This is a genomic window from Peribacillus sp. B-H-3 (assembly GCF_048572925.1).
Classification (GTDB): domain Bacteria; phylum Bacillota; class Bacilli; order Bacillales; family DSM-1321; genus Peribacillus.
In genome coordinates, this window is sequence record NZ_CP183879.1 from 2,028,089 (window position 1) to 2,085,759 (window position 57,671).

56 protein-coding genes and 1 pseudogene (2 of these 57 running past the window's edge) are annotated in these 57,671 nt (G+C 41.8%); all 57 read left to right on the plus strand.

What is annotated here, in order from left to right; translation table 11 throughout:
* Positions 1-182, plus strand: the 3' portion of a protein-coding gene (locus ACN6MY_RS10045) for an EscU/YscU/HrcU family type III secretion system export apparatus switch protein (RefSeq protein WP_419883815.1). Its footprint begins 97 nt before the window's first position; the window shows 182 of its 279 coding nt (coding positions 98-279); its start codon lies beyond the left edge, outside the window; it ends in the stop codon at positions 180-182.
* An 85-nt stretch (positions 183-267) separates the two neighbouring features.
* Complete coding sequence (locus ACN6MY_RS10050) at positions 268-1,119, plus strand: MurR/RpiR family transcriptional regulator (protein ID WP_419883816.1); 852 nt, start codon at positions 268-270, stop codon at positions 1,117-1,119.
* Between the two features lie 115 nt (positions 1,120-1,234).
* Positions 1,235-2,119 (plus strand): N-acetylmuramic acid 6-phosphate etherase, encoded by an 885-nt coding sequence (murQ, locus tag ACN6MY_RS10055; protein ID WP_419883817.1) that lies wholly within the window; start codon positions 1,235-1,237, stop codon positions 2,117-2,119.
* Between the two features lie 103 nt (positions 2,120-2,222).
* On the plus strand, positions 2,223-3,584 hold the full coding sequence (locus ACN6MY_RS10060) for a PTS transporter subunit EIIC (RefSeq protein ID WP_419883818.1): 1,362 nt from the start codon (positions 2,223-2,225) through the stop codon (positions 3,582-3,584).
* Positions 3,585-3,726: 142 nt separating this feature from the next.
* A complete protein-coding gene (locus ACN6MY_RS10065; protein WP_419883819.1) occupies positions 3,727-4,797 on the plus strand; it encodes a DUF871 domain-containing protein in 1,071 nt (356 codons plus the stop codon).
* A 189-nt stretch (positions 4,798-4,986) separates the two neighbouring features.
* A complete protein-coding gene (gene sucC, locus ACN6MY_RS10070) occupies positions 4,987-6,147 on the plus strand; it encodes an ADP-forming succinate--CoA ligase subunit beta (RefSeq protein WP_071349488.1) in 1,161 nt (386 codons plus the stop codon).
* Positions 6,148-6,167: 20 nt separating this feature from the next.
* A complete protein-coding gene (gene sucD, locus ACN6MY_RS10075; RefSeq protein WP_071349489.1) occupies positions 6,168-7,070 on the plus strand; it encodes a succinate--CoA ligase subunit alpha in 903 nt (300 codons plus the stop codon).
* 161 nt (positions 7,071-7,231) lie between these two features.
* Entirely contained in the window at positions 7,232-8,098 is an 867-nt protein-coding gene (gene dprA, locus ACN6MY_RS10080; protein ID WP_419883820.1) for a DNA-processing protein DprA, read from the plus strand.
* A gap of 373 nt (positions 8,099-8,471) precedes the next feature.
* Positions 8,472-10,546 (plus strand): annotated as a pseudogene (topA, locus tag ACN6MY_RS10085) (type I DNA topoisomerase).
* Positions 10,547-10,820: 274 nt separating this feature from the next.
* On the plus strand, positions 10,821-12,128 hold the full coding sequence (gene trmFO / locus ACN6MY_RS10090) for an FADH(2)-oxidizing methylenetetrahydrofolate--tRNA-(uracil(54)-C(5))-methyltransferase TrmFO (RefSeq protein ID WP_419883821.1): 1,308 nt from the start codon (positions 10,821-10,823) through the stop codon (positions 12,126-12,128).
* Between the two features lie 60 nt (positions 12,129-12,188).
* Complete coding sequence (xerC, locus tag ACN6MY_RS10095) at positions 12,189-13,091, plus strand: tyrosine recombinase XerC (protein ID WP_419883822.1); 903 nt, start codon at positions 12,189-12,191, stop codon at positions 13,089-13,091.
* Positions 13,092-13,246: 155 nt separating this feature from the next.
* Positions 13,247-13,789, plus strand: a complete 543-nt coding sequence (hslV, locus tag ACN6MY_RS10100; RefSeq protein ID WP_071349494.1) for an ATP-dependent protease subunit HslV — start codon at positions 13,247-13,249, stop codon at positions 13,787-13,789.
* Between the two features lie 18 nt (positions 13,790-13,807).
* Positions 13,808-15,217 (plus strand): HslU--HslV peptidase ATPase subunit, encoded by a 1,410-nt coding sequence (gene hslU, locus ACN6MY_RS10105; protein WP_419883823.1) that lies wholly within the window; start codon positions 13,808-13,810, stop codon positions 15,215-15,217.
* A 135-nt stretch (positions 15,218-15,352) separates the two neighbouring features.
* Positions 15,353-16,132 carry a GTP-sensing pleiotropic transcriptional regulator CodY gene (codY, locus tag ACN6MY_RS10110; RefSeq protein ID WP_071349496.1) on the plus strand — a complete coding sequence of 260 codons (780 nt, stop codon included), beginning with the start codon at positions 15,353-15,355 and terminating at the stop codon, positions 16,130-16,132.
* A gap of 534 nt (positions 16,133-16,666) precedes the next feature.
* The gene (gene flgB, locus ACN6MY_RS10115; protein ID WP_419883824.1) at positions 16,667-17,056 is read left to right on the plus strand and encodes a flagellar basal body rod protein FlgB; all 390 of its coding nucleotides are present in this window, start codon (positions 16,667-16,669) and stop codon (positions 17,054-17,056) included.
* Positions 17,056-17,511 carry a flagellar basal body rod protein FlgC gene (flgC, locus tag ACN6MY_RS10120; RefSeq protein ID WP_071349498.1) on the plus strand — a complete coding sequence of 152 codons (456 nt, stop codon included), beginning with the start codon at positions 17,056-17,058 and terminating at the stop codon, positions 17,509-17,511. The genes flgB and flgC overlap by 1 nt, the downstream gene beginning before the upstream one ends.
* A gap of 90 nt (positions 17,512-17,601) precedes the next feature.
* Complete coding sequence (gene fliE, locus ACN6MY_RS10125; RefSeq protein WP_419883825.1) at positions 17,602-17,913, plus strand: flagellar hook-basal body complex protein FliE; 312 nt, start codon at positions 17,602-17,604, stop codon at positions 17,911-17,913.
* A gap of 95 nt (positions 17,914-18,008) precedes the next feature.
* Positions 18,009-19,598, plus strand: coding sequence for a flagellar basal-body MS-ring/collar protein FliF (fliF, locus tag ACN6MY_RS10130; RefSeq protein ID WP_419883826.1), 1,590 nt, complete (start codon positions 18,009-18,011; stop codon positions 19,596-19,598).
* A 12-nt stretch (positions 19,599-19,610) separates the two neighbouring features.
* Entirely contained in the window at positions 19,611-20,630 is a 1,020-nt protein-coding gene (gene fliG, locus ACN6MY_RS10135; protein ID WP_419883827.1) for a flagellar motor switch protein FliG, read from the plus strand.
* Positions 20,614-21,384, plus strand: coding sequence for a flagellar assembly protein FliH (gene fliH / locus ACN6MY_RS10140; RefSeq protein ID WP_419883828.1), 771 nt, complete (start codon positions 20,614-20,616; stop codon positions 21,382-21,384). The genes fliG and fliH overlap by 17 nt, the downstream gene beginning before the upstream one ends.
* A 2-nt stretch (positions 21,385-21,386) precedes the next feature.
* Complete coding sequence (fliI, locus tag ACN6MY_RS10145; RefSeq protein ID WP_419883829.1) at positions 21,387-22,703, plus strand: flagellar protein export ATPase FliI; 1,317 nt, start codon at positions 21,387-21,389, stop codon at positions 22,701-22,703.
* Positions 22,704-22,708: 5 nt separating this feature from the next.
* Complete coding sequence (gene fliJ, locus ACN6MY_RS10150) at positions 22,709-23,152, plus strand: flagellar export protein FliJ (protein WP_419883830.1); 444 nt, start codon at positions 22,709-22,711, stop codon at positions 23,150-23,152.
* Positions 23,153-23,173: 21 nt separating this feature from the next.
* Entirely contained in the window at positions 23,174-23,782 is a 609-nt protein-coding gene (locus tag ACN6MY_RS10155) for a MotE family protein (RefSeq protein WP_419883831.1), read from the plus strand.
* A 79-nt stretch (positions 23,783-23,861) separates the two neighbouring features.
* A complete protein-coding gene (locus ACN6MY_RS10160) occupies positions 23,862-25,181 on the plus strand; it encodes a flagellar hook-length control protein FliK (RefSeq protein ID WP_419883832.1) in 1,320 nt (439 codons plus the stop codon).
* An 8-nt stretch (positions 25,182-25,189) separates the two neighbouring features.
* Positions 25,190-25,840 carry a flagellar hook assembly protein FlgD gene (gene flgD, locus ACN6MY_RS10165; protein WP_419883833.1) on the plus strand — a complete coding sequence of 217 codons (651 nt, stop codon included), beginning with the start codon at positions 25,190-25,192 and terminating at the stop codon, positions 25,838-25,840.
* Positions 25,841-25,852: 12 nt separating this feature from the next.
* Positions 25,853-26,239: a TIGR02530 family flagellar biosynthesis protein gene (locus ACN6MY_RS10170; protein ID WP_419883834.1), complete on the plus strand. Its 387-nt coding sequence runs from the start codon at positions 25,853-25,855 to the stop codon at positions 26,237-26,239.
* 70 nt (positions 26,240-26,309) lie between these two features.
* Positions 26,310-27,101 carry a flagellar basal body rod protein FlgG gene (gene flgG, locus ACN6MY_RS10175; protein ID WP_419883835.1) on the plus strand — a complete coding sequence of 264 codons (792 nt, stop codon included), beginning with the start codon at positions 26,310-26,312 and terminating at the stop codon, positions 27,099-27,101.
* A 51-nt stretch (positions 27,102-27,152) separates the two neighbouring features.
* Positions 27,153-27,368 carry a flagellar FlbD family protein gene (locus tag ACN6MY_RS10180; protein ID WP_083391979.1) on the plus strand — a complete coding sequence of 72 codons (216 nt, stop codon included), beginning with the start codon at positions 27,153-27,155 and terminating at the stop codon, positions 27,366-27,368.
* Positions 27,368-27,793, plus strand: coding sequence for a flagellar basal body-associated protein FliL (gene fliL, locus ACN6MY_RS10185; protein WP_419883836.1), 426 nt, complete (start codon positions 27,368-27,370; stop codon positions 27,791-27,793). The genes ACN6MY_RS10180 and fliL overlap by 1 nt, the downstream gene beginning before the upstream one ends.
* Before the next feature lie 48 nt (positions 27,794-27,841).
* The gene (gene fliM, locus ACN6MY_RS10190) at positions 27,842-28,840 is read left to right on the plus strand and encodes a flagellar motor switch protein FliM (RefSeq protein ID WP_419883837.1); all 999 of its coding nucleotides are present in this window, start codon (positions 27,842-27,844) and stop codon (positions 28,838-28,840) included.
* On the plus strand, positions 28,830-30,101 hold the full coding sequence (fliY, locus tag ACN6MY_RS10195) for a flagellar motor switch phosphatase FliY (RefSeq protein WP_419883838.1): 1,272 nt from the start codon (positions 28,830-28,832) through the stop codon (positions 30,099-30,101). Before fliM ends, fliY begins: the two co-directional genes overlap by 11 nt.
* A 17-nt stretch (positions 30,102-30,118) precedes the next feature.
* Positions 30,119-30,481 (plus strand): response regulator, encoded by a 363-nt coding sequence (locus tag ACN6MY_RS10200; RefSeq protein WP_071349513.1) that lies wholly within the window; start codon positions 30,119-30,121, stop codon positions 30,479-30,481.
* A 20-nt stretch (positions 30,482-30,501) separates the two neighbouring features.
* Positions 30,502-31,164: a flagellar biosynthetic protein FliO gene (locus ACN6MY_RS10205; protein WP_419883839.1), complete on the plus strand. Its 663-nt coding sequence runs from the start codon at positions 30,502-30,504 to the stop codon at positions 31,162-31,164.
* Between the two features lie 8 nt (positions 31,165-31,172).
* The gene (gene fliP, locus ACN6MY_RS10210; RefSeq protein ID WP_371261405.1) at positions 31,173-31,826 is read left to right on the plus strand and encodes a flagellar type III secretion system pore protein FliP; all 654 of its coding nucleotides are present in this window, start codon (positions 31,173-31,175) and stop codon (positions 31,824-31,826) included.
* A 17-nt stretch (positions 31,827-31,843) separates the two neighbouring features.
* Complete coding sequence (gene fliQ, locus ACN6MY_RS10215; protein ID WP_419883840.1) at positions 31,844-32,113, plus strand: flagellar biosynthesis protein FliQ; 270 nt, start codon at positions 31,844-31,846, stop codon at positions 32,111-32,113.
* Between the two features lie 2 nt (positions 32,114-32,115).
* Positions 32,116-32,892 carry a flagellar biosynthetic protein FliR gene (fliR, locus tag ACN6MY_RS10220; protein ID WP_419883841.1) on the plus strand — a complete coding sequence of 259 codons (777 nt, stop codon included), beginning with the start codon at positions 32,116-32,118 and terminating at the stop codon, positions 32,890-32,892.
* Position 32,893: 1 nt separating this feature from the next.
* Positions 32,894-33,985 (plus strand): flagellar biosynthesis protein FlhB, encoded by a 1,092-nt coding sequence (gene flhB / locus ACN6MY_RS10225; RefSeq protein WP_419883842.1) that lies wholly within the window; start codon positions 32,894-32,896, stop codon positions 33,983-33,985.
* A gap of 74 nt (positions 33,986-34,059) precedes the next feature.
* Entirely contained in the window at positions 34,060-36,096 is a 2,037-nt protein-coding gene (gene flhA, locus ACN6MY_RS10230) for a flagellar biosynthesis protein FlhA (protein WP_419883843.1), read from the plus strand.
* On the plus strand, positions 36,093-37,250 hold the full coding sequence (gene flhF / locus ACN6MY_RS10235; protein ID WP_419883844.1) for a flagellar biosynthesis protein FlhF: 1,158 nt from the start codon (positions 36,093-36,095) through the stop codon (positions 37,248-37,250). Before flhA ends, flhF begins: the two co-directional genes overlap by 4 nt.
* Positions 37,234-38,097, plus strand: a complete 864-nt coding sequence (locus ACN6MY_RS10240) for a MinD/ParA family protein (RefSeq protein ID WP_419883845.1) — start codon at positions 37,234-37,236, stop codon at positions 38,095-38,097. The genes flhF and ACN6MY_RS10240 overlap by 17 nt, the downstream gene beginning before the upstream one ends.
* Before the next feature lie 9 nt (positions 38,098-38,106).
* The gene (locus ACN6MY_RS10245; protein ID WP_419883846.1) at positions 38,107-39,198 is read left to right on the plus strand and encodes a protein-glutamate methylesterase/protein-glutamine glutaminase; all 1,092 of its coding nucleotides are present in this window, start codon (positions 38,107-38,109) and stop codon (positions 39,196-39,198) included.
* A 19-nt stretch (positions 39,199-39,217) separates the two neighbouring features.
* Positions 39,218-41,269, plus strand: coding sequence for a chemotaxis protein CheW (locus tag ACN6MY_RS10250; RefSeq protein ID WP_419883847.1), 2,052 nt, complete (start codon positions 39,218-39,220; stop codon positions 41,267-41,269).
* A gap of 214 nt (positions 41,270-41,483) precedes the next feature.
* Positions 41,484-41,960 (plus strand): chemotaxis protein CheW, encoded by a 477-nt coding sequence (locus ACN6MY_RS10255; protein ID WP_419883848.1) that lies wholly within the window; start codon positions 41,484-41,486, stop codon positions 41,958-41,960.
* Between the two features lie 2 nt (positions 41,961-41,962).
* The gene (locus tag ACN6MY_RS10260) at positions 41,963-42,598 is read left to right on the plus strand and encodes a chemotaxis protein CheC (protein WP_419883849.1); all 636 of its coding nucleotides are present in this window, start codon (positions 41,963-41,965) and stop codon (positions 42,596-42,598) included.
* The gene (locus tag ACN6MY_RS10265) at positions 42,591-43,088 is read left to right on the plus strand and encodes a chemotaxis protein CheD (protein ID WP_419883850.1); all 498 of its coding nucleotides are present in this window, start codon (positions 42,591-42,593) and stop codon (positions 43,086-43,088) included. The genes ACN6MY_RS10260 and ACN6MY_RS10265 overlap by 8 nt, the downstream gene beginning before the upstream one ends.
* Positions 43,089-43,577: 489 nt before the next feature.
* The gene (locus tag ACN6MY_RS10270) at positions 43,578-44,339 is read left to right on the plus strand and encodes a FliA/WhiG family RNA polymerase sigma factor (RefSeq protein WP_419883851.1); all 762 of its coding nucleotides are present in this window, start codon (positions 43,578-43,580) and stop codon (positions 44,337-44,339) included.
* 316 nt (positions 44,340-44,655) lie between these two features.
* Complete coding sequence (locus ACN6MY_RS10275; protein WP_419883852.1) at positions 44,656-45,366, plus strand: hypothetical protein; 711 nt, start codon at positions 44,656-44,658, stop codon at positions 45,364-45,366.
* Between the two features lie 158 nt (positions 45,367-45,524).
* Positions 45,525-46,238 (plus strand): 30S ribosomal protein S2, encoded by a 714-nt coding sequence (gene rpsB / locus ACN6MY_RS10280; RefSeq protein WP_071349529.1) that lies wholly within the window; start codon positions 45,525-45,527, stop codon positions 46,236-46,238.
* Between the two features lie 242 nt (positions 46,239-46,480).
* On the plus strand, positions 46,481-47,365 hold the full coding sequence (tsf, locus tag ACN6MY_RS10285) for a translation elongation factor Ts (RefSeq protein WP_090988198.1): 885 nt from the start codon (positions 46,481-46,483) through the stop codon (positions 47,363-47,365).
* A 125-nt stretch (positions 47,366-47,490) separates the two neighbouring features.
* Entirely contained in the window at positions 47,491-48,213 is a 723-nt protein-coding gene (gene pyrH / locus ACN6MY_RS10290) for a UMP kinase (protein WP_071349531.1), read from the plus strand.
* Position 48,214: 1 nt separating this feature from the next.
* Complete coding sequence (frr, locus tag ACN6MY_RS10295) at positions 48,215-48,772, plus strand: ribosome recycling factor (RefSeq protein ID WP_419883853.1); 558 nt, start codon at positions 48,215-48,217, stop codon at positions 48,770-48,772.
* 422 nt (positions 48,773-49,194) lie between these two features.
* Entirely contained in the window at positions 49,195-49,968 is a 774-nt protein-coding gene (locus tag ACN6MY_RS10300) for an isoprenyl transferase (RefSeq protein ID WP_419883854.1), read from the plus strand.
* Positions 49,969-49,994: 26 nt separating this feature from the next.
* Positions 49,995-50,792 carry a phosphatidate cytidylyltransferase gene (locus ACN6MY_RS10305; protein ID WP_419883855.1) on the plus strand — a complete coding sequence of 266 codons (798 nt, stop codon included), beginning with the start codon at positions 49,995-49,997 and terminating at the stop codon, positions 50,790-50,792.
* Positions 50,793-50,961: 169 nt separating this feature from the next.
* Complete coding sequence (locus ACN6MY_RS10310) at positions 50,962-52,119, plus strand: 1-deoxy-D-xylulose-5-phosphate reductoisomerase (protein WP_419883856.1); 1,158 nt, start codon at positions 50,962-50,964, stop codon at positions 52,117-52,119.
* Between the two features lie 16 nt (positions 52,120-52,135).
* Positions 52,136-53,392 carry an RIP metalloprotease RseP gene (rseP, locus tag ACN6MY_RS10315; RefSeq protein WP_419884131.1) on the plus strand — a complete coding sequence of 419 codons (1,257 nt, stop codon included), beginning with the start codon at positions 52,136-52,138 and terminating at the stop codon, positions 53,390-53,392.
* A gap of 243 nt (positions 53,393-53,635) precedes the next feature.
* On the plus strand, positions 53,636-55,336 hold the full coding sequence (locus tag ACN6MY_RS10320; RefSeq protein ID WP_419883857.1) for a proline--tRNA ligase: 1,701 nt from the start codon (positions 53,636-53,638) through the stop codon (positions 55,334-55,336).
* 245 nt (positions 55,337-55,581) lie between these two features.
* A protein-coding gene (locus tag ACN6MY_RS10325; RefSeq protein WP_419883858.1) for a PolC-type DNA polymerase III crosses the window boundary here: on the plus strand, positions 55,582-57,671 show its 5' end (the start). Its footprint extends 2,233 nt past the window's final position; only the first 2,090 of its 4,323 coding nucleotides appear in the window; its start codon is at positions 55,582-55,584; its stop codon lies beyond the right edge, outside the window.

The window sequence follows — 57,671 nt, forward strand, 5'->3', positions numbered from 1 at the left end:
CGGAGAATATTTTTGAAAAGGCCAAGGAATTCAACATCCCTGTTCAAGAAGATCCTTCATTGGTCGAACTGCTGGGAAAGCTGGATATCAATACGGCAATACCAGAAGAACTCTATCAGGCTGTAGCTGAAGTATTTGCTTTTATTTATAAAATTGATTCACAAATGAAAAATCACTCTTAACAGGGTGATTTTTTTCATGCACTATAATTGAACTCAAATGATACAATATGAATAGATTGCTGAATGCAAAAAGGAGAACAGGATTATGAATGAAATTAGTATTCTTGCAAAAATCAGGAAAAATCTCTCGCTGTTTACTGATGCAGAAGGAAAAGTAGCAGGATATATTCTGGATCATCCAGGTTTTATACCAACCATGACCACTAAAGAACTGGCAAAACAAAGCGATTCAAGCGAAGCCAGCGTCGTAAGGTTCTGTAAAACGATAGGTGCGGGAAATTTCAAAATGCTGAAGATCATGCTGGCAAAAGAGAATACAATAGGTGACGAAAATATCAATCATTTTGCCCTTTTTGAAACAGAGGACACCCCTCTCAGCCTGTTTCAGAAGGTGACCTACCTGAATAAAGCCGCTATAGAATTATCCATCCATACACTGGATAAAAAAGAGTTCGAACAGGCCGCATCACATTTGAAATCTGCAAATAAAATTGCCTTTTTTGGTGTGGGAGGTTCGTTTCCACCTGCCATTGATGCTCAATACAAATTCATGAAATTAGGCCTGAATGCTACTGCCTCTTCTGATTTTCACTATGCTGTATCGCAGCTGTCCATGATGAAACAGGGGGACTTGCTTGTTATCATCAGCACTTCCGGTAAAACAAAGGAAAGCATTGAGCTTGCGCAGTATGCCAAAGAACAGGGAGTTGTGATGGCAGCCATCACAGCGTTAAGAAAAAGTCCTTTATATAAGATGGCTGATATCAAGCTGTGCATACCTGATGTTGAGGAAGAACAGAGAGTGGGGAGCATTGCATCAAGAATGGCACAGCTTAATATTATTGACGCATTATATTTAAGTCTTTTTCATGAAATAGGGAAAGAGATTTATCCATCCATTCATAAATCCAAGGAAATGCTGTCAAAGAGAAAATAAGGAAGGCAGAATGTATTTTCTGAAATTATAATTCATATATTTTAATAGAAATATTGATTTATAATTTCTCAATGCGTTATAATGAAAGCGCAAACATTATGAGAGAGGTGATTCGGTGCTTGAAAGACTGTCCACAGAAAACCGCAACAAGAACACGATGAATCTGGATGAAATGACGGTAAGGGAAGTTCTTCAAGTGATGAATGAAGAAGACAGGTCGGTCCCAGCCGCCATCCACAGTGAATTGCCGCAGATTGAACAAATTGTCAAGCATACTGTGGAAGCTTTTAAAAAAGGCGGAAGGCTTATTTATTTAGGAGCAGGAACTTCAGGGCGCCTCGGCATTCTGGACGCGGCGGAGTGCCCGCCAACTTTCGGCACTGTAAGTTCCATGGTCCATGGACTGATTGCCGGCGGGGAAAAGGCCATCATGACAGCTGTTGAAGGAGCGGAGGACTCAGAAGAGCTTGCAAAAAGGGATTTAACAGCATTATCTCTAAACGCAAACGATGTTGTTGTCGGAATTGCAGCAAGCGGCAGGACTCCTTATGTGATAGGCGGACTGAAATTTGCGAAAAGCAGAGGAGCAGTTTCCGGCAGTATTTCCTGCAATAAACATGCAGAAATCTCAAAGTATGCGGATATTGCCGTAGAGGCGGATACCGGCAGTGAAATACTGACAGGGTCGACGAGATTGAAGGCAGGGACAGCCCAGAAGATGATATTGAATATGATTTCCACAGCTGCAATGATTGGCATCGGGAAGGTATATAAAAATCTGATGGTAGATGTACAGCCAACAAATCAAAAGCTTGTGGAGCGTGCCAAAAGAATTATCATGCAGGCAGCGGAAACTGATTATGAAACAGCCGAACGATACTATAAGGAAGCAGGGGGCCATGTTAAAACGGCCATTGTCATGATTTTGACAAACTGTACATATGACGAGGCCATAAAGAGGCTATCTGAAGCAGAGGGTTTTATCCGAAAAGCGCTTTAAACGGCCTGACAAGACAGCTGATACATGAAATTGCCAATGAAGAATATATATCTAAGGACAGGATGCAAGCTTGTTCTGCAAAAGGGAGACAGGGGGGAAAAGTATGAAGAAAGAACAGAGGCTGGCTGAGGAAATTTATGAAAAAGTTGGCGGAAAAGCAAATATCAGCCGGATAGCTCATTGTATGACAAGGCTAAGGCTGGATCTTAAAAACGATGGGCTCGCCGATATCGGAGGTCTGAAGGCTATTGATGGAGTCATGGGGGTAATTGAAGACCAAACCCTTCAAATTGTAGTCGGCCCCGGTACAGTAAACAAAGTTGCAGCAGAAATGTGCAGCCTGACAGGCTTAAGCCTTGGTGAACATGAAGAAATTGATGAAGGCACCGCAGAAAGGGTACACAGTGATATTAAAGCAAAAAATAACACACCTTTCAAAAATTTGCTCCGCAAGATTGGAAATATTTTTATACCGCTTATTCCAGCCCTTGTTGCATCGGGCATTATAAACGGGATTGCTAACTTTTGCCTGAATGCAGGGGCAGATAAAAATAATATCATCCTGCAGCTTCTTCTCTTTATGGGCGGAGGGATATTTGCCTACCTGGGAGTTCTGGTAGGCTGGAATACCGCTAAAGAGTTTGGGGGCACCCCTGCTCTCGGTGCAATTGCCGGTATATTTGTTTTCAACCCTGCACTTGCAACAATAACCTTGTTTCATGAAGCACTTGTCCCTGGAAGAGGCGGATTATTTGCTGTTATTTTCGCAGCATGGCTTATGAGCGCAACAGAAAAAAGAATCAGAAAGATTGTGCCAAATTCTGTAGACATTATTATTACACCGCTGATTACGGTCTTATTTGTAGGATTCTTAACACTTATAGCAATCCAGCCTTTGGCAGGCTATTTGTCAACGGGCATCACAACAGGAATAAAAGGCATCCTTGACATTGGCGGCATCTTCGCAGGAGCAATTTTAGCAGGAACCTTCCTTCCTCTTGTTATGGTCGGGCTTCACCAGGGACTTACGCCAATCCATGCGGAGTTCATTACAAGCACGGGAGCCACTCCTCTGCTTCCAATACTTTCCATGGCCGGAGCAGGACAGGTGGGTGCAGCGATTGCTGTATTTACAAAAACAAAAAACAGAAAACTCAGAAATGTCATCAAAGGCGCCCTGCCGGTAGGATTCTTAGGAATAGGAGAACCGCTTTTATACGGAGTTACACTTCCGCTAGGCAGACCATTTTTGACAGCCTGCCTCGGAGGTGCTGTCGGAGGTGCTTTCCAGGCATTTGCAGGAACAGCTTCTGTGGGCATGGGGGTATCTGGTTTATCTCTTATTCCGCTGATTCAGGATAAATATCTGCAATATATAATCGGCATCATTATCGCTTATTTAGGCGGTTTCATTTTCACTTATCTTTTTGGATTTAAAGAAAGCATGGCAAAAAATATTAAGTGATACGGAAGGAGAGAAGGAGAGAATTTTCTCTCCTTTTTGTTTGCTGAAATCTTCACATGCTCCATATGCTTAAATACAGGGGCTATTTAGATCATTGTACTTTCAGCGGGGGGGGGCAATACATAAAAAGGAGATGGTTTACATGCTTGGGATATCTGTTTATCTCGGAAGGCAAAGTGAGAATAACCAGGAGAAATTTATAAGAGACATGTCAAAGTCGGGGTTCCGTTCCATTTTTACATCGCTCCATATACCAGAGGATGATGCCGTACAGCATTTGGCATTGCTTAAGGAATTGGGAAGGCAGGCAATGGAAAGCGGCATGGAGCTTGTAGCCGATATCTCACCTGTCACGCTAGACAATTTGAACCTTACTTATGAGAGTCTGCCTGATCTTTTGCAATGGGGGATAACCGGCTTGCGCATGGATTACGGGGTAGAACCTAAAGTGATAGCCCGCCTTTCAAAAATGATGAAAATTGCCCTTAATGCCAGTACGATTGATGATAGACTTTATCAGGAATTAAAAGACTGCACCATGGATTTCAGCATGGCAGAGGCATGGCATAACTATTATCCGAGGCCTGAAACTGGTCTTGGGAAGGAAGATTTTACAAGCAGGAACAAATGGCTCAAGGAGAAGGGATTTACCGTTATGGCATTCGTACCCGGAGACGGAGTACAGAGAGGGCCAATTTTCAAAGGACTTCCGAGCATGGAAAAGCACCGTGGAGCGGATCCGTTTGAAGCCTTCTTAGAACTGAAACATGAATGTTTTGCTGATAAAATATTCATTGGTGATTTAACTCTTAAAGAAGAGACGCTTAATAAATTCTCCATTTATGAAAAAAATCAGATTCCTTTGCGCTGCCGCATTTATTCGGATGCACCCGAAACAAGGGAAATTCTCTCCCTTGACCATATTAACCGGGCAGATTCTGCCAGGGATGCAGTACGTTCGCAAAATACAAGAATTTATGCTGCGGAAAAAAAGCTGGTTATAGAGCCTGTATCCCCTGCTGAGAGAAAAAAAGGAAGCATCACCATTGATAACCGGCTTTATGGGAGGTATCAGGGTGAGCTGCAGATAACTAAACGGGACCTTCCGGCAGATTCTTGTATAAATGTTATCGGGGAGGTAGTCGAGGAAGATTTGCCTCTGCTGCGCTTTGTAGGAGGAGGGCAAGCTTTTATATTATTGGCCAAACAATAAAGATTTCTTCGACAAGTTTTAATATTTTGATAGGTTATAGTAGACAACTAATTATACTTTCTATACAATAATAGCGCAGTCTAATTTTGCAATTCAGCATTATTTGCATATGCTGATGCAAATACTAGTTTAATACGAACATGCAGTTTATTTTAAGAATGCTTTTTTAGTTGACAAGGAGGATGAAAGATGAATATCCATGAGTATCAAGGAAAAGAGATCCTCAGACAATACGGGGTATCTGTTCCCAATGGCCGTGTTGCATTTACTGTTGAAGAAGCAGTGGAGGCAGCTCAGGAACTAGGAACAAATGTTGTTGTCGTTAAGGCTCAAATCCATGCGGGAGGCCGCGGTAAAGCTGGCGGAGTCAAGGTAGCGAAGAATCTTGATGAAGCACGTACATATGCACAGGAAATTCTGGGGAAAACGCTTGTTACACACCAAACAGGTCCTGAAGGCAAAGAAGTTAAGCGTTTACTAATTGAAGAAGGCTGCGATATCAAGAAAGAATATTACGTTGGCCTTGTGCTTGACCGTGCTACTTCCCAGGTTGTGCTTATGGCATCCGAAGAAGGCGGAACTGAAATTGAAGAAGTGGCAGAAAAAACGCCCGAGAAAATCTTTAAGGAATATATCGATCCGATTGTCGGATTAACCGGCTTCCAGGCAAGAAGAATTGCCTTTAATATCAACATCCCTAAAGAACTGATTAATAAAGCGGTCAAATTCATGACCGGATTATATACAGCTTTTATTGAAAAAGACTGCTCAATCGCTGAAATCAATCCGCTTGTTGTTACAGGAGACGGTAATGTTATGGCGCTTGATGCTAAGCTGAACTTTGATGATAACGCTTTATTCCGCCATAAGGATATTATAGCGTACCGCGATTTGGAAGAAGAAGATCCAAAAGAGATTGAAGCTTCCAAATATGACCTCAGCTATATCTCCCTTGACGGAAATATCGGATGTATGGTAAATGGAGCGGGCCTAGCAATGGCCACTATGGACATTATCAAGCATTACAGCGGAGATCCTGCTAACTTCCTTGATGTTGGCGGCGGCGCTACAGCAGAAAAAGTGACAGAGGCCTTTAAAATTATCCTTTCTGATAAAAATGTTAAAGGGATCTTTGTTAATATTTTCGGCGGAATCATGAAGTGCGACATCATTGCCACCGGCGTTGTTGAAGCAGCCAAGCAGCTTGGTCTCGAAGTTCCTCTTGTAGTGCGCCTAGAGGGTACCAATGTTGAGCTTGGAAAACAGATTTTAAAAGAATCCGGATTGAATATCACCGCTGCAGAATCAATGGCAGACGGTGCGCAAAAAATCGTATCACTTGTAGGATAACAGTCAGGGGGAACCAATAAATGAGCGTATTTATTAATAAGGACACTAAAGTCATTGTTCAAGGCATCACCGGTTCAACGGCTTTATTTCATACAAAACAAATGCTTGAATACGGAACACAGATAGTTGCCGGCGTAACACCAGGCAAAGGCGGCACAGAAGCTGAAGGCGTACCGGTATATAACACAGTCGCTGAGGCAGTGAAACAAACAGGCGCAAATGCTTCTGTTATTTATGTGCCCGCACCTTTCGCGGCAGATGCAATCCTTGAAGCTGTTGATGCGGAACTTGATTTGGCCATATGCATAACTGAACACATCCCAGTTCTTGATATGGTAAAAGTAAAGCGCTATATGGAAGGCAAGAAAACACGTTTGGTTGGACCAAACTGTCCGGGTGTCATCACTCCGGGTGAATGCAAAATCGGCATAATGCCTGGGTATATCCATACTAAAGGCCATGTGGGCGTAGTATCCCGTTCTGGAACTTTAACATACGAAGCTGTTCACCAATTGTCACAGGCAGGGGTAGGACAGTCTTCTGCGGTAGGCATTGGCGGAGATCCTGTTAATGGAACGGATTTTATCGACGTGCTAAAAGCCTTCAATGAAGATCCTGAGACACACGCTGTTATCATGATCGGAGAAATCGGCGGAACAGCTGAGGAAGAAGCTGCACAATGGGTTAAAGAAAACATGACGAAGCCTGTTGTAGGATTCATCGGCGGAAGGACTGCTCCAGCTGGCAAGCGCATGGGCCATGCAGGCGCTATCATTTCCGGCGGAAAAGGAACGGCTGATGAAAAGATCCGTGTTATGAATGAATGCGGAATCAAAGTGGCTGAAACACCATCCGTAATGGGTGAAACACTTATTTCAGTATTAAAAGAACAAGGCATCTACGAAACTTGCAAAACACATTAATTTAAAAATCGTCCCCCAGTAAACAGGGGGGCGATTTTTACACATTTAAAGCTGCTAAACATACTTTCATGGTATATTTGGCATAGAAGCACTAAGCCTTCGTTTGTTTTATCTTTTATCAGTCTTATCCCCGAAAATCCCCCATATAAGGAGTGACCTTCATGGATATTAATCAAAAACTGATCCATTTGCATCATTGCCGCGGTGCAGGCTGGAAAACAATTAAAAAAATAATCAGCATCGATCCGTCCCTTCAGAGTATTTTCACCAGAACGCTCGATGAATGGAAGCAATTCCTCCCCCTTCCCCCAAACAAATTGACTGAGTTCTACTGTGACCTCCATTCAATTAATATTCAAAAACTATTGAAACAATATGAAAATAACGGCATTTCCGCTCTAACGATTATAGATTCTGACTATCCGGAACTGCTTAAACAAATTTTTGACCCGCCATGGGTTCTTTATTTAAAGGGTGACAGCTGCTTATTAAACAGCGCGAACGGTTTAGGTGTAGTAGGCGCCCGAAAGCCTTCACAATACGGTGCAGAGGCTTTAAATACGCTGCTTCCTCCTCTTATGAAGAAGAATTTTGTTATTATCAGCGGTTTAGCCGCAGGTATTGATGAAATTTCCCATAAGATTGCACTAAAGGAAAACGGGAAAACAATCGGTGTATTAGGGGGAGGACATTTTCACATTTACCCGAAAAATAATATCCCTCTGGGTATTGAAATTATGAAAAAAGGTGCCCTGATTTCAGAGATTCCTCCTTCAAGGAGGCCTGAACCATGGATGTTTGCCGTGAGAAACAGAATCATCAGCGGACTGTCGAGAGGTGTATTTGTGGTTGAGGCCAAGATAAAAAGCGGTTCTCTGATTACAGCACAATGTGCCCTTGAGCAGGGAAGGGAGGTCTTTGCACTCCCAGGCAACATCACCAGCAAAGAATCAGAAGGTACAAATTTTTTAATTAAAGAAGGCGCGAAGCTGGTGCAGTCAAGCTCGGATATTGAAGAAGAATTTTAAATTGCCTTGCTGCTGTATTCGTTCCATAGTCTCCCAATTAATGAGGGAATTATAAAAATTTTACAAAAATCATAGGAATATAAGTTAAAAGGGTTGAAATTATTATAAAACTGTTATAAGTTTTGCAACAGGCACATTTTTTGCGGCAGCTTGAAATCAATATACTATGTCCGTACAATGGCATAGATAGAAACTATATAATAGAAGAAACTTTTTTTACACAAAATGAAAGTAAAGCTGCCTGGAAAAATGGATTACGCAAAGCCAATAAGCGGTAAAATCTTTTTCTTTATATAAAGAAACATTGACAAATGAAATTTTTATGATTAATAATAGTGAAGATTTATATTACCTCTTGAGGAGGACTTTTTGGATGTCAGAATACTTAGTAATCGTGGAGTCGCCGGCCAAGGCGAAGACCATTGAAAAATATCTTGGAAAAAAATATAAAGTGAAAGCTTCCATGGGGCATATACGGGATTTGCCGAAAAGCCAAATGGGTGTTGACGTTGAACATGAATTTGAACCTAAATATATAACAATACGGGGAAAAGGACCTGTTTTGAAAGAATTGAAAACCGCTGCAAAAAAGGCTAAAAAGATTTATCTCGCAGCTGACCCCGACAGAGAAGGTGAAGCAATTGCCTGGCATCTCGCCCACAGTCTTGATGTGGATGTTAACTCGGACTGCCGGGTGGTTTTCAATGAAATAACAAAGGATGCCATTAAAGAATCCTTTAAATCACCCCGCCCCATCAATATGAATCTTGTTGATGCCCAGCAGGCGAGAAGGGTTCTTGACCGTCTTGTAGGATATAATATAAGCCCTCTTCTCTGGAAAAAAGTAAAAAAAGGGCTAAGCGCAGGCCGCGTGCAATCTGTTGCAGTCAGGATGATCATTGACAGGGAAAAAGAAATCACTGCCTTTATTCCAGAAGAATACTGGACGATCAAATCGGAATTTGCGAAGGGAAATGAACAGTTTGAAGGTTCCTTTTTCAGCCTTGATGGCGAACGTATTTCCCTGAATTCTGTGGATGATGTAAATAATGTCCTGGATAAGCTAAAAGGAAATGATTTTACTGTTTCTGATGTGTCTAAAAAAGAACGTAAACGGAATCCTGCTTCGCCATTTACTACATCTTCACTTCAGCAGGAAGCTGCAAGGAAATTGAACTTCCGGGCTAAAAAGACGATGATGCTTGCACAGCAGCTTTACGAAGGAATTGAGCTTGGAAAAGAAGGAACGGTCGGTCTCATTACATATATGAGAACAGATTCAACCAGAATTTCTGATGTGGCGAAACAGGAATCCAGGAGCTATATCGAAACAACATATGGCCCTGAATTCATTGGAAGCAATCAGAAAAAGGAAAATAAGCAAAGTAATGCACAGGATGCCCATGAGGCAGTCAGGCCGACAAGCACGCTAAAAGAGCCTGCTTCGCTGAAGGAATATTTATCCAGGGATCAATTCAGACTGTACAAACTCATCTGGGAGCGTTTTGTTTCAAGCCAAATGGCCCCGGCTGTAATGGATACAATGAGTGTAGATCTGCAGAATGAAGAAGTACGGTTCAGGGCTAATGGCTCTAAGATAAAGTTTCCTGGCTTTATGAAGGTATATGTTGAAGGCACGGATGATGGAGTAGAAGAAAAAGATAATCTGCTTCCCGATCTGAAAAAAGGAGACAAGGTCTTCTCAAAAGACATTGAGCCAAAGCAGCATTATACCCAGCCGCCGCCCCGCTATACGGAAGCAAGGCTGGTTAAAACGATGGAGGAACTTGGTATAGGCAGGCCATCCACTTATGCTCCGACACTGGATACCATTCAAAAAAGAGGCTATGTCAGTCTGGATAATAAACGTTTCATTCCTACTGAGCTTGGTGAAATTGTCCTGGAATTGATTTTAGAATTTTTCCCTGATATATTAGATGCAGAATTCACTGCGAAAATGGAACAGGAATTCGATAGTGTCGAAGAAGGAAACACCCAATGGATTAAAGTGATTGATGAATTTTACCGGGATTTTGAAACACACCTTGCCAAAGCTGAGGCTGAAATGGAAAAGGTTGAAATCAAGGATGAACCTGCAGGCGAAGATTGTGAAGAATGCGGCCATCCGATGGTATTTAAAATGGGGCGCTACGGAAAATTCATGGCGTGCAGCAATTTTCCTGATTGCAGGAATACAAAGGCAATCGTCAAAGAAATTGGAGTGAAATGCCCGCTGTGCCATGAGGGAAATATCATTGAAAGAAAAAGTAAAAAACGCAGGATATTTTATGGCTGTGACAGATATCCAAGCTGTGAATTTATTTCCTGGGATAAGCCGCTTCCAGATCCTGTCCTAAATGCGAAGGCACGCTTGTCGAGAAAAAACTCAAAAAAGGCGTACAGGTACAATGTATGCAATGTGACTACAAAGAATCGCCGCAGGCTTGATAAAAAAAGGGGAGCGAGAGCTCGCCTTTTTCCTGTTGATTTACATAAAGGGCAGAATTGGCATTTTTGGATTTTAACAGGCGAATCTGAGGCGTAAACCTGTTATTTTTAAGAATTGGCACCAAATTGAACGAATCCAGTGGACAAGGTGTTGAAAAAAGCTATATAATTCATCTTTGCCTGCTGATGTATTTTACTTTCTGAATTGAACTAAAACTATAAAAAATTTGTAAATGTTCCTGTTTTATCATATCTTTGCATGGAGGTTCGTAAAATGAAAGAAGCTATCGTTAATGTAATCGGGGCAGGACTTGCCGGAAGCGAAGCAGCATGGCAGCTTGCCAAACGGGGAGTAAAGGTTAATTTATATGAAATGAGGCCGGTAAAACAGACACCTGCCCATCATACTGAAAAATTTGCTGAATTAGTCTGCAGTAATTCATTGAGAGCCAACACTCTGACAAATGCAGTCGGTGTATTAAAGGAAGAAATGCGTTACCTTGACTCTATCATTATTTCTTCTGCTGATGCCTGTGCGGTTCCAGCCGGCGGTGCACTTGCAGTAGATCGGCATGAATTTGCAGGAAGAGTAACGGAGCTGGTTAAAAACCATCCAAACGTAACTGTAATTAATGAAGAAATGACAGAAATACCCCAAGGGCCGACAATCATTGCGAGCGGACCTTTAACAAGTAAAGCACTTTCAGAAAAACTTGCAGAAATCATGGATGAAGAGTATTTATACTTTTATGATGCTGCTGCACCGATTCTTGAAAAAGACAGCATTGATATGAATAAGGTATATTTAAAGTCACGGTATGATAAAGGGGAAGCGGCATATTTGAATTGCCCGATGACTGAAGAAGAATTTGACCGGTTTTACGAAGCATTGATTGCTGCAGAAACCGTTCCGCTGAAGGAATTCGAAAAGGAAATATTCTTCGAAGGCTGCATGCCGATTGAGGTAATGGCTTCTAGAGGCAAAAAGACCATGCTGTTCGGCCCTCTTAAACCAGTTGGGTTAGAAGACCCGAAAACAGGGAAGAGACCATATGCAGTGGTTCAATTGCGCCAGGATGATGCTGCAGGAACACTTTATAATATTGTCGGTTTTCAGACACACCTTAAATGGGGACCGCAAAAAGAAGTGCTTCAGCTTATCCCGGGACTTGAGAATGCTGAAATCGTACGTTATGGCGTTATGCACAGAAATACGTTCATAAATTCCCCTAAAGTGCTTAAGCCAACTTACCAGTTTGCCAATCGCGAAGATTTATTCTTTGCGGGCCAAATGACAGGTGTGGAAGGCTATGTTGAATCTGCTGCTTCTGGGCTGGTTGCAGGAATCAATGCTGCAAGAATGGCCCTTGGCGAGGAACCGGTAATTTTTCCGGCGGAAACCGCAATGGGCAGCATGGCAAAATATATTACATCGACAAACGCAAAAAGCTTCCAGCCGATGAATGCCAACTTCGGGCTTTTCCCTGAATTGGAACAAAAAATCAGAGGAAAAAAAGAAAGAAATGAACAGCATGCACAGCGGGCACTGGAAACAATTCAGAACTTTATGAAAAATTTGTAAAATTATTTGCCTGCGGTTTTAAATTATGTTACTATTTAGTAGCCTTTGTGGGGTGTTTGCATGGCTGAAATAGATCAATGTGTAAAAATGTTTATTGAATATCTCCAAATTGAGAAAAACAGTTCACACTATACAATTGAAAATTACACGAGAGACATCGGTGAATATACCTTGTTCATGAATGAACAAGGTATAAAATCCTTGTTATCCGTACAATATTCTGATGCCAGGCTATATTTGACCATGATGTATGAAAAAGGCCTTTCCAAAAAGACGGTTGCCCGTAAGACCTCCTGCTTAAGAAGCTTTTACAAATTCTTAATGCGTGAAGGAATTGCAGGGGAGAATCCCTTTGCCCTTGTTTCTCTTCCTAAAAAAGAACAAAGGCTCCCAAGGTTTCTGTATGAAGAAGAAATGAACCAGCTGTTTCAAGCAATCGATCAAAAGACGCCTTTAGGCCTGAGAGATGCTGCCTTGCTGGAGCTTCTTTATGCCACAGGAATCCGTGTGAGCGAATGCTGTGATATAAAACTCCTGGATCTGGATTTTTCGATGGGGACTGTCCTGGTGCATGGAAAAGGAAAAAAAGACCGTTATGTTCCAATCGGCAGCTTTGCTTCAGAGGCTCTTACTAAGTACATACAGAATTCAAGGCCGGAACTCATGTCATCCAAAGCGAAAACCCATCCTTACCTGTTAGTGAATTTTCGTGGGGACCCCCTTACTGCCAGGGGGCTGCGTTATATCCTGAATGGCGTCATTAAAAAAGCGGCAGGTGAAGGAAAGCTTCATCCGCATATGCTCAGACATTCTTTTGCAACACATTTGCTTAACAATGGTGCAGATTTAAGGACAGTGCAGGAGCTTTTGGGCCATTCCAAAATATCTTCCACTCAAATTTATACTCATGTTACCAAAGAGCAATTGCGGAAAGTATATAACGCATCACATCCGAGAGCATAAAGGGAGGCTTCGTCCAGCAGCAAATTTATCTTAGTTTCCTCTGGACGCCAGTTGAACAAATAGGGATTTGACGATTACTCCCCGCAAAGCTTCTCTGATAACTTTCATGTTTTAAATCGGGGATTATTAATGCGGGATAAAAAAGGAGAATTTTTATGGGTGAATTTCATGCAACAACGATATTTGCAGTCAAGCATAAAGGCCAAAGCGCTATGTCGGGAGACGGACAAGTAACATTAGGAAATTCGGTTGTTATGAAGCATACCGCAAGAAAAGTCAGAAGGATCTTTCATGGGAAAGTCCTCGCTGGATTTGCAGGCTCAGTTGCTGATGCTTTTACTTTGTTTGACATGTTTGAGTCTAAGCTTGAAGAGTATAACGGCAATCTTCAGCGTGCAGCAGTGGAACTGGCGAAGCAATGGCGCAGTGATAATATTTTGAGGAAGCTTGAGGCTATGCTGATTGTCATGGATGAAAAGGATCTTCTGCTTGTTTCGGGGACTGGTGAGGTCATTGAACCTGATGATGGCATCCTTGCAATCGGATCGGGCGGCAATTATGCCCTTTCTGCAGGGAGGGCATTAAAACGGTTCTCGGGAGAAACACTGACCGCAAAAGAAATTGCGCAATCCGCCCTGCAAATTGCTTCAGAGATCTGTGTATTTACAAATACAAACATTATCGTTGAAGAGCTGTAAGAGAGGAGCTGTTTCATAATGGCAAACAAAACGGATTTAACGCCTAGGCAAATTGTTGAAAAGCTTGATCAATATATTGTTGGACAGCGGGATGCTAAACGCGCAGTTGCTGTTGCTTTGAGAAACCGTTACAGGCGGACCCTTCTGCAGGAAGAGCTCAGGGATGAAGTAGTTCCAAAGAATATCCTGATGATCGGGCCTACGGGCGTAGGAAAGACGGAAATTGCCCGCAGGATGGCTAAGCTGGTAGGTGCCCCATTTATAAAGGTTGAAGCAACAAAGTTTACGGAAGTCGGATATGTAGGCAGGGACGTTGAATCTATGGTCCGCGACCTTATGGAAACATCGATCCGGCTCGTTAAAGAAGAGAAAAAGGCAAACGTTAAGGAACGTGCTGAAGAAAATGCAAACCGACGCCTTATAGAATTGCTTGTTCCTTCTTCTAAAAAACAGGCAAATTTTAAAAACCCTCTAGAAGTCTTCTTTGGAGGGAATAATGAAAGTTCCCAGCAGCAGTCTGATTTCAGTGCTGAAGACAGCTCACTGCATGAAAAGCGAAGAGTGATATCTGAGAAGCTGGCAAAAGGCGAACTCGAAAATGAGCTGATTACCGTAGAAGTTGAGGAACAGCAGGCTTCTATGTTTGATATGCTTCAAGGATCCGGCATGGAGCAGATGGGTATGAACATGCAGGATGCCCTCGGAAGCCTGATGCCTAAAAAGAAAAAGAAGCGCAAATTAAAGGTAAGCGAAGCAAGGACGGTTCTGACAAATGAAGAAGCGGGCAAGCTGATTGATATGGATGAGGTCACACAGGAAGCCGTTTTCCGTGCTGAGCAAACAGGCATTATTTTTATCGATGAAATTGATAAGATTGCAAGCAAACAATCAGGAGGTTCATCAGCTGATGTTTCACGAGAAGGCGTTCAGCGTGATATCCTGCCAATTGTAGAAGGCTCTACCGTAGTCACGAAATACGGTTCTGTTAAAACAGATCATGTATTGTTTATGGCAGCAGGAGCATTTCATATTGCGAAGCCCTCAGATTTGATTCCTGAACTGCAGGGAAGATTTCCAATCAGGGTGGAGCTTGCAAAATTGACAGTGGATGACTTTGTCCGCATCCTTCACGAACCCGACAATGCCCTTATCAAACAATATATAGCATTATTGGAAACAGAAGGTATAGAAATTGAATTTTCTGACGATGCTATTCTTAAGATTGCAGAAGTAGCCTTTGAAGTGAATCAGAATACAGACAATATTGGCGCCAGACGGCTGCATACCATCATGGAAAGGCTTTTAGAGGATTTATCGTTTGAAGCCCCTGAAATTTCCATGCAAAAAGTAACCATCACGCCTAAATATGTGGAAGATAAGCTAGGCTCCATTTCCCGCAATAAAGATTTAAGCCAGTTCATACTATAGGATGACAAGTTTCACTTTATAAACATAGGGTACAGTCACAAAGAATGCCTGTTTCTCTTTATCAGTAAACACACCAAGATTAGCGATTATATAAGAGCGGTACATGAAACAAGGATTTCTAGGAGGAACAATTAAATGAATTTATTAGGTAAAACAAGAAAAATCAATAGCATGCTGCAGAATGCAGCCGGCCAGCCAGTTAATTTTAAGGAAATGGCTGAAAGCCTCAGTGAAGTAATCGAATCAAATGTGTTTGTTGTAAGCAGACGCGGAAAGCTATTAGGCTTTGCGATCAATCAGCAGATTGAGAACGAACGCATGGTACAGATGCTTGAAGACAGACAATTTCCTGAAGAATATACTAAAAATCTTTTCAATATCCAGTCCACATCTTCCAACTTGGATGTAAACAGCGAATATACGGCATTCCCTGTGGAAAATAAGGAGTTATTCGCAAGCGGCCTGACAACAATTGTCCCGATTATTGGCGGAGGCGAAAGACTTGGTACACTGATTCTTGCAAGGCTTGAAGAAAAATTCCATGATGATGACTTAATTCTTGCTGAATATGGCGCAACTGTAGTCGGCATGGAAATCCTTCGCGAAAAAGCGGAAGAGATTGAAGAAGAAGCGAGAAGCAAAGCAGTTGTCCAAATGGCAATCAGCTCGCTTTCATACAGTGAGTTGGAAGCAATTGAGCATATCTTTGAAGAATTGAAAGGAAATGAAGGCCTTTTAGTCGCTTCAAAAATTGCTGACAGAGTAGGAATCACCCGCTCTGTAATTGTGAACGCACTAAGGAAGCTTGAAAGTGCGGGTGTTATCGAGTCTCGTTCACTAGGAATGAAAGGGACATATATCAAAGTATTAAATGATAAATTCCTTGTTGAGCTTGAAAAATTGAAAAATCATTAAAAAACAGCCCTCGGGCTGTTTTTTTTTTGCCCAAACATCATTTTGAGGATAAATACCTTTGAAATTTGAGATTGGCATTGCAGTCGAAACCCTGTCAGAATCGGGATGAGAATGCTGAGTAAATGCTTCCCTGCCTCCCGGCAAAAAAAAAAAAAATATTACATAAATATCCTTATCATTTCAGTAAATATATTGTAATATTATTTATTGTCAAAAAAATAAGCAAAAAGCATTAGAAGAAGAACTCTGTGATGTTCGATATATAGTAAAAGGTGCAGGGAAATTAGAAAGAATTTTGTCGAAGGGGGAAAAAAGGGCTACTTAACAGGAAAAATAAAGGAAATGTTATTGTAAATATTGGGTTTTAAAGGTATTAATTAACATTTATCGACAAAAATAGGCCTTTTATCTTACGAAGTTTTGTCGATACTTCATAGACAGAACGGTTGGATTTCATTACAATAGTTACTATATTATGTTTTTTTTGTTACGAAATGAGATATTTAAAATTCCTTTCCATATGAGGTGAAAGAAATGAAATTATTTTCAAATACATTTCAGTCGCTGGAAAGCGCCCTGGATTATTCCAGTTTAAAACAAAAAGTGCTTTCACAGAACATCGCAAATGCAGATACTCCCAATTATAAAGCGGAAGATGTAACGAAAGGGTCGTTTCAGGATGCGTTGGATTCATCTATTAAAGCATATAGGACGGATAACAGACATTTTGATTTTTCAGGGGCGCAATCAAGCCAGGGTGTGATAACAAGGCAGAATGTTCAGTACAACAGCAACGGAAATAGTGTGGACATAGATAAGGAAATGAGTGATTTAGCATCCAACCAGATCTATTATGACGCTGCATCTGATTTAATCAGCGGGAAGTTCCAATCGCTTCAAACAATAATAAGGGGCGGTAAGTAATGGGAATGTTTCAAAGCTTAAATACAACAGCTTCGGCTCTTACAGGACAAAGGCTAAGAATGGATATTATCTCTTCAAATATGGCCAATGCCGATACATCAAGAGCAAATTTTGTAAATGGAAAGTGGGAGCCGTACAGAAGGAAAATGGCTGTCATTCAGCCGAAGGAAACCCAATTTTCAAGCTTTTTGAACGCAGCAGCCGGACAAAACGGGCAAGGTGCAGGCGGGGGCATGGAAGTAACGAAGATTGCAGAAGATCAAACGCCATTTAAACTTGTGTATGATCCTGAAAATCCGGATGCCAATGCAAATGGATATGTTGAAATGCCGAATGTCGATCCATTAAGGGAAATGACGGACCTGATAAGCGCCACAAGGTCTTATGAAGCAAATGTTACAGTTTTTAACGCTTCTAAAGGCATGCTGATGAAGGCCCTAGAAATCGGGAAGTAAATAATTACGGTGGGGCTGCTGATATGATCCAAGATAATTACAAATGCAGGTGCCAGCCCTTTATATGCATACAGACAGGAGAATGATAGAATGCAGGGAATAAACCTGAACCCGGGCAACAGTATTTTTGCTGCGGGAAATACAAGTGCTAAAGCCCAGTCCGCAACACCATATGAATCTCAAAAAAGTTTTGCTTCCGTACTGAAGGATTCTATTGAAAAAGTAAACGAAGCACAGGTGAATTCGGATACATTGACTCAAAAGCTTGCCAATGGCGGAAACGTTGATCTGCACCAGGTAATGATCGCTTCCCAGCAGGCGAACATTACCATGCAGGCAGCACTTGAGGTACGAAATAAAGTGGTAGAATCATATCAGGAAATGATGAGAATGAATATATAGCTTCATTTTGAAACCTCTCAAGTTCCAGGAAACGATGTGCAGGACAGAAATCATTGTCCTGTCATAAATTCAAAGAGATTAACCGGGGGATTGAAATGAATGAAGCATTATTAAACTTTAAAAATAGAATTACTGGTTACTGGTCCGGGAGCACCAAAAAGCAGAAAACAATCTTTTTTGGCATTCTTGGATTAGTGGCCCTTATTATTGCGCTAACCGTATTCCTGACTTCAAGAACTACACTTGTTCCGTTATACAGCAATTTATCACCATCAGAGACAGGAAATATAAAAGCAAATCTGGATGGCAAAGGAATACAGTCGCAAATTGCAGATGGCGGAAAGACAATCATGGTGCCTGATGACAGTGTGGATACGCTGAAGGTTGAGCTGGCTGCTGAGGGTATTCCAAAGTCCGGAAGCATCGACTATTCATTTTTCGGACAAAATGCCGGAATGGGCATGACAGAAAATGAATTTGGTGTACTCAAATTGGATGCCATGCAAACAGAGCTTTCAGATTTAATAAAAAATATTGATGGAGTGGATGATGCAAAGGTCATGATCACCCTTCCTGAAAAAGGCGTTTTTGTAAGTGACAATGAAGAACAGGCTTCTGCTTCCATTGTTCTTAACACAAAGCCTGGATATCAATTTGAGGATAGCCAGATCAAGGCGCTGTATCATTTGGTTTCAAAAAGTGTTCCAAACCTTCCTACAGATAATATCGTCATCATGAATCAAAACTTTGAGTATTTTGACTTGAAAAGCGACAGCGATACGAGTGCAGGTGCAACTTTTGCCACACAGCAGGAAGTGAAAAAGGGCATAGAACGCGATATTCAAAGACAAGTTCAAACCATGCTCGGAACATTAATGGGCCAGAATAAGGTTGTCGTTTCTGTAACGGCAGATATTGACTTCACTCAGGAGAAAAGAGAAGAAAACCTGGTTACACCTGTTGATAAAGCGAACATGGCTGGTATTGCCATCTCTGCAAAAAGAATTAATGAAACGTATACAGGAAAAGGTGCTGCAGGCGGGGTGCCGTCCGGTTCAAACCCTGGGGATTCACTTGCATCCAATTATGTTTCGGGAACAGACGGCAATGGGGATTATGAACGAAAAGAAGAAACGATCAATAATGAAGTCAACAGAATAAAAAAACAAATAGTTGAAAGTCCATATAAAGTAAGAGATTTAGGGATTCAGGTAATGGTGGAGCCTCCAAAGCCAAATAAGCCTTCATCTCTGCCGCAGGCGCGTGTTAGCGATATTACGAAGATGCTTGGGACTATTGTGCGCACATCCATTGATAAAGGGGCTAATGCACAGCCATTAACCAACCAGGACATTGCAAATAAAATTGCGGTTACTGTCCAGCCTTTCAATGGCAAGACCACCTTTACCCAGCCTGCACAAACTTCTATTCCATTGTGGGTCTATATAGCAGGAGGCGTATTGCTGCTTGCAGTCATTATTCTGCTGATCTTATTTATCCGGTCAAGACGAAGTACGGAATATGAGGAGATACTGGAAGAAGAAGTAACCATCCAAAATATGCCAGACCTCAATGATGAAATAGAAACCGAAGCTGGATTAAAAAGAAAACAACTTGAAAAACTGGCCAAAGAAAAGCCAGATGAGTTTGCTAAATTATTAAGAAGCTGGATTGCAGAAGATTAGGGAGGATATGAATTGAGCGAAAGAAAGAAAAAAGGCGGACTTACAGGAAAGCAAAAAGCAGCTATCCTGCTCATTTCCCTAGGACCGGATGTATCTGCTTCTGTATACAAGCATTTGTCTGAGGAAGAAATTGAGCGGCTGACACTTGAGATTTCTGGAGTAAGAAAAGTAGATTCACAGGAAAAAGAAGAAATTATGGATGAGTTCCATAATATTGCCCTTGCACAGGATTACATTTCACAGGGGGGGATCGGATATGCCAAGCAAGTCCTTGAAAAGGCGCTTGGCACAGATCAGGCAGCAGCCATTATCAACCGGCTTACCTCTTCGCTGCAGGTGCGGCCATTTGATTTTGCAAGGAAAGCGGATCCTGCCCAAATATTGAACTTTATACAAAATGAACATCCGCAAACCATTGCGCTGATACTATCCTATCTTGACCCTGCGCAGGCAGGGCAGATCCTATCAGAACTGCCGCAGGAGGTTCAGGCGGATATCGCTAGGAGAATTGCACTGATGGACAGCACATCTCCTGAAATAATCAATGAGGTCGAACAAATCCTGGAAAGAAAGCTTTCAGCAACCGTTACACAGGATTACACTCAAACAGGCGGTGTGGAAGCGGTAGTGGATGTATTGAACGGTGTCGACCGTTCTACAGAGCGGACTATTCTTGATGCCCTTGAAATACAGGATCCTGAGCTTGCAGAAGAAATCAAGAAAAGGATGTTTGTTTTTGAGGACATTGTTACGCTTGATGGCAGAGCCATTCAGAGAGTTGTACGGGATTCGGATAATGAGGATTTAAAGCTGGCGCTTAAAGTGGCAAGCGAAGAAGTCAAAGAGATTGTCTTCAAGAATATGTCTAAACGCATGGTGGATACCTTCCAGGAAGAAATGGAATATATGGGTCCTGTGCGCCTTAGGGATGTGGAAGAGGCCCAGTCACGGATTGTGGCTGTTATACGAAGGCTTGAAGAGTCAGGGGAAATTGTCGTAGCCCGCGGCGGAGGAGATGATATTATTGTCTAGGATCATTAAGTCTTATCACGCGGCAGCAGAAAAAGCAGGTAATAAGACTATAAAAATCCGTGAATTCAGTTCATTTTTACATGCTGAAGAAGACATGGATGATCCTCTTGAAGCCTCCCATACCCATGCAGCTGAACAGGCAAGGCATGAAGCGGAAGAAATACTGAACGGGGCAAGGAACAGGGCCAATGAATTAATCCAGGAAGCGCAGGCACAAAAAGATTTCTGGGAACAAACTGAGAAACAGCAATATATTCAGCAGGCATATGACCAAGGCTACCAGGAAGGACTGGAGTCTGGAAGGCAAAGAGGCTACGGGGAAATGTCTCAGTCCATTGAGTTTGCCAAAACGGTAGTTGAAGCTTCAAAAAGAGATTATCAGCAGCATATTGAATCTTCAGAAAAAATCATTCTGGAGCTGGGCATTTCCGTGGCTGAAAAAATTATCGGCAAAGCAATGGAAACCGATTCGGAGTATTTCTTTTCTGCAGTAAAAAAAGCGATTAAAAATGCAAGGGAATATAGAGATATCCAGCTTCATGTCCACCCGGCACATTATGAATTCATTTTATCCCGAAAAGAAGAGCTGCTAAGCATATTTCCAAAAGAAACTGATTTCTATGTCTACCCTGATCATGATTTGAATGAAGGCAGCTGTATCATAGAATCCCAGAACGGGCGCATCGATGCCAGCATTGATACACAGCTGGAGGTAATCAAACAAAAACTCGCGGATATGCTGGAAGGGGAATGATAATGAAGGCTTGTGATCTGCTTCCTTTGATTGACGATTGTCCTGCGGTTAAACATTATGGAAGGGTTAAACGGGTTGTGGGGCTAATGATCGAATCACAGGGTCCTGAAAGTTCAGTAGGCGATGTTTGCTATATTCATGCCGGAATAAAGGGCAAGAAAAGAATTATCCAAGCAGAAGTGGTCGGTTTTCGGGAAGAAATGGTGATACTGATGCCGTATGATGCCATCAGTGATATCTCTCCGGGATGCATGGTAGAAGCGTCCTCACATTCACTTCAGGTTAAGGTCGGTTCAGGGCTTATCGGACAGGTGGTAGATTCATTGGGAAATCCTTTGGATGGCTCAGCACTTCCTAAAGGGCTTGCATCAGTGCCCATAGACAGGGATCCTCCTAACCCTATGGAAAGGCCGCCCATAAATGAACCCATTGATGTAGGTGTCAGAATGATTGATAGCCTGCTGACTGTCGGCAAGGGACAGCGTGTGGGGATTTTTGCAGGAAGCGGAGTAGGGAAAAGCACTTTGCTCGGCATGGTCGCAAGAAATACGAATGCCGATTTAAATGTAATCGGGCTGATCGGTGAGCGAGGGAGAGAAGTCAGGGAATTTATTGAAAAGGATCTTGGCCCTGAAGGACTTGCGAAATCCATTGTTGTAGTGGCTACATCGGACCAGCCTGCATTAATGAGGATTAAAGGGGCATTGACTGCTACAGCTATCGCTGAGTATTTTCGCGATAAGGGGATGAATGTCATGCTGATGATGGATTCTGTCACCCGGGTTGCCATGGCCCAGCGGGAAATTGGACTGGCCATTGGCGAGCCTCCGACTACCAAAGGGTATACTCCTTCTGTTTTTTCGATATTGCCGAGGCTTTTAGAAAGGACCGGAACGAACAAACAGGGATCGATCACAGCGTTTTACACCGTCTTGGTTGACGGAGATGATATGAATGAACCTATCGCCGATGCAGTAAGAGGAATTCTCGACGGGCACTTTGTTTTGGACCGCCAATTAGCCAATAAAGGCCAGTTTCCTGCAATTAATGTTCTGAAAAGCATAAGCAGGGTCATGAATGGGATTGTCGGCCAGGAACATAAAGAGTCGGCGGAAAGACTCAGATCCTCTTTATCTACTTATATAGAGTCCGAAGACTTAATAAACATTGGTGCCTATAAAAGAGGCTCTTCTAAAGACATCGATGAAGCAATTATAAAACAGCCGGGAATCATTTCTTTTTTAAAACAGGGAACACATGAAAAAATGTCCAAGGATGAAAGCATCCTGACTCTTTTGAATTTGATGGATATGGAGTAGATTGAATGATTTATAAATACAAATTTGACAAAATTCTGACCATCAGGGAAAAGGAAAAAGAAGATGCCTTGGCAAGATATCATGGTGCTTTGAAGGAATTCGAAGAGGCTGCAGAAAAGCTGTATAAATTGCTGAAGAAAAAAGAAGATTTGCAGAAATTCCAGGAAGAAAAACTTAATAAAGGGCTTTCGGTACAGGAAATCAGGCATAATCAGTCTTTTATGGATAATCTCGAGAAAATAATCGAACATTCCCAGCTTCAAGTGCTCCAAGCCAGAGAAAGAATGATCAGACAGCAGGAGAGCTTGATGCAGAAGAATATGGAAGTTAAGAAGTATGAAAAAATGAAAGAAACTGATTTTATCAAATTCCTGGATATCTTAAAAGCAGACGAAAACAAGAATATGGACGAAATTTCGATCAGGCAGTTCATGAATAAGGACTACTAGGAGACTTCAAGGAGCAAATGCATGGATAAAGAAGAAAAAAAATACAATAGGCTTCAATGGTTTCTTTTTGTCGTGCTGATCCCGCTTTTATTTACCATCACGATTGCCTTAATTGTGCTTTCGTTTGCCGGGGTTAATGTATTGCATGCTTCAAAATCCCTGGCTGATAATATCCCGTTCATTTCTAAAATGACGAACAGCAGCGATAAGAACAGCAAGGCGGCAAAAGAGGGCAGTGCTGATTCAAAGAAGAAGCTTGCACAATTAGAAGCTGGTATAAAAAGCAAAACAGCGGAAGTTACTAAACTTGAAAATATTATTGACAGCAAAGATCAGGAAATCCAGCGGAACAGTGCTGAAAAGCAGCAGCTTGAAAACGAGATAAAAGACTTGAATGCCGCACAAGCTGATAACAAAAGGGCAATGAAAGACATTATCACAACTTATGAAACAATGGCACCAAAAAAAGCGGCCCCCATTTTAACTAAGATGCCAGATGATAATGCAGTGAAGATTCTAAGCAAAATAAAAGCGGCGTCATTAGCTGCAATCATGGAACAAATGCAGCCTGCAGATGCAGCGCGCCTGACAAAAAAATTGACTGATTTCAATCAGCAGCAAACTCCATAAGTCAAGAACTATTTTAAAGGAGGTGAGAAACATAAATATTGAAAGTATTCTGCCAGCAAAGGGAAACCAGCAGGTTCAATTGGCCCAGAAAGCGGATGGAGCCATAGACGCCTCCCAAACCTTGGGCACGTTCGGTTCTGTACTAGAAGCGGCTATATCTTTAAATGGAAATGATCAGTCCGTTAAAGGGAATAGCAGCCAAGGACAGAGCCAGCTGAAAGCGATAAAAAATATTCTTTCATTCCTGCAGATGGACAGCAGTAAAGCAGGTGAAAACAATAGCCCATTGCCGGAAGATCTATCAGTGAATCCGGGAAGTCCTGCACTATCCGGCCTAATAAATTCGCTATTAAAGGACAGCAGTGAAGATGAGGTCGAAACAATAACAAAGCTTCTTGGCGGCAAGACAGACTCCCTAAAAGAAGATAGTAAAGACAATTCAGGTACTTCAAATGAGGATAACGGTTTTGCCGGGAGTATCCTGCAGCTGCTCACTCTTCTTCAGGATTTATCTAAGCTAAAGCCTGAGGAATGGAAGAAAATCGATCTAAAGGGTGCAGCTGAAGTATTAAAGGCGGCAAAAATACAGGTGCTCATAACTCCTTATCAGGATATGACCCATAAAGATGCTGAATTAAGCAATCAATTGAAGAGCTTTCTTGAGAAAATTTCAGGAACACTTCAAAATCTTGCGGAAAATGATTCTTTGCCTAAAGGAAAAAGCTTTTCATCCACCTTGCTAACAGCCTTGGATAGTAAGGCAGATAAGCCTTTAGACATCCTCAAAAATGCTTATTCCCGGATTATTGGGGACTCAAACACATTAACAGAAAAAAACACAAAAACTGGAACGCAGGAAAAAGCTGGCGATGCCGACATGCTGCCCCGTTCAGTTAATTCACTGCACCTTCAAATTAGTAAATTAGAGCAATTTGTTTTGAAAACGGAGAAAAACGGACAGCCGGTCAATCAGGAGCAATTTATTAAAGCGTTTGAAACCATATTGAGCAAAGCTCAATTAACCGGACCCGGCGGCATGCAAAAACTGCTAATAAAATTAAATCCGGAAAATCTGGGATCATTGAAAATTGAGATCATGCAGAAGGATTCGGTTATGACCGCAAAAATAGTTGCTTCTACAGCCAAGGCAAAGGATATGCTGGAAACACAATTGCAAAGTGTAAAACAGGCACTGTCCAGCCAAAATCTCCAGCTGGAAAAAATAGAAATTTCGCAAACTGCAGGCAGCTTTTCGCAGGAAAGGTTTTTTTCAAGACAAGGAGACAGCCCAGGGCACCAGGAGAGACAAAGACAGGAACAAGTTAAAGAGGATGCCGATGAAGACCGCGACCCTTTCAGTGACCGGTTTGCTGAAGTGCTTCTAAATATGAAAGTGTAGGTGAAATTATGGCATCGATAGATACATCGCTGCTGCTGTCAAGCTATCAAAACAAGCAGGTAAGAAAGACCGGAGATACTCTCGGAAAAGACGATTTCCTGAAATTGCTGATGACTCAGCTGCAAAACCAGGATCCGACAAATCCGATGCAGGATAAAGATTTCATTGCCCAGATGGCACAATTTTCAACATTGGAACAAATCACAAATATGACATCAAGCATTGATAAATTTGTCCAGACGGAGCAGCAGAATAAGATGATTGCTTATAACTCTTTTGTCGGAAAAAATGTAACCTGGCACAAACTTGCGGATAATGCAGATTCAAATGCTGAACAATCCTTTGATACTGGAAGCGGAAGAGTAGCTTCACTTCAATTTAAGGATGACAGTGTATATTTCATCCTGGATGATGGCACCAAGCTTGAGCCAGCCAACATTTCCCAAGTGAATGATACTGCAGCCAGCACAGGAAATAACCTGTTTTCTGCAAGTGAGCTGATCGGGAAATCCGTCACATGGCTAGACAGCAGCCAAAATGAAACCACTGCCTCTGTGAAATCCGTTTCCATGAAGGACGGCAAAACATTATTTGAACTGAATGATGCAGCAGGCACGAAATTAAGTGCAGACCAAATTATTAAAATAGCAGGTTCATAAAGGGGCGGTCTTATGGAAAAACCAGTTTTTAGGCCGGTAACACAAAACCCGATTGTATTCCCTTCAAATGGTGCAGGCGTTAAAAAAAACGCACAGGCAGGATTTGCAGGCCATCTGGAGCAGGCGGCCAAAGGGAATGATAAGCTTTCCATCTCAAAGCATGCCCAGCTTAGACTCAATCAAAGAAATATACAAATCGACCAAAGCCTCTGGGGAAAAATAGAAACAAGTGTGAAGGAAGCAAGAAAAAAAGGCGTGACTGAATCTCTTGTGCTGACAAAGGATGCGGCACTTGTGATAAGCGCCAAAAATAATACAGTGATCACTGCCATGGACAGGGATGAAGCATCATCCCAGATATTCACCAATATAAACGGAACGATCATCTTAGATCGATAAGGCTGGACCTGAAAAGGGGGCCTGGGCTGCGGATTGACAGAAGCAGCCATAAAGAAAGGGGAACGTACACATGCTTCGTTCAATGTACTCGGGAATCAGCGGAATGAAAAACTTCCAGACAAAATTAGATGTAATCGGCAATAATATTGCCAATGTCAACACCTACGGTTTTAAAAAGGGAAGGACCGTCTTTAAGGACATGGTCAGCCAGACAATGCAGGGTGCAACCGGGCCTTCAGCATCCAGGGGAGGAATCAATACTAAGCAGGTTGGATTGGGAGCACAGATGTCTGCAATCGATACCATCGATACACAAGGAAGCATGCAGACTACAGGAAGAACGCTTGATCTTGCCATTTCAGGTGATGGGTATTTTAAAGTGAGTGACGGAACCAATAGCTATTATTCTAGAGCAGGAAATTTCTATTTAGATACAAATGGAGATTTAGTTAACAGTGATGGATACTATCTTCAGCAAACTGGAAACCAAAAAATAAATATCCCTCAAACAGCCACTGATATATCCATCGGCAAGGACGGAAAGGTCTCATATACTGCCGGCGGTAATTTAGTGACAACTCCTCCGCAAATTGAATTGGCTAAATTCTCTAATCCAGGCGGTCTTTCTAAAACGGGAAATAATCTATTTGCTGAAACAAAAAACTCTGGAACAGCACAATTGGATGTACCTGGAAAACCTGGTTTTGGGACAATTGAATCAGGCATGCTCGAAATGTCCAATGTCGACCTTTCTGAAGAATTCACTGACATGATTGTGGCGCAGCGCGGATTCCAGGCTAATACACGCATTATAACAACATCTGACCAGATCCTTGAAGAGCTTGTTAATCTAAAACGATAAGGTAAGGGAGGGAGGGAGCTTGAGATTTTTGTTCTTTAGCTCCCTATAAAAATTATTAAAGTAACGAGATTAAACGGAAAAAGTTTTACGGTCAATGCACTTTATATAGAAACGGTTGAATCGCACCCGGATACGACCATTACATTCACAAATGGAAAGAAGATTATAGTCAGTGAGCCGGAAGATGAAATTACACGTTCGATCATTGCCTTTTATCAAGCCGTAAATGTTCTCGGATTTCGTCATGACCTGGAGGATAATGAATAATGAAAAATAAGCTTGTAACAATAATGGTGATTATACTGGTGTCCATCACATTAGTCGGGGTGCTTGCTGTGGTGGCCATTACAAAATTCAATGGAAACGGAGAAAAAAAGGATCCATCCATCGAAGAAATTGTAAAATCATCTGTTGATATTCCTGAAATCACGACCAACCTTGGAAGCGGGGATTTCATTAAAATGTCGTTTACCATCCAAACAGACAGCACCAGTGCCAAAAAGGAGCTTGAGCAAAGGACATTTCAGGTAAAAAACATCATTATCACTGAGTTATCAGATATGAAACCCGAGGCATTAAAAGGCAAAGCCGGTAAGATTAAATTTGAAGAACAACTGAAAACAAAGGTCAATGCTCTTATGAAAGAAGGACACATTGTACAGGTTTACATAACCTCCTCTATCCTTCAATAAAGGATATTAGCCTAAAACAGCAATCTAGGATACTTTGGAGGTGATGTTATGTCTGGTGAAGTACTTTCGCAAAACGAAATAGATGCTCTTCTCTCCGCACTTTCCACTGGGGAAATGGATGCGGATGAATTGAAAAAAGAAGAGTCAGAGAAAAAAGTAAAAGTTTATGATTTTAAGAGGGCATTGCGCTTTTCCAAAGATCAAATCCGAAGCCTGACAAGAATCCATGAAAACTTTGCAAGGCTTTTGACCACATACTTTTCCGCCCAGCTACGCACATATGTCCAAATTACCGTGGCTTCGGCTGATCAGATACCTTATGAAGAATTTATCCGGTCAATCCCGAAAATGACGATATTAAATGTTTATGAGGTGCCGCCGTTAGATGGAAGAATCCTTATGGAGGTAAATCCGAATATTGCCTATGCCATGATGGACCGGGTGCTTGGCGGACGTGGAGCAAGTGTGAATAAGGTTGATAACCTGACAGAGATTGAAACAAGAATCATGTCCAATCTTTTCGAAAAAGGATTTGAAAATCTTCAGGAAGCCTGGGCAGGCGTTTCAGTAATAGAACCGATCCTTACCGACTTTGAGGTAAACCCTCAATTTCTGCAAATGGTTTCCCCGAATGAAACGGTAGTAGTCATTTCGTTAAATACCCAGATTGGCGAAACAAGCGGGATGATTAATATCTGCATACCGCACGTTGTCCTGGAACCGATCATTCCAAAGTTATCTGTTCATTATTGGATGCAGACATCTAAGAAGGAAAGATTGCCTGAAGAAATTGAAACCTTGGAAAATCGGGTGAAACATGCCGAACTGCCAATTATCGCCGAGCTTGGATTAACTGATATCTCAATCAATGATTTTCTCCACTTAGATACTGGAGACATTATCGAACTGAATCAGTCCATTGATGCACCATTAACCATCATGGTAGGCCAAGTCCCGAAATTCACAGGGCAGCCAGGCAAAGCCGGCAAAAAAATAGCCATCCAAATATTAGATACTTTGAAGGGGGGAGACGAAGATGGTGAGTGATGAAATGCTTTCGCAGGACGAAATTGATGCCCTCTTAAGAGGGACGGATGATATCAGCGAAACAGCAGCTCCGAATGTAGAAGACTTTTTAACTTCGATGGAACAAGATGCCCTTGGCGAAGTTGGAAATATATCTTTTGGAAGCTCCGCCACAGCTTTGTCAACTTTATTAAATCAAAAGGTTGAAATAACGACTCCATCTGTTACCTTAATCGAGAGAAACAGGATTTCAGAGGAATTTCCTCAGCCTTATGTAGCCATACAGGTAAATTACACAGAAGGATTTTCAGGTGTGAACCTTCTTGTTATTAAACAAAGCGATGCAGCCATTATTGCCGATTTAATGTTGGGCGGGAATGGAATCGAACCGGCAGATCTTCTTGGGGAAATTCAGCTGAGCGCCGTACAGGAAGCCTTCAACCAGATGATGGGGTCTGCGGCGACTTCCATGTCAACCATTTTCAGTAAAAAGGTCGACATTTCGCCGCCAACAATTGATATTTTGAATATTGAAGAAGGACAAGGAGAAGAGACCATTCCCCAGGAAGATTATCTGGCCAAAATTTCCTTCAGACTAAAAGTGGGGGAATTGATTGATTCATCGATCATGCAGCTTCTTCCTTTGCATTTTGCAAAAAGTCTTGTAGACCAATTGCTGAATCCTCAGAGCGATGATGCATTCGTGTCCAATGGTTCGCCAGCGGTACCTGAACAGAATCATGCTAAAGAAACACAGCAGGCTCCTTCTGCATCTTCCCATACAGAGGCTGTCCAGGAGAGCCGGATTTCCAATGAACATCAGCACGGACAATCCTATAATGGAAATGACCATGCATATGGAGGATATACACAGCAGCAAACACAGGCTTCTGCTCCGGTGCACCATAACCCTGGAAATCCTCAGCATTTGGGATCACCATATCAAGATACCAATCAGAAAGTGAATGTCCAGCCGGCAAGTTTTTCAGAATTCCAGCCATATCCTTTGCAGGAGACGGAAACGAAAAACCTTAACATGCTATTGGACATACCCTTACAGGTAACGGTGGAGCTTGGAAGAACTAATCGTTCAGTAAAGGAAATTCTTGAATTATCTTCAGGATCCATCATTGAACTTGATAAGCTGGCAGGAGAACCGGTTGATATCCTGGTTAACAGCCGCCTGATAGCCAAAGGAGAAGTAGTTGTCATTGATGAAAACTTCGGAGTAAGAGTTACAGATATAGTCAGCCAAACAGATCGTTTAAAAAAACTTAGATAATCAGGGGGGAAATTGAAATGGCACACAAAATATTGATTGTTGATGATGCAGCTTTCATGAGAATGATGATTAAGGATATTTTATCAAAAAATGGTTTTGAAATTGTAGGAGAAGCAGCGGATGGGGCACAGGCAGTGGAAAAATACCGTGAAACACAGCCGGACCTTGTAACAATGGATATTACAATGCCTGAAATGGATGGCATTTCTGCCTTGAAGGAAATAAAAAAACTAAATCCTAATGCCAAGGTCATCATGTGCTCCGCCATGGGGCAGCAGGCGATGGTAATCGATGCCATCCAGGCCGGCGCAAAAGACTTCATCGTTAAACCATTCCAGGCTGACCGTGTATTAGAGGCTATTAATAAAACATTAAGCTAACTCATAAGAGGTGTCACAACTTGGCGTTCATAACAAAAATAACTTTTGCTTTGCTGCTTCTTTTTGCTGCTCCTATTACATCGGCTGATTTTGCACATGCCTCTTCTCTTGATAAAAGTGTAAAAGATGCTTATGCCAAGCCCAATGACGATCAGGGAAACAGCAAAAAAGAAACAGCAAAAGAATCTGCAAACCTCTCAGCGGGAAGTGCCGGATTAACATTCATGGACTTTTTACGGGTAATCCTCGCTACGATATTTGTAGTGGCACTTCTTTATCTGCTGCTGAGGTTTATGAATAAAAAAAGCAAGGCATATCAAAAAGCAAACTTTATCGAAAATCTAGGCGGTGCAAGCCTTGGCTCAAACCGCTCTGTCCAGCTCATCAAGGTGGGGGGCAGGATGCTTGTTGTGGGTGTGGGCGAAAACATACAGCTGCTGAAGGAAATAGATGATCAAGCCGAGTATCAGGAAATCCTTGATAATTACAATGGCAGAATGGATCATTTGCTTCAGCCGGCTGATATTCTTTCAAAGCTGAAAAAGAAGATGGGCAGCAAAAAAAATGAAGGTTCGGGCGAATCAAGCTTTTCGTTGCGGCTGAAAGAACAGCTCGCAGAAATGTCTGAAAGCAGAAAAAAGACTTTTAAGGAAATGGAAAAGAAGGGAAGAGACACAGAGTGAATCAGTTCATGGAGTTTTTTAACAGCAGCGATCCCGGAAATGTCTCTACTTCCGTCAAGCTAGTCCTTATGCTTACTGTGCTGTCGCTTGCGCCAAGCATCCTGATTTTGATGACCTGCTTTACGAGGATTATTATCGTGCTGAGTTTTGTTAGAACTTCGCTTGCAACTCAGCAAATGCCTCCCAATCAGGTAATTGTAGGACTTGCGCTTTTTTTAACATTTTTCATTATGGCCCCCACCTTTCAGCAGGTTAATGAAAAGGCCCTCACTCCATTGTTTGAGGAGAAAATTAATCTAGAACAGGCATATGACCGTGCGTCCGTGCCATTCAAAGAATTCATGAGCGCCCATACCAGGCAAAAAGATCTTGCTTTATTCCTGGATTATGCAAAAATAAGCAAACCAAAAACCATTCAGGATATCCCATTGACAGCCATGGTTCCTGCATATGCAATAAGTGAAATTAAAACAGCCTTTCAAATAGGCTTCATGATATTTATTCCCTTTCTTGTCATTGATATGGTAATTGCGAGTGTGCTGATGTCAATGGGAATGATGATGCTGCCGCCGGTGATGATTTCCCTTCCATTTAAGATACTTCTATTTGTGCTGGTGGACGGCTGGTATTTAGTTGTGAAATCCTTATTACAAAGCTTTTAGTAAAGCAGGTGAAGAATATGAGTCCCGATTTTGTTGTTCAAGTCGCCAAGCAAGGCGTATATACCATCCTGATTGTTTGCGGGCCGCTCATACTGATTGCTCTTGGTGTAGGCCTTCTTGTGAGCATATTCCAGGCGACCACACAAATCCAGGAGCAGACCCTTGCGTTTGTCCCGAAAATTGTAGCGGTGCTGCTGGGTTTGATTCTGCTCGGCCCGTGGATGCTGAGCCATATGCTGTCATATGCCAATGAAATATTCAGCAATCTGAATCAGTTTGTAGGTTAATCATGCAAAATATATTGCCTTATTTTCCTGCATTTTTATTAGTGTTCGTGCGTGTGTCTTCATTTTTTGTGACCATGCCGTTTTTCTCATACCGTACTGTGCCCAGTTCACATCGGATAGGCCTCAGTTTTTTTCTTTCCTGGATTATGTACTATTCAATTAAGGCACCCATTCTTGAACTAGATTCAGCCTATTTCCTGCTTATATTGAAAGAAATGCTAGTAGGTCTGATGATTGGTTTCGCAGCCTATATGATACTTTCCGCCGTACAGATTGCAGGCGGATTCATTGATTTTCAGCTTGGCTTTAGCATTGCCAATGTAATTGATCCCCAGACCGGAACCCAAAGTCCGCTCACTGGCCAATACTTATATACCATCGCTCTGTTATTTTTATTAGGATCAGACGGCCACCACCTATTGATGGATGGCATATTTTACAGCTATCAGTTTATCCCGATAGACAAAATGTTCATTCCATTTGGCAGCGAAAATCTTATGCTGTATATGGTTAAGGCTTTTAACCAGACTTTCATTATTGCCTTTCAGATGTCCGTACCTGTTGTGGGGAGTTTGTTTCTGGTAGACGTGGGGCTTGGAATTGTCGCACGGACTGTCCCGCAGTTAAATATTTTCGTAGTGGGGATACCAGTTAAGATCGCAGCAGGGTTTCTCGTTCTTATCGCTGTAATGGGCATGATGATGATGGCTGTGCAGCATCTTTTTGGGTATTTGCTCATTACCATGAGAGGGCTGATGAAGCTCATGGGAGGAACATAGGATGGATTTAATCTGGCTTCGTTTGGATCTGCAATTTTTCGCAGGGGAAAAAACTGAAAAGGCTACACCAAAAAAGAGAGAAGATGCCAAAAGAAAAGGGCAGGTGGCAAAAAGCCAGGATATCAATACAGCTGCCGTTTTGCTTGCTGTTTTTCTGGTTCTGTTATTTTCAGGCACTTATATGAAAGATCAGTTTTTAGGACTTATGAAGGAATCGTTTCAAAAAGATTTTATGCTTTATAAGCTGACAGAAGAAAATACCCAGGCCATGCTTGTCCATATACTGAAAAAAATGGCCCTTATACTGGCCCCCATTCTTGGAGCAGCATTAGCTGCAGCGGTAGCAGCCAATTTTATGCAGGTAGGATTCTTATTTTCCACAGAAAGCATTCAATTCAAACTCGATAAAATAGACCCAATAAAGGGTTTTAAACGAATATTTTCTCTTAGGGCAATCGTCGAACTTTTAAAATCCATTTTAAAAATATCATTCGTGGGCCTGGTGACCTTTTTTGTTATCTGGCAGCGAATGGATGAAATCATGACACTTTCTCAAAAAAGTGCAGGGACGGCCATGATCACTCTTGCCGATATCACGGTAAAAGTGGGCCTGTATGCAACAGGTGCTTTGCTGTTTTTGTCTCTTTTGGATTACATGTATCAAAAATTTGACTTCGAAAAAAATATTCGGATGTCCAAGCAGGATATCAAGGACGAATATAAAAATATAGAGGGCGATCCCTTAATTAAGTCGAAAATCAAACAAAAGCAAAGGGAAATGGCCATGCAGCGAATGATGCAGGAAGTGCCGAAAGCAGATGTGGTCATCACAAACCCTACACATTTTGCCATAGCCCTTAAATATGATGAAGATAAACTGGATGCACCCTTTGTAATCGCAAAAGGTGCTGACTTTATCGCCCAGAAAATAAAACTTGTTGCAAAAGAAAATGACATCATTATGATGGAAAATCGGCCACTCGCAAGGGCACTTTATGATCAGACTGAAATAGGCCAGGCGATTCCTGAAGAATTCTTCAAAGCAGTTGCTGAAATTCTGGCTTTTGTATATAAGACAAAAGGCAAGATATAAAATTGGAAAGGCTTTAAATGCCTTGAACACTTGATATAAATACGCAGTAAAATCAGTTAGGAGAGAAAAGTAATATGTCAGCAAGAGATTTAACGGTATTGATAAGTGTCATAATGATTGTTGCCATGCTGATCATACCCCTGCCAACATGGTTGTTAAGTATATTGATTTTATTAAATATTTCTCTTGCACTTCTTGTTATTCTTACCACTATGAATATGAAGGAGCCGCTTGAATTCTCCATTTTCCCTTCACTGTTATTGCTGCTTACGCTATTCAGGCTTGGGCTGAATGTTTCGACTACCCGTTCTATTTTAACTAAAGGGGATGCCGGGGGAGTAGTTGAAACGTTTGGAACCTTTGTTGTTGGCGGAAATGTTCTTGTCGGACTTGTTGTATTCCTTATCTTGATAATTATCCAGTTTATCGTAATCACAAAAGGATCTGAGCGTGTATCCGAGGTTGCAGCCCGTTTTACTTTAGATGCAATGCCAGGTAAGCAAATGAGCATTGATGCGGATTTGAATGCAGGAATGATTTCAGAAGCTGAAGCACGTGAGCGGCGGGAAAAGGTAGGAATGGAAGCAGACTTTTACGGTTCCATGGACGGAGCCAGCAAGTTTGTCAAAGGTGATGCTATTGCAGGAATCATAATTGTCCTGATAAACCTGATTTTTGGAATGGTCATTGGGATTTTGCAGCAGGGAATGGGTTTCAGTGAAGCCGCATCCCACTTCTCACTCCTTACAGTCGGGGACGGAATTGTCAGCCAGGTTCCGGCCCTCCTGATTTCAACGGCAACGGGTATAGTTGTAACAAGAGCTGCCTCAAAAGGAAATCTGGGCTCTGATATCACATCACAGCTGCTTGCTTATCCAACCATGCTTTATGTGACAGCAGCTACCATCTTTCTTCTCGGGCTATTTACGCCTATCACTGATTTATTGACTATACCTATCGCGGGATTGCTTGCATTTGCAGGCTACACTATTAAAAAGAAACCCATGCCTAACGAATTGGAACTGCAGGAAATGGAAGAAGAAATTGATACAGAAGAAATGAAAAGCCCTGAAAGTGTTGTCAATCTTCTGAGTGTTGATCCGATTGAGTTTGAATTTGGCTACGGTCTGATTCCTCTTGCTGATGCAAATCAGGGCGGAGATCTTCTTGACCGGGTGGTGATGATCCGAAGGCAGCTGGCCATTGAAATGGGTCTTGTCATACCTGTTGTCAGAATCCGGGACAATATTCAATTGAATCCCAATGAATACCGTCTGAAGATCAAAGGTAATGAAATGGCCCGCGGGGAACTTTTACTGGATCATTACCTTGCCATGAGCCCAGGCATTGAAGATGATTCCATAGATGGCATAGATACGATTGAGCCATCTTTCGGATTGCCGGCCAAATGGATTGCAGAAGATGTGAAAGAGCATGCAGAAATGATGGGATATACAGTGGTGGATCCCCCCAGTGTGGTTTCCACGCATATTACCGAAGTCATTAAAGCAAATGCGCATGAATTATTGGGCAGGCAGGAAACGAAGCAGCTGATCGATCACTTGCATGAAACAGCACCTATTCTAGTGGATGAGGTGACACCTAATCCATTAACCATTGGTGAAGTGCAAAAGGTGCTTGGTAAATTGCTCCGCGAAAAGATATCAATACGGAATCTTCCTGTAATTTTTGAAACGCTGGCAGATTACGGTAAGATGTCTTCTGATACCGATTTGCTCACTGAATATGTCCGCCAGAATTTAGCAAGGCAAATTACGAACGAGCTGTCTTCAGGAGAAGAAAGCCTGAAAGTTATCACTCTATCTGGCAGAGTGGAAAAAACGATTGCAGATGCCGTTCAGCAGACAGAGCATGGCAATTACCTTTCGTTGGATCCGAACGATTCCCAGGAAATACTGGAATCCATTTCTTCGAAGCTTGAAGAGCTGGCACTCATGGAGCAATCTCCCATAGTCCTCTGTTCTCCAGCTGTCCGTATGTATGTAAGGCAATTAACAGAAAGATATTTTCCGCAGGTTCCGATTCTTTCTTATAATGAGCTGGAATCAAATATTGAAGTACAAAGTGTTGGGGTGGTGAACATAGGGTGAAGGTAAAAAAGTATACGGCGTCTTCTATGTCAGAAGCCATGAAGCAAATAAGAGAAGAGCTCGGGTCGGACGCAGTCATCTTAAATTCAAAACCGCTATTTTCCGGCGGATTTCTTGGCTTATTTAAAAAAAGAAGCATCGAAGTAATAGCTGCTGCTGATCCCGATAGCAGCAGCCTTCAAGCAAGAAAGCAAAAAGAGAGAAAACAGCCGGCTGCTCCAAAAGCTGATGACAGCATGGCAGCAAAGCCTTTGGCACCTCAGCAGCCGCAGCCCGATGTGGTGAAGGAATTAGCGAATTTAAAATCTCTGATTCTAAAAATGCAATCCAAAGATTCTCAAAAAAATTTCCCGCAGCCTTTAAGGGAAATATGGGATGCTCTTTGCAGACAGGAAGTGGATGAAGCCATTCTTGCTGAAGTCATGGAGAAACTGGTGCACAGGTGGCAGGAAGCTGGTGGTGGCATCCCAGAAGAAAAGCTGAATCAGTATATGAAAGAGGCACTTCTTGATAAAATGCCCTCAGGCGCGTTTGATGCCAGTAACTTTGAAAAAAAATATATTACGATAGTCGGCCCTACAGGAGTCGGCAAAACTACTACATTGGCAAAAATAGCTGCTGAATGCATTTTGAAGCAAAATAAAAAAGTGGCCTTTATTACTACGGATACATACCGGATTGCAGCGATTGACCAGTTGAAAACATATGCAAAGATCCTGAATGTCCCTATTGAGGTTGCCTATAATCTGGAGGATTTCAGGAAAGCCGCCGAGAGGTTTTCGCATTATGATGCGGTATTTATTGATACGGCAGGCAGAAATTTCAGAAATGCCCAATATGTTAGCGACTTAAAGGACATTATCGATTTTTCTTATGATACTGAATCCTATCTTGTTTTGTCACTGACATCTAAACAAAAAGATATGGAAGATATATATAAACAGTTCTCAGCCATACCAATCAAGCAGCTGATTTTCACAAAAGCGGATGAAACGGCCACATATGGAGCAATGCTTAATTTTTTGATTCATCAGCAAATAGGTGCGGCGTATATAACAAATGGACAAAATGTTCCTGATGACATTGAGAAAGCAACACCGGAAAATATCATAGAAACTGTTTTTGGAGAGAAAAAATATGAAGGATCAAGCTGAAAGCCTGAGGATGATGCTCAATAGCCGGAATGATGGGAAATTGGCTAAAACTCTTGCTGTCATCAGCGGAAAGGGCGGTGTGGGCAAATCTAATTTTTCCTTGAATTTCTCCATCGCACTCTCCAATAAAGGGTATAAGGTGCTGGTATTCGATATGGATATCGGTATGGGGAACATAGATATCCTGATGGGGAAACATCCGCAATATACGATTCTTGATTTTTTCGAAAGAGAAATGAAGCTAAAAGAAATCATATCAAACGGCTATGAAAATATTTCTATTATTGCAGGCGGAACAGGACTATTACATTTATTTTCTTTAAAAGAAGAGATGTTTGGCCGGTTTTCACAGGAATTCAATAGTATTCTCGAAGAGTATGACTTTATCCTGTTTGACATGGGAGCCGGCCTGAGTGAAGATTCGGCTAAATTTTTATTATGTGTTGAAGAGCTGATTATTATTACAACCCCTGAACCCACCTCTGTGATGGATGCTTATTCGGTTATGAAATATATTTATTTGCTGAATGATTCCATGCCATTTCACCTGGTCTGCAACAGGGCAGATAACAGAAAAGAGGGGATGGACACCATTGCAAGGGTACAAAATGCCGTAAAAAGGTTCCTTAATAAAGAAATTAACCCGCTCGGCATTTTGCCGGATGACAAAACCGTATCTAAAGCTGTGGCTAAACAGGTTCCATTCATGATTTTTGCTCCAAATGCTAATGTTTCACGATCTCTTACCGATATTACAACTAGATTTATCAATAAAGCCCCCCATTTCACTGATCCGAAAAGCAAGGGCTTCATGCAGAATGTAAAAAGATACTTGTTAGGGAGGTAGGCCTTAATAATGTCTAAAATTAAGGTTTTAATTGTAGAAGATTCCGCTTTTATGAGAAAGCTTATCTCCGAATTTTTGAATGAAGACAGCAGAATTGAAATTACCGGGATCGCCCGGAACGGCAAAGATGCTATAAGAAAAATTAAACAATATCAGCCTGATGTCGTAACTATGGACATTGAAATGCCGGTTATGAATGGGCTGTGCGCCCTTAAGCAGATTATGGCGGAATGCCCCGTTCCAGTTATCATGCTTTCAAGCTCTACCAGTGCTGGAGCTGAAAATACCCTGTCTGCGATGGAAAACGGCGCCTTTGATTTTATTGCAAAGCCTTCCGGGATGATATCGCTTGATCTGCATAAAATCAAAAGTGATTTAATTGAAAAGATAGTGGCCGCTAGCAAAACCAATATCCAGAATCTGCGGAAAAGTACAGATGATGTTGAAAAACGGGTGCTTACATGCAATGAATATAGGGAGAAAGTTCTGGTCCGAAAGATGGTTCCGGAACAATCACTATGGGAGAAAGAAGGAAAAAAAATCATTGTTATCGGTACTTCTACGGGGGGACCCAGGGCTCTTCAGGAAGTTTTGACAAGGATTCCTAAAAATATTGAGTCTCCTATTATCATTGTTCAGCATATGCCGCCCGGATTTACCAAATCACTCGCGAAAAGGCTTAACTCACTTTGCGAAATAGAAGTCAAAGAAGCAGAAGACGGTGAGATCATTAAAAATGGCACCGCATATATCGCTCCTGGAGGCTTTCATCTCAAAATGAAAAAAATTGGGACAAGCCTTGCCGCAGTACTGGAACAATCAGAGCAGAGAAACGGCCATAGACCTTCTGTGGATGTTTTGTTTGAATCAGCAGGCGAGCTGCAGGATTATGCCAAAATTGCCGTCATCATGACAGGCATGGGCTCTGACGGTGCAAAAGGACTTGTCAGCATGAATGAAAATGGCATGGTCAAGGCGATTGCTGAGTCACAGCAAACCTCCATTGTTTTTGGAATGCCAAAAGCAGCCATCAGTACGAACTTAATCGATTCAGTAGAGAATGTTGAAAATATAGCAAAAGCGATAGTCAGCTATTGCTAATTGAGGAGAGCGGATTTCTATGGATATGAATCAGTATTTGGAAGTTTTTATTGAAGAAAGCAAGGAGCACCTGCAAACATGCAGTGAACAGCTTCTCGAATTAGAGAAGTCTCCACAAGATTTATTGATCGTTAATGAAATCTTCCGCTCAGCACACACATTAAAAGGCATGTCGGCAACGATGGGATACGAGGACCTGGCTAACTTGACACATAAAATGGAAAATGTGCTGGATGGAATCCGAAACCAGAAAATAAGCCTCAACTCCGAAATATTCGATGTGATTTTTTTGGCGGTGGATGACCTTGAAGCAATGGTCATGTCGATTGCTGAAGGAGGAGACGGTAAACGGGATGTTGCAGACGTTGTCAAAAAACTGCAATTGATAGAAGACGGCCAGTCTCCTTTAGCGGCATCTGCCAGCGGGGAAGTGGCGGCAGGTTTAATGCTTGCAGAAAAAGAAACGTTAAGCAAAAGTGAGTATGATGAGTTTGAATTGACTGTGCTGCAGCAATCCCAGGAGCAGGGGTTTTCCAATTACGAAATTACTATAAGCCTGCGTGAAGATTGCCTATTAAAAGCAGCCAGGGTATTCATGGTTTTTGAGGTTCTTGAGAAAATAGGCGAAGTCATTCAATCCAATCCATCTGCTGAACAATTAGAAGAGGAACAATTTGATCACTCATTCACGGTAACTGTAATTTCAAAAGAAAATAAAGAGGATCTTAAAAAGAAAGTCATGAAGGTTTCAGAGGTTGAGCATGTTGAAATCCATGCGATTGATCTTGAAGAATTGCGCAAAGAAACTCAGAGACAACCAAATCAGCAAGTGCAGCAATCCCTAGAGAACGCTCCTGAAAACACAGGGGATGCCAAAGTCCAAGAGCCCGAAAAACAAAAACAGACTCAAGGTAAACAGCATGGATCTAAAACAATCCGAGTCAATATTGAAAGGCTGGATATTCTGCTGAATTTATTTGAAGAACTGGTTATAGACAGGGGAAGGCTTGAACAAATATCAAAAGAGCTAAACAACCAGGAATTAAATGAAACGGTAGAAAGAATGTCACGGGTGACAGGAGATCTCCAGAATATTATTTTAAATATGCGTATGGTTCCTGTTGAAACAGTATTTAACCGTTTTCCCAAAATGGTGCGGCAGCTGGCGCGGGATCTTAATAAAAAAATCAATCTTGAAGTGATCGGTTCTGAAACAGAACTTGAGCGGACCGTAATAGACGAAATTGGAGATCCGCTTGTTCATCTGATAAGAAATGCTCTAGATCATGGCATTGAAACTCCCGAAATCCGAAAATCTCAAGGGAAAAGTGAAGAAGGTACTGTCATTCTTAAAGCGTTTCACAGCGGCAACCACGTTTTCATCGAGCTTAAAGATGATGGTGCTGGCATTAATAAAGAACGGGTTATTAAAAAAGCGATCAGCAATGGAATAATTTCTGAACAAAATGCAGCTATATTAACAGATAAACAGGTGTATGAGCTTATTTTTGCTTCTGGTTTTTCAACAGCTGAAGTCATATCCGATGTTTCAGGCCGGGGAGTTGGTCTGGATGTTGTCAAAAATAAGATAGAATCGCTGGGAGGCTCTGTATCTATTGATTCTTCACCAGGACAAGGTTCTACATTCCTGATTCAGCTGCCGCTTACACTATCCATCATCTCGGTTATGCTGATTGAAATACAACAAGAAAAATTTGCGATCCCGCTTTCTTCAATTATAGAAACAGCCATAATCAAAAAAGAAGATATTATGAATGCACATAATCAGCAAGTGATTGATTTCAGAGGGAAAGTACTGCCGCTTCTTTTCTTAAAAGATGTCTTTGATGTTCCTGTGTATATGGAAGAAGAAGAGTTCTATTCAGTTGTGATTGTCAGAAAAGGGGATAAAATGGCTGGACTTGTTGTTGATACATTTATTGGACAGCAGGAAATTGTGTTAAAAACACTCGGCAATTATCTTACTTCTGTTTTCGCAATTTCCGGTGCTACTATACTTGGAGATGGTCAAGTTGCATTGATTATCGACTGCAACGCTCTTATAAAATAAGCCCTTTTAAGCTTGCCTGCTGATTTCATCACTGGATTTTAGTGACGCAGGCAACGCAAATCCCGAAGGAGCCGAGATAATCCACAATCAGCAATGCGCTTTAGCGGCCAAAAAAATAAGTTGAATAAAAAAAGGCTGAGTGGTTGAACGAGAATTTTTTCTATCTGATACAGAGGCCGGTGGATGAAAATCCGTCCATAAATGAGGAGGTTATATGTTGTCAAATCTTACAGCAGCCGAAGATGTTAAAATCATCGTATTTCAAATTGAAGATAAAGAATACGCAATACCTGTCAGCCATGTCCGCGGTATTGAAAAAGTCCTGCACATCACACGTGTCCCTAAAACGGTTCCTTTTGTGAAGGGTGTTATTAACCTAAGGGGTGTCATTACTCCTATCATTGATTTGCGTGCCAGATTTGGACTTGAAGAACGTCCATACACAGACAGGACGAGAATTATCATTGTTACCCTGGGTGATATTGAAATCGGACTGATCACAGATTCAGCCAATGATGTGCTGGATGTGCCGGTAAACAGCATAGAACCGCCGCCTGAAGTAGTAGGTGCAATTGAAGCTGAATATATTAGCGGAGTGGCAAAAATTGAAAAGAGGCTTCTGATTCTTTTGAATATGGAAAAGATCCTTAACCCTGAGGAACATGCAGATTTAGCAGGAAAAGAAGGATAGTCATGTCATTTATTGAAAACATTACGGCTCTGCATCTTGATATTTTGAAAGAAATAGGAAATATTGGTGCAGGGAATGCGGCAACCTCCCTTTCTGCACTGCTGGATAAAAAGATAGAAATGAAGGTTCCGCAGGTAAGGATACTCTCACTGGCAGAAACGATGGAATTATCAGGCGGAGCAGAGGCCGTTGTAGCCAGTGTCTTTCTCAGAATCGAGGGAGATGCACATGGAAGCATATTTTTTGTGCTTCCGCTTGGCCAGGCTGAATACTTTATCCGGCAAATGACCAAAGAACATGGAGACCTTTGTTCTGATCCATTTTCAGATCTGGGTCTTTCAGCTCTTCAAGAGGCTGGCAATATTCTGTCAGGCTCCTATCTGTCTGCCCTGTCAAATTTTACTGGATTGGATCTTTATCCTACAGTACCTGAGCTATGCATAGATATGGCTGGCGCCCAGATTGGCTGCGGGATTTTGGAAATTTCCCAGTCAAGCGATTATGTCATTGCCATCGATACAGCTCTTCATGAAGCAGAAACTTCCAATGAATATGTTAATGGCCATTTTTTGTTCCTTCCTGATTCGGATGCTTTTGAAACCATTTTTGCTTCCTTGGGGGCTGGTCATCATGACTGATGCAGCAATGATTATTAAAGTTGGAATCGCAGACATGGGGATCGCAAGGACCGCGGAAGTAATCCGTACTTCCGGGCTTGGCTCATGTGTTGGAGTTGTCATTTATGACCCTTTAAAGGAGATTGCAGGTTTGGCTCATGTCATGCTGCCTCATTCTTCTTTGTCAAAGGCCGGTCAGATCAATGTTGCCAAATTTGCTGATACGGCTATTGTTGAGCTTGTACAAAGACTTATTGAGGCAGGAGCAAGGGAGCCGTTTTTAAAAGCGAAAATGGCGGGAGGGGCACAAATGTTTCAATTCACATCAGGCAAAGATTTAATGCGCATCGGACCGAGAAACGTCGAGGCAGTAAAGCATGAGCTGCAGTCACTGGGCATCCAGCTGATTTCAGAAGATATCGGGGGAAGCTGCGGGCGGACCATTGAATTCAATCCCAAAACAAGCATGCTGAATATACGCACGGTAAATAAAGCTGCGAAAAATATTTAGCGGTTGCTACAAGGAATAACGATGCCGATCCAAGCTGATTTAACTGATTCATTCTTCGTCCATGATAATGGGTTTTAAACGCTCATACATAAGAAAATAAGAAATTCAGCAGAGTGCAGCTTTGCTGTTTTTTTTCTGGCCAATTATCGGCCTATACAAAAGGAGGAAGGTTTTTTAAGACATTTTCGGGAGCATTAAGAAAGGTGCCGGCACTTTCATCCTTTAATCTGTTTAGGCTCCGAAGGAAAAGAAATGGCCTGCAGTCCAAAATTATGCATGAATTGGAGCTATGCCCTGCGGTTTTTTTGAAAATATAGACCATTGGTAGGGTATACAGGTTATATGACTGATTCTCTGTTTTTGTTATAATAGTTATATTGAAACATTTTTGTTCGGACCTGGCATTTCGGCATCCCAGATAATGGAGAAGCAAAATATCAGTTCAAATCATTTTTTTACCATTATGCATACAGCGTTAGGAGGAGTCCGATGTCTCAATTGTCTACCCTAGAAGAGCAAATACACTGGAAAAATTGGATCGAGAGCCATGACCCTGATGCTGGGGATCAGCTGGTGAAAAAATACCTCCCTTTGGTTTCATTTCACGTTCAGAGGATATCTGTCAGCTTGCCTAAAAGTGTCAGCCGTGATGACATTAGAAGTCTTGGGATGATGGGTCTTTTTGATGCTTTGGAGCGTTTTGATCCAAACAGGGATCTGAAATTCGACACATATGCATCATTTCGGATAAGAGGGGCCATTCTTGATGGTCTCCGCAAAGAGGATTGGCTGTCCAGAAGCGCTCGCGATAAAGCGAAAAAAATTGAAGCAGCCGCAGAAAAACTGGAACAAACGCTCATGAGAAATGCAACTCCAAAAGAAATTGCCTGCAGTTTGAATATCACAGAAGATGAGGTCTATACAGCCTTAAACGAGAACTTTTTTGCCAATGTATTATCAATGGATGAAAATCCTCAAGAGCAGGAAGAAAAAGAAAGCCATTTTCATATTAAAGATGATAAGGCGCTGCTGCCTGAGGAAAATCTGATGAAGCAGGAACTCTACAGTGAACTTGCCAAAGTCATTGAGTCTCTTAATGAGAAAGAACAGCTGGTTCTGCAGCTTTTTTACAAAGAGGAACTTACATTGACAGAAATAGGACAAGTCATGAATTTATCAACATCAAGAATCTCCCAAATTCATTCAAGGGCAATTTATAAGCTGAGGGCGACGATGAAGGATATTAAATAATGAATTTAAGCTAATATAGATAGTGCCATCAAACTGAAAGCCTGCAGAACTATGATTCTGCTGATGCTTATAAGTAAGCTCGCTGGACAAGGTGAGTAAATCTATGACTCAAAAAGCTCTTCCGGGCGTCCCTGGATGCAGGCCAAGCTGCAGGAACAGCCGGAAATCAAAAGGAAGGCGATGTAAAATAGGCGGAAGGGAAATACGGCTTCACCCTGTGAGAAAGTCATCCCGATAGTCCGTGGCCTTTAAAGTCTGTTCGTTCCACGCACCATCAAAGGAAGAAGTATAGATTACAGCGGATAAGAGGGATTATATGCTTGTGTTTTTTATTTTTTTGCTATTTTTATTGAATATCGTTACCATTTTCGCAGTCATTATTTTATTTTTAAGACAAAACCGCCTCATGCATGCAGAAAAGAAGCATGCAAATACGATGGAAGAAATGGAAAATTTATTATCCGCTTATTTAATGGAAGTGAAAGAAGAAAATGAGGCGTTTTTACATAGCTTTAATAAAAAAAGTCAAAGCGGGGAAATACCTGCCGGCTCTGCTGAGGATAAAAAAGCCAAAGCCGGTATAAAGGGAAAAACAGCACCAGACGAGAGCCCCCTCTTAGAGCCAGATATGCCTGCAGCCTTAAAAATTAAGGGAGGCAATATTCATAAAAAGAAAGCTCTTAGAGCGTATAAAAATAATCCGCAAAAGGGCAGGATGGAAGATCAGGATGATGCCATCCCGCAAGCCGGCCCTGAAGATATATTAGAAATAGAAGGAATTGAAAATCCTGCAGTTTCAATGGAACAAGGAAATTCACTGGATAGTAGGCCTCCTGCTGTTTCTGCGGAGACAAACAGCTTTAAAGATGAACTCCTTTCAAAGCTGGCTGGAAAGAATGAAGTACAGCCAACATTGTCCGATGAAGTGTTTGCTCTTTATACATCTGGAATGGATACAGATGATATTGCCCGGAAACTGAAAAAAGGAAAAACTGAAATCGAACTTTTATTAAAATTTAGGACATAATGGATGAAATGGCTTGATTGTGTCACGAGGTTATGCTATATTATGTTTTGGTGTTAATACACACGTTTTCGTGATTCATGCAGATGGTGCTGTTTGACAGTTTCTGTATGAAAATGATCGGGACGGAGGAAAAACAAAACCATTTAGGAGGAACTATAATGTCAGTCATTTCTATGAAACAATTGCTTGAAGCTGGTGTGCATTTCGGACACCAAACACGTCGCTGGAACCCGAAAATGAAGAAGTATATCTTCACTGAGCGTAACGGCATCTACATCATCGACCTTCAAAAAACAGTTAAAAAGGTTGAAGAAGCATACAACTTCGTTAAAGAAGTAGCAGCTAATGGCGGAACAATCCTTTTCGTCGGAACTAAAAAGCAAGCTCAGGAATCAGTTAAGGAAGAAGCAATCCGTTCTGGCATGTACTATGTGAACCAGCGCTGGTTAGGCGGAACTTTAACAAACTTTGAAACAATCCAAAAGCGTATTGCCCGTCTTAAAGATATCGAAAAGATGGAAGAAAACGGAACTTTCGAAGTGCTTCCTAAAAAAGAAGTTATCCAACTTAAAAAAGAATTAGAACGCCTTGAAAAATTCTTAGGCGGAATTAAAGATATGAAGGGCATTCCAGATGCAATCTTCATCATTGATCCACGCAAAGAGCGCATTGCGGTTGCTGAAGCACATAAATTGAACATTCCTCTTGTTGGAATTGTTGATACAAACTGTGATCCAGATGAAATCGATCATGTTATTCCTGCAAATGATGATGCAATCCGTGCTGTCAAATTGTTAACTGGCAAAATGGCTGATGCTATTTTGGAAGCTAAACAAGGCGAAGAAACAGCTACTGAAACAACAACTGCTTAATGCTTAGCGAAAAGGTGATAAGAGGATAATGCCTTTTATCACTTTTTTTTGAAATTTTCCAAGCGGGATACTGAAAAATGCCATAGGCACTTCAGTATTCGCGGCGCTTGGGCATGTTTTTGCCCGCAGGCATGGAAAAATAATCTTTTCCGGGATCCAATTGGAAAAGCCGGCAATATTCTGTCACAATGAAAACAGAATACAAAAAACCAATACATACAATTATGAGGAGGATATTATCAATGGCAATCACTGCACAGCAAGTTAAAGAATTGCGTGAAAAAACAGGCGCAGGCATGATGGACTGCAAAAAAGCTTTACAGGCAACAGAAGGAGACATGGAAAAAGCAATCGATTTCCTTCGTGAAAAAGGCATTGCGAAAGCAGCTAACAAATCTGACCGTATCGCTGCAGAAGGATCTGCTTACATCGTTACAGAAGGAAATGAAGCAGTTATCCTTGAAGTGAACTCCGAAACAGACTTCGTTGCAAAAAATGAAGGCTTCCAGGTTCTTGTTAAAGAACTTGCTCAGCATTTGCTTGCAAAGAAACCAGCCACTGTTGAAGAAGCTCTTGAGCAGACAATGGATAATGGAGCTACCGTTGCTGACCATATCAATGCTGCAGTTGCAAAAATTGGTGAAAGATTAAACCTGCGCCGTTTTGAAGTAGTAGCTAAGGGCGACAATGACGCTTTCGGCGCTTACTTGCATATGGGCGGAAGAATCGGAGTATTGACTGTTCTTGAAGGAACAACTGACTCTGATGCTGCTAAAGATGTTTCCATGCATATCGCTGCATTAAGACCTAAATATGTGTCCCGTGACCAAGTTGATTCTACTGAAATCGAACGCGAGCGCGAAGTTCTTACTCAGCAGGCATTAAATGAAGGAAAACCAGAAAAAATCGTTGCTAAAATGGTTGAAGGGCGCATCGGCAAATTCTATGAAGAAATTTGTGTTGTGGATCAGTCTTTCGTTAAAAACCCTGACCAAAAGGTTGGCGAATTTGTAAAATCAAAAGGCGCTGCTGTAAAGAGCTTTGTCCGCTACGAAGTTGGAGAAGGAATCGAAAAGCGTCAAGATAACTTTGCTGAAGAAGTAATGAGCCAAGTTAAAAAAGACTAATTTAAAAACATCTGAAATGATAAATAGGGAGCACAATTGTGTTCCCTATTTTTGAACCATTATGAATACCTGAGAGTTGAATTGGAAAACAAGATGAATTCAAGATTACATAGTTGGAGGTTCTCATGAGCAGCGCGAAATATAAACGTGTCGTATTAAAACTAAGCGGTGAAGCATTAGCCGGTGAAGAAGGCTTTGGCATCAATCCTTCAATAATTAAATCTATAGCTGAACAAGTTAAAGAAGTTGCACTTTTGGATGTGGAAGTTGCTGTCGTAGTAGGGGGCGGAAACATCTGGCGCGGCAAAATTGGAAGCGAAATGGGCATGGACCGGGCCAATGCGGACTATATGGGAATGCTTGCTACCGTTATGAATTCCTTGGCCCTGCAGGATAGCCTTGAGCAGCTTGGTATTGAAACACGCGTTCAAACTTCAATAGAGATGAGACAAGTGGCAGAACCTTATATCAGACGCCGTGCAATCAGACATCTTGAGAAAAATCGGGTCGTTATTTTTGCGGCCGGTACAGGAAATCCTTACTTCTCTACAGACACTACCGCAGCTTTGCGTGCAGCTGAAATTGAAGCAGACGTAATTCTGATGGCTAAAAACAATGTCGACGGTGTTTATAATGCAGATCCAGTAAAAGATAAAGATGCTGTTAAGTATGATGAGCTTTCTTATTTGGATGTGCTTAAAGAAGGATTGGAAGTTATGGATTCTACTGCATCTTCACTGTGCATGGATAATGATATTCCATTAATTGTATTTTCGCTTATGGAAAAGGGCAATATTAAAAAAGCAGTTTTAGGCGAAACGCTTGGAACTATAGTCAGGGGGAAATAAAATGCCAAAACAAATTCTGGAAAATTCAAAGTCGAGAATGGAAAAAGCAATCAGTTCATATTCAAGGGAATTGGCAAGCATCCGTGCTGGCAGGGCAAGTTCATCCCTGCTGGATAAAATAACTGTGGATTATTACGGTGCGCCTACTCCAATCAATCAGGTTGCCGGAGTATCCGTTCCTGAAGCGCGCCTTTTAGTCATTCAGCCATATGATAAAACCATCCTTGGCGATATTGAAAAAGCGATTCTGAAATCAGACTTAGGCCTGAATCCATCAAATGACGGCTCTATCATTAGAATTGCAATTCCTGCTTTAACAGAAGAGCGCCGCAAGGAACTTGTAAAGGTTGTCAGAAAAGAATCGGAAGAAGCAAAAATTGCCATCCGGAATATTCGCCGCGATTCAAATGATGATTTGAAAAAGCTTGAGAAGAATGGCGAAATAACTGAAGATGATTTAAGAGGCTATTCAGATGATATCCAAAAGATGACAGACAGCCATATCAGCAAAATTGAGGATATTACAAAAGATAAAGAAAAAGAAATCCTGGAAGTATAACGAATTTGTAATACTTGTTAACAGTAAAAAGGGGCCGGCCATCAGTGAGTTTTGTGGAGTCTTAGCACTTATGCGTGAATAATTAATGTCTGTTATTAGTTATTCAATCTGCCTGAGTTTTGACTTTTTCGCACAAATCTCCATATGGCAGCCCCTTTTTTTACTGCAGACAAGGCTTTTTGGCAGTATTTTTAACAGACATAACCAGATTTCAGGGATATAATTTTTTACCCTTGTCTTTAAAACCGTCTATCTTACTCAATTTTTCATAATAATAATAGGAGAAGCGTCTGTTTTTTGTTATGATAGGATTGATTCTTTGCTATACATAGGAATTGAGGAGGCCTTGCATGATTTTCAGTCATACAGGCGAAAATTTTTTAAAATAAAAGATAGAGTACAACCTGATGGGGGACAAAAGTATGTATTCATTATGGAAGCGTTTGTTCAATAAAGATGCTTCTTCGGATCTGAATAAAAGGATTCAGGATATAAAAAAAAATGCGGTGCCCTTCCATATTGCGATTATTATGGATGGGAATGGCCGCTGGGCGAAAAAACGCGCTCTTCCTAGAGTAGCGGGGCATCATGAAGGAATGAAAGTGGTAAGAAGAATTACGAGGCTTGCCAATAAGCTGGGTATTGGAACATTGACTGTTTATGCGTTTTCTACGGAAAACTGGAAACGACCTAAAAGTGAAGTGGAGTTCCTGATGAAACTGCCGGAAGAATTTTTAGGATCATTTTTGCCTGAACTTGTATCTGAAAATGTTAAAGTGGAGATGATTGGGGATAAGTCGTACCTTCCTCCGCATACAATAAGGGCAGTTGAAACGGCAATGGAGAAAACAAAACATAATACCGGTCTGATTTTAAATTTCGCATTGAATTATGGAAGCCGTTCGGAAATCCTCGGGGCAGTGAAGAAAATCATTGATGACAAAAAAAGCGGATTATTAAATGGTGATATTACTGAAGAGGATTTCTCCAGTTATTTAATGACAGGCAATTTGCAGGATCCGGACCTGCTGATACGTACAAGCGGAGAGATAAGGCTAAGCAACTTCATGTTATGGCAGCTTGCTTATTCCGAATTCTGGTTTACTGATGTATTATGGCCTGATTTTAAGGAAGAGGACCTGCTCGAGGCCGTGGAAGTCTACCAGAAACGGTCAAGAAGGTTTGGCGGTGTCTAATTTAGAAGGCGAGGAAAATTGAACTAATGAAACAACGTATTATTACGGCTGTTATTGCTGCAGCCATATTTATCCCCTTGGTTATATTGGGGAACCTGCCATTTTTACTGTTGATTTACCTGATGGCGACAATTGGTTTGTATGAATTGCTGAAAATGAAAAAGATGCCATTAAGTTCTTTTTCATCCCTGCTGTCATTTATTTTATTATGGGCAGCGCTGGTGCCAGAACAGCACGGGGGAATGTTTGGTTATATTTATCAGCATAAGCTTCAGATTTTCCTTTTGGGTGTGCTGATTTACCTGATATATACTGTTGTGACGAAGAATTCATTTACTTTTGATGATGCTGGATTTCTGTCCATTTCTGTCCTTTATGTAGGTATGGGCTTTTATTATATGTTTGAGACCCGGCAGGAGGGCACAGACGGACTGTATTACTTATTTTATGCCCTTTTTACCATCTGGGCGACTGATTCTGGCGCCTACTTTTTTGGAAAGGCAATGGGCAAACGCAAGCTGTGGCCGGAAATCAGCCCCAATAAGACCATTGAGGGATTTATAGGCGGAATTGTCTGTGCCTTGATTGTCGCCATTTTATTTTACTTCTTTTCTGATCTCGAACACTCGGCTGTTAAATTACTGCTGATTAGCATTCTTATATCAGTTTTTGGCCAATTGGGAGATCTTGTTCAATCAGCGTATAAAAGGCATTATGGCGTAAAGGATTCAGGAAGGCTGCTGCCGGGCCATGGTGGAATATTGGACAGGCTTGACAGTTTAATTTTTATTTTGCCAATCCTCCAGATACTGAATTTATTTTAAAGTCTTTTCAGGGACATTGCTGCCCTGTATAGAGCCCTTTAGACTGAATCTGTCCCTGGGATTCTTAAACTTAATGCGGAAACAGCAGGCAAGCCTAACAGTAACATTTTAAAAAAGCCCTTGGAGTTTAATGGTTTAAAAGCTGCAAGCAAATTGGAGTTGAATACACATGAAATATATTAGTCTTTTAGGTGCAACAGGTTCGATTGGGAAGCAGACCGCGGATGTCGTGCGTTCACATTCCAATCAGTTTCGGATAGTGTCGATGTCTGCAGGCAGAAATATATGCCTGACACGGAAATTCATCAATGAATTCAAACCCGAGTTGGTTTCTGTACAAACGAAAGAAGATTGTGAAACCCTTAAAACAGAGTTTCCCTCAGGTGATATAAGGTTTGTTTATGGTGACACTGGACTAGAAGAAGCAGCTGTTTACGAAAAAGCGACTGTGCTTGTGAATGCCGTGATCGGCAGTGTAGGCTTAGCCCCGACTCTTAAAGCCATCAAAGCAAAAAAAGACATCGCGATTGCCAATAAAGAAACACTTGTAACAGCTGGTCACCTGGTTATGGAGGAAGCTCGTAAGGCAGGAGTCAGCTTGCTTCCGGTCGACAGTGAGCACTCTGCCATTTTCCAGGCACTGCAGGGCGAAAAAGAAAAAAACATCGAACGTCTCATAATTACCGCTTCAGGCGGCAGTTTCCGTGACCGGACAAGGGAAGAGCTTAAAGATGTCAGTGTAGAGGATGCGCTGAATCATCCTAACTGGTCTATGGGCGCCAAGATCACAATCGATTCTGCAACAATGATGAATAAGGGGCTAGAAGTAATAGAAGCGCACTGGCTTTTCGGTCTGCCCTACGAAAAAATCGATGTGCTGCTGCATAAAGAAAGCATTATCCATTCAATGGTTGAATATCATGATTCAAGTGTGATTGCACAGCTTGGCACGCCAGATATGCGAGTGCCGATACAATATGCCCTCACCTATCCGGACAGGCTGCCGCTTGCCTCGAAAAACAGGCTTGATCTTGCAAGCATCGGAAAGCTGCATTTTGAAGAGATGGATTTTGGGCGTTTTCCTTGTTTGCAATTTGCATATGAAGCAGGTAAAATAGGCGGAACAATGCCGACTGTTTTAAATGCAGCTAATGAAGAAGCAGTGGCGCGTTTTCTTAATGGAGATATTTCATTCCTTGAAATAGAGAAATTGATTGAAAAAGCGCTGAATAATCACCAGACAATCGACAATCCGGAATTATCCATTATCCAGGAAGTGGACCTGCATACACGGCAATATGTCAAAAAACTATTAATTTCGAGGTGATGTTCACGTGCAAACACTGCAAACCGTAATTGCCTTCATAATAATTTTTGGGGCGCTCGTCTTCTTTCATGAACTTGGCCACTTATACTTTGCTAAGCGGGCAGGCATCTTATGCCGGGAGTTCGCAATAGGGTTTGGACCAAAGGTGTTAACTTTTAAGCGAAACGAGACGGTATATACCATTCGGCTGCTGCCGATTGGCGGATATGTGAGAATGGCCGGTGAAGATGCGGAAAATATAGAAATTAAACCGGGTTTTCGGGTGGGCCTGATTTTTGATAAAGAAAATCTTGTTTCAAAGATTGTGACAAACAATAAAGATAAATACTCAGATATTCATATCATAGAGGTAGAGGCACTGGACCTTGACCATAAGCTGTTTATCAGCGGCTATGAGGAAAGCGAAGGAGAGCTGAAGACTTTTCCCGTGCATCCTGAAGCCGTTATTGTGGAAGATGGGATTGAAAATCAAATTGCTCCCTATAACAGGCAGTTTGCTTCCAAATCACTTGGAAACCGTGCCATTACCATATTTGCGGGACCAATGATGAACTTTATCCTGGCTATAGTCATTTTTATGATTATTGGTTTGTTTCAAGGCGTTGCTGTCGATAAGGCTAAGCTCGGGGAATTAACCAAGGATGGGACGGCCATTTCCTCAGGTCTAAAACAAGGCGATGAAGTACAGTCTATTGACGGAAGTGAAGTTTCAAGCTGGAATGATGTTCAAAAAAGCATTCAGAAAAACCCGGGAAAAGAGATTGAGTTCGTTGTTGAGCGGAATGGGAAGACATTGGAGGTTCCGGTCACCCCGAAAGAAGTTGAACGGGACGGGCAGAAAATGGGTGTAATCGGTGTATATCCGCCTATTGAAAAGTCTCCTGTCAAAGCATTCAAACTGGGTTTTACGGAAACTTATGAATGGACTAAGCAAATTTTCTTTATGCTGGGCAAGCTTGTCAGCGGGCATTTTAAAATAGATATGCTTTCCGGCCCTGTCGGAATATACAAATCTACAGAAGAAGTGGCCAAATCAGGTGTTTTCAACCTGATGAAGTGGGGCGGAATTTTAAGCATCAATTTAGGGATCATGAACCTTCTGCCGCTTCCGGCATTAGATGGCGGGCGTTTGCTATTCTTCTTAGTTGAAGCATTAAGAGGAAAACCGATAGACCGCCAGAAAGAAGGGCTGGTGCATTTTATAGGCTTTGCACTGCTGATGCTTCTGATGATTGTGGTCACCTGGAATGATATCCAGAGATTTTTCCTTTAATTTTCACGTGCATGCTCAGATAATTAGATAAATACTCTGCTAAATTGCTTGGTTTCTCTTTACGGCGTCATGTATAATCTATATAAAGATATGCGGGCTATTAAGCGCTATTTTATAGCGCTTTTGGTCTTTTTAAGATGATAAAGCTATAGGGCTTATTCACAAATATATTCACACTAGAAATAATGAAATAAATGACTGTTTAATGAATCATAATTTTTTCAATTGAGGAGTGCACGAAACATGAAACAAAGTAATACATTGATTCCGACATTGAGGGAAACTCCGTCGGATGCAGAAATAAAAAGCCATCAGCTGCTGCTTAGAGCGGGCTATATGAGACAAAATTCAAGCGGCGTCTACAGTTTTATGCCTCTTGGAATAAAGGTCCTTCAAAAAATTGAATCAATCGTCAGAGAGGAAATGGAAGAGGCTGGTGCCGTTGAATTGCTTATGCCGGCGCTTCAGCAGGCTGAGTTTTGGCAGGAGTCGGGCAGGTGGTATACATACGGTCCTGAATTAATGCGCTTAAGGGACCGGAATGACCGGGAATTTGCATTGGGGGCTACACATGAAGAAGTTATCACAAGCTTGATCCGTGATGAAGTGAAGTCATATAAGAGGCTGCCGCTTACCTTGTATCAGATCCAGACAAAATTCCGGGATGAAAAAAGACCTCGTTTTGGTTTGCTGCGCGGACGCGAGTTCATCATGAAAGATGCATACTCCTTTCATTCAAACCAGGAAAGCCTCGATGAAGTATATAAAAAAATATTCAATGCATATTCTGCAATATTCCGCCGCTGCGGACTGGATTTCCGTGCAGTAATTGCTGATTCCGGCGCGATGGGCGGTAAAGATACTCACGAATTCATGGTTCTTTCAGATGTCGGGGAAGACACAATTGCTTATTCCGATAGCTCAGATTATGCAGCAAACATCGAAATGGCGCCTGTAACCGGCAATTATAAACAAAGCGATGAAGCGCAGGCGGAGATGGAAAAAGTGCATACTCCCGGCCAGAAAACGATTGAAGAAGTTTCTGGATTCCTTGGGCTTGATCAAAAAAAATGCATCAAATCTCTGCTCTTTAAAGTGGATGACAAATTCGTGCTCGTTTTAGTCAGAGGAGATCATGAAGTAAATGATATTAAACTGAAAAATTTATATTCTGCTTCGGTTGTTGAATTGGCTGATCCGGGATTGACAAAGGAATTGCTCGGGTCTTCTGCAGGTTCATTAGGTCCGGTTTCTGTTTCAAAAGACATCGAAATTATTGCAGATCAGGCAGTAATTAGCATGGCTAATGCTGTATGCGGTGCAAATGAAGAAGATTACCATTTCACAAACGTGAACGCCGGCCGTGATTTTACTGTATCAAGATACGAAGATCTGCGCTTTATACAGGAGGGTGATGCATCACCGGATGGCAATGGAATCATTAAGTTCGCAAAAGGCATCGAAGTTGGACATGTCTTTAAACTTGGTACCAGATACAGCGAAGCGATGGGAGCAGCCTTCCTTGATGAAAATGGTCGTTCACAGCCAATGATCATGGGCTGCTATGGAATTGGAGTTTCCCGTACTCTTGCAGCAGTAGCCGAGCAGTATAATGATGAAAGCGGACTCGTCTGGCCAGCAGATTTAGCTCCTTACCAGGTTCACGTAATCCCTGTCAATATGAAGGACAGCACGCAATCAGAATTAGCTGGAGATATTTACACCAGCTTGAAAAAAGAGGGCTTTGACGTGTTAATGGATGACCGCCAGGAGCGGCCTGGAGTCAAGTTCGCCGATTCAGATCTGATAGGAGTTCCTGTCAGAATCACGGTCGGGAAAAAAGCCTCTGAAGGTATCATTGAAATGAAAATCCGGAAAACAGGTGAAGTCCTGGAGCTCAAGCTGGATGAGATCTCTGCTAAATTGCAGGAACTTATGGCGTGACCAGCTCCGGTCAAAACTAAAAACTGCACAAATATAAAGGCATCATTCTTAAATGAGTGTGCCTTTTTCTTCTGCTTTTACCTGAAATAATCTGTCTGTAATATAAGGGGTGGTATGATATAATAACCACTGTTGTGTAATGAAATTTGAGGGCAGATATTGCGCTCACACGCGGGAAATATAGCTGAAGCATAAAAACAAGCCTAATACAGGCATTTAAAATATATATGATGGGGAGTGAGAAGATGGCTCAGGGCCCAAATAGCGGAAGAGAAAGATTCCAACTATTGCTCCAGCAAATGGGGCTTACTGAAGATGCTTTTGTTCAGCATTTTTACCAGGCGGAAATAGAGAGGCTTTCCATAGACAGAGTGTCTAAAACATGGCACTTTATCTTTCAGATGGAAAAACTTATTCCATGCAGCATACACACTCGTTTTTCTATACAGCTGAAAAGTACATTTGCACATATTGCGAATGTAACATATTCTTTCCATGTCCTGAATCCTCAACCCTCAGAGGAACTGATAAAGGAATACTGGAAAAATTGCCTGGAGGAGTTAGACGGCATCTCACCGGCATTATTGACTTTATTAAATGAGCAGGAACCCAAAGTGATAGGCAACAGGCTGATTGTCCGGGCCAGAAATGAAGCTGAAGCAGGCCAGCTTAAAAGGAAGTATTCTGGCATCATTTCAAATATTTATCAAACACTGGGTTTCCCTCCGCTTTCACTGGAAGCAGAGGTTACATCTGCTGCAGAAAATGAGGACTATCAGAAATTCCTTGCTGAAAAGCAAAAAGAGGATGAAGCCAAAGGGTTGGCTGCGTTAACGGAAATGCAAAAGCAAAATAGTGAAAAAGGCAAAGATGATGCTGCATATGAAGGGCCGGTTAAAATCGGCTATACGATTAAGGAAGATGCAGATTTCAGAAGTATAGAGCAAATTATTGATGAAGAGCGCCGAATTGCAATAGAAGGCTTTGTATTCGATGCGGAAACAAGAGAGCTAAGAAGCGGACGGACTCTTCTGACTTTTAAAGTAACTGATTATACAAGTTCTATACTCGTAAAGATGTTTTCCAGAGACAAAGAAGATGCTGCCATTCTTGCCCGTGTCAAAAAAGGAATGTGGGTGCGTGCACAAGGCAGCATCCAGAATGATACATTTGTCCGGGACCTTGTTATGATTGCGAATGATATCAATGAAATATCACGTGCAGGACGCATTGATCAGGCTCCTGAAGGACAAAAGAGGGTCGAGCTCCATCTCCATGGCCCAATGAGCCAAATGGATGCAGTTACACCAGTCGCTGCCCTGGTGGCCCAGGCTAAAAAGTGGGGGCACAAGGCTATTGCTATTACCGATCATGCCGGTGCCCAGGCGTTCCCTGAAGCTTTTAGCGCAGGCAAGAAAAATGATATAAAAATCCTTTATGGAGTCGAGGCCAACCTTGTAGATGATGGTGTGCCTATTGCTTATAATAGTGCACACCGCGAACTGGCAGAGGATACGTATGTGGTTTTTGACTTTGAGACAACAGGCTTATCAGCTGTGTATGACACAGTCATCGAATTGGCTGCAGTTAAAATGAAAGACGGGGAAATCATTGACCGTTTTGAATCCTTTGCCAACCCCCACCATCCGCTGTCTAATACGACCATCGATTTGACGGGCATAACAGATGATCTTGTAGAAAACGCACCGGATCCGTCAGAAGTCCTGCAGAAATTTAGAGATTGGGCAGGAGATGCCATCCTGGTAGCCCATAATGCGAGTTTTGATATGGGGTTTCTGAATGTGGGCTATAAAAAAATCGGATATCCTAAGGCTGAAAATCCAGTCATTGATACTCTTGAACTGGCTCGTTTTCTGTATCCGGAATTCAAGAATCATAGACTTAACACGTTAGCAAAAAAGTTTGATATAGAGCTGACACAGCATCACAGGGCGATTTATGATGCAGAAGCTACTGGCTACCTCCTGCTGAAAATGCTTAAAGATGCACAGGAAAAAGGAATTGCATTCCATGACCAGTTCAATGATAACATGGGTCAGGGTAACGCTTATCAAAGGTCCCGCCCATATCACTGTACCCTGCTGGCCCAAACACAGGATGGATTGAAAAATCTGTTTAAGCTGATTTCCATGGCCCATTTGAATTACTTTTACAGAGTTCCGCGAATTCCGCGCTCACAGCTCCAAAAATTGCGTGAAGGCATATTGGTAGGATCAGGTTGCGATAAAGGTGAAGTCTTTGAGGGAATGATGCAAAAGGATTTTGAAGAAGTGGTGGATATTGCGGAGTTCTACGATTATATAGAAGTGATGCC

Excerpts from the sequence above, each read along its gene's own strand:
- ACN6MY_RS10050 (WP_419883816.1), top strand. The coding sequence starts at position 268 with ATGAATGAAATTAGTATTCTTGCAAAAATCAGGAAAAATCTCTCGCTG.
- ACN6MY_RS10060 (WP_419883818.1), top strand. The coding sequence starts at position 2,223 with ATGAAGAAAGAACAGAGGCTGGCTGAGGAAATTTATGAAAAAGTTGGC.
- ACN6MY_RS10065 (WP_419883819.1), top strand. The coding sequence starts at position 3,727 with ATGCTTGGGATATCTGTTTATCTCGGAAGGCAAAGTGAGAATAACCAG.
- sucC (WP_071349488.1), top strand. The coding sequence starts at position 4,987 with ATGAATATCCATGAGTATCAAGGAAAAGAGATCCTCAGACAATACGGG.
- sucD (WP_071349489.1), top strand. The coding sequence starts at position 6,168 with ATGAGCGTATTTATTAATAAGGACACTAAAGTCATTGTTCAAGGCATC.
- dprA (WP_419883820.1), top strand. The coding sequence starts at position 7,232 with ATGGATATTAATCAAAAACTGATCCATTTGCATCATTGCCGCGGTGCA.
- trmFO (WP_419883821.1), top strand. The coding sequence starts at position 10,821 with ATGAAAGAAGCTATCGTTAATGTAATCGGGGCAGGACTTGCCGGAAGC.
- xerC (WP_419883822.1), top strand. The coding sequence starts at position 12,189 with ATGGCTGAAATAGATCAATGTGTAAAAATGTTTATTGAATATCTCCAA.
- hslV (WP_071349494.1), top strand. The coding sequence starts at position 13,247 with ATGGGTGAATTTCATGCAACAACGATATTTGCAGTCAAGCATAAAGGC.
- hslU (WP_419883823.1), top strand. The coding sequence starts at position 13,808 with ATGGCAAACAAAACGGATTTAACGCCTAGGCAAATTGTTGAAAAGCTT.
- codY (WP_071349496.1), top strand. The coding sequence starts at position 15,353 with ATGAATTTATTAGGTAAAACAAGAAAAATCAATAGCATGCTGCAGAAT.
- flgB (WP_419883824.1), top strand. The coding sequence starts at position 16,667 with ATGAAATTATTTTCAAATACATTTCAGTCGCTGGAAAGCGCCCTGGAT.
- flgC (WP_071349498.1), top strand. The coding sequence starts at position 17,056 with ATGGGAATGTTTCAAAGCTTAAATACAACAGCTTCGGCTCTTACAGGA.
- fliE (WP_419883825.1), top strand. The coding sequence starts at position 17,602 with ATGCAGGGAATAAACCTGAACCCGGGCAACAGTATTTTTGCTGCGGGA.
- fliF (WP_419883826.1), top strand. The coding sequence starts at position 18,009 with ATGAATGAAGCATTATTAAACTTTAAAAATAGAATTACTGGTTACTGG.
- fliH (WP_419883828.1), top strand. The coding sequence starts at position 20,614 with ATGATATTATTGTCTAGGATCATTAAGTCTTATCACGCGGCAGCAGAA.
- fliI (WP_419883829.1), top strand. The coding sequence starts at position 21,387 with ATGAAGGCTTGTGATCTGCTTCCTTTGATTGACGATTGTCCTGCGGTT.
- fliJ (WP_419883830.1), top strand. The coding sequence starts at position 22,709 with ATGATTTATAAATACAAATTTGACAAAATTCTGACCATCAGGGAAAAG.
- ACN6MY_RS10155 (WP_419883831.1), top strand. The coding sequence starts at position 23,174 with ATGGATAAAGAAGAAAAAAAATACAATAGGCTTCAATGGTTTCTTTTT.
- flgD (WP_419883833.1), top strand. The coding sequence starts at position 25,190 with ATGGCATCGATAGATACATCGCTGCTGCTGTCAAGCTATCAAAACAAG.
- ACN6MY_RS10170 (WP_419883834.1), top strand. The coding sequence starts at position 25,853 with ATGGAAAAACCAGTTTTTAGGCCGGTAACACAAAACCCGATTGTATTC.
- flgG (WP_419883835.1), top strand. The coding sequence starts at position 26,310 with ATGCTTCGTTCAATGTACTCGGGAATCAGCGGAATGAAAAACTTCCAG.
- fliL (WP_419883836.1), top strand. The coding sequence starts at position 27,368 with ATGAAAAATAAGCTTGTAACAATAATGGTGATTATACTGGTGTCCATC.
- fliM (WP_419883837.1), top strand. The coding sequence starts at position 27,842 with ATGTCTGGTGAAGTACTTTCGCAAAACGAAATAGATGCTCTTCTCTCC.
- fliY (WP_419883838.1), top strand. The coding sequence starts at position 28,830 with ATGGTGAGTGATGAAATGCTTTCGCAGGACGAAATTGATGCCCTCTTA.
- ACN6MY_RS10200 (WP_071349513.1), top strand. The coding sequence starts at position 30,119 with ATGGCACACAAAATATTGATTGTTGATGATGCAGCTTTCATGAGAATG.
- fliP (WP_371261405.1), top strand. The coding sequence starts at position 31,173 with ATGGAGTTTTTTAACAGCAGCGATCCCGGAAATGTCTCTACTTCCGTC.
- fliQ (WP_419883840.1), top strand. The coding sequence starts at position 31,844 with ATGAGTCCCGATTTTGTTGTTCAAGTCGCCAAGCAAGGCGTATATACC.
- fliR (WP_419883841.1), top strand. The coding sequence starts at position 32,116 with ATGCAAAATATATTGCCTTATTTTCCTGCATTTTTATTAGTGTTCGTG.
- flhB (WP_419883842.1), top strand. The coding sequence starts at position 32,894 with ATGGATTTAATCTGGCTTCGTTTGGATCTGCAATTTTTCGCAGGGGAA.
- flhA (WP_419883843.1), top strand. The coding sequence starts at position 34,060 with ATGTCAGCAAGAGATTTAACGGTATTGATAAGTGTCATAATGATTGTT.
- ACN6MY_RS10240 (WP_419883845.1), top strand. The coding sequence starts at position 37,234 with ATGAAGGATCAAGCTGAAAGCCTGAGGATGATGCTCAATAGCCGGAAT.
- ACN6MY_RS10245 (WP_419883846.1), top strand. The coding sequence starts at position 38,107 with ATGTCTAAAATTAAGGTTTTAATTGTAGAAGATTCCGCTTTTATGAGA.
- ACN6MY_RS10250 (WP_419883847.1), top strand. The coding sequence starts at position 39,218 with ATGGATATGAATCAGTATTTGGAAGTTTTTATTGAAGAAAGCAAGGAG.
- ACN6MY_RS10255 (WP_419883848.1), top strand. The coding sequence starts at position 41,484 with ATGTTGTCAAATCTTACAGCAGCCGAAGATGTTAAAATCATCGTATTT.
- ACN6MY_RS10260 (WP_419883849.1), top strand. The coding sequence starts at position 41,963 with ATGTCATTTATTGAAAACATTACGGCTCTGCATCTTGATATTTTGAAA.
- ACN6MY_RS10265 (WP_419883850.1), top strand. The coding sequence starts at position 42,591 with ATGACTGATGCAGCAATGATTATTAAAGTTGGAATCGCAGACATGGGG.
- ACN6MY_RS10270 (WP_419883851.1), top strand. The coding sequence starts at position 43,578 with ATGTCTCAATTGTCTACCCTAGAAGAGCAAATACACTGGAAAAATTGG.
- ACN6MY_RS10275 (WP_419883852.1), top strand. The coding sequence starts at position 44,656 with ATGCTTGTGTTTTTTATTTTTTTGCTATTTTTATTGAATATCGTTACC.
- rpsB (WP_071349529.1), top strand. The coding sequence starts at position 45,525 with ATGTCAGTCATTTCTATGAAACAATTGCTTGAAGCTGGTGTGCATTTC.
- tsf (WP_090988198.1), top strand. The coding sequence starts at position 46,481 with ATGGCAATCACTGCACAGCAAGTTAAAGAATTGCGTGAAAAAACAGGC.
- pyrH (WP_071349531.1), top strand. The coding sequence starts at position 47,491 with ATGAGCAGCGCGAAATATAAACGTGTCGTATTAAAACTAAGCGGTGAA.
- frr (WP_419883853.1), top strand. The coding sequence starts at position 48,215 with ATGCCAAAACAAATTCTGGAAAATTCAAAGTCGAGAATGGAAAAAGCA.
- ACN6MY_RS10300 (WP_419883854.1), top strand. The coding sequence starts at position 49,195 with ATGTATTCATTATGGAAGCGTTTGTTCAATAAAGATGCTTCTTCGGAT.
- ACN6MY_RS10305 (WP_419883855.1), top strand. The coding sequence starts at position 49,995 with ATGAAACAACGTATTATTACGGCTGTTATTGCTGCAGCCATATTTATC.
- ACN6MY_RS10310 (WP_419883856.1), top strand. The coding sequence starts at position 50,962 with ATGAAATATATTAGTCTTTTAGGTGCAACAGGTTCGATTGGGAAGCAG.
- ACN6MY_RS10320 (WP_419883857.1), top strand. The coding sequence starts at position 53,636 with ATGAAACAAAGTAATACATTGATTCCGACATTGAGGGAAACTCCGTCG.